Here is a 55,650-nt window from a genome sequence, read left to right on the forward strand (position 1 = left end):
GACCACCTCAACCTGACGGGCCGGTCCCCCCTGTCCGGCCCCGCCTTCGTCGACCTCGTGGACGCCTACTCGCCGCGTCTGCGCCACATCGCGGCGGAGGCGCTCCGGGCGGCCACCGGGGCCCGACCGGCCGAGGGCGTCTACGCCGCGATGCCCGGGCCCCAGTACGAGACCCCGGCCGAGATCAGGATGCTGCGCACCCTCGGCGCCGACCTCGTGGGGATGTCGACCGTCCCGGAGACCGTTGCTGCCAGGGGGCTCGGACTGCGGGTGGTAGGGGTGTCACTGGTGACCAATCTCGCCGCCGGGGTCACCGGGCAGCCCCTCGACCACGCCGAGGTCCTGGCCGCGGGGACCGCCGGATCCGGGCGGCTCTCGCGTGCCCTCCGCGCGCTCGTGCCCGCCGCCGCACGGAGCTGAGCAGGACATGCCCGGGAGCGCGCCGTGCCCCTGACCTTCGGCACCGCGGGAGTTCGCGCCCCGATGGGTCCGGGGCCGGAGCGGATGAACGCCGGCACGGTCGCCCTCGTCGCCACCGCCGTCGCCCGCCACGTGCGGACGCAGGAACCCGCCGGGTCGACCGTCATCGTGGGGGGTGACGCCCGGCACGGCTCCGCGGGGTTCGTGGACGTGGTGGCCGCCGTCCTGACCGCGCACGGTCTCGTCGTCGTCGTCCCGGGCTCGCCCGTCCCCACCCCCGTCATCGCGGCGGCCGTGCGGTCCAGGGGCGCGGTCGCCGGACTGATGGTGACGGCCTCACACAACCCCGCCACCGACAACGGGATCAAGGTCTACGGCCCGGACGGAGCGCAGATCGTCCCCCCCACGGACTCCCACATCGAACAGCACCTCAGGACGGCGGAGCGTGAGGGGGTCGGCGTCCCGGAGACCGGCGCGACCGGTGCGCGGGTGGACCCCACGCTCATCGACGACTACGTGGACTCCGTCGTGGCCGGTCTGCCCGCCCCCGCCCGGCCCCCGCGCGTGGCCCTGACCCCCGTGCACGGGGTGGGCGGCGAGATCTGCCGACGCGTCCTGGCCGGGATCGGGGTCGACGACGTGACCCTGGTGCCCGGACAGGAGCGCCCGGATCCGGACTTCCCCACCGTCGAGTCACCCAATCCGGAGCGGCCGGCCACCACCCTGCGCCTCCGGGGGGTCGCGGAGGAGATCGGGGCCGACGTCGCGCTGGCGCTCGATCCGGACGCGGACCGGTGCGCGGTGGGATACCGGGCCCCGGACGGGCGATGGCGGATGCTCGACGGCGACGACACCGGCGGGCTGCTCGCCGACCACCTGCTGACCACCCCGCTCCCCGGATCGGTCCGGGCGTCGGGCTCGAGGTCAGGCGTCCCGGTCGTGGCCTCCACCATCGTGTCGTCGAGACTGCCCTCGCTCCTCGTCCCGGCCCGCGGGGGCCGGCACGTGGAGACGCTCACCGGGTTCAAATGGCTGGTCCGCGCAGCCGATCCCCTGCTCTACGCCTACGAGGAGGCGATCGGCCACTGTGTGCTCCCCCGGGTGGTGGCGGACAAGGACGGCATCTCCGCGGCCGGCGCGTGGTGCGCGATGGTCGGGTCGGCCGGACGGTCGGTCGGGGCGGGGCTCGACGCGCTCGCCGAGGAGTTCGGTGCGCACCTGCGGCACAACGTCGCCCATCCACTCGTCCCCGGCGCCGACCCCGACGCCGCGCTCCGTCGCGCGGCCGAACGGCTGGGCTCGACCGGCACGGTGACCCCGTTGGACGGCACGGACGGTGTCCGCGTGGCGGTCCCGGGCGCCCGGGCGGTGATCCGCCCATCGGGCACCGAGCCCCTGCTCAAGTCCTACGTCGAGGCGTGGACGACACCACGACCGTCGAGGTCCGACCGGGAGGACGCCGGACGACGGCTGACCGCTCTGGCAGATCGCGTCGCCGCCGCCATCACCTCCTGAGGGGCGGGGGCACGGTCAGCGGTAGTCGCAGCTCAGCGGAAGTCCAGCTCAGCGGGGGCCGAACAGGCGGTCGCCCGCGTCGCCGAGCCCGGGGACGATGAAGGCGTCGTCGTCGAGCCGCTCGTCGATGGTCGCGGTGACGAGTCGCGCCGCCAGTCCCGACGACCGCACGGTCTCGATCCCCTCCGGAGCGCACAGGACGCACACCACGGTGACCCCGGTGGCGCCTCGTTCGGCCAGGGTCTCCAAGGTCGAGACCAGCGACCCCCCGGTGGCGAGCATCGGGTCCAGCACGACGACGTGCCGTCCGGCGAGGTCGTCCGGCAGGGAGCACAGATAGGACACCGGGGTGTGGGTCTCCTCGTCGCGCGCCAGGCCCACGAACCCGACCTGCGCGCCCGGGAGCAACCGGGTGGCCGGGTCCAGCAGACCCAGCCCCGCACGCAGGACAGGCACCACGAGCGGGACGCCGTCGACCGCGACCCCCGTCGTCTCGGCCACCGGTGTGGTCACGGGGACCTCGGTGGTCGGGATGGAGCGGAAGGCCTCGTAGCAGAGCATGGTGCCGAGTGCGTCCATCGCCGCCCGGAAGCCGGCGGTGTCGGTGGCGGAGTCGCGCAGCGTGCGGAGCCGGTCTCCGACCAGCGGGTGATCCACGACGATGATGTCCATGCCCGACAGGATTCCACAGCAGGGGAATCCCCGACCGGGCGGAACCGGTGCGGGCCCGCGAGGCGTCGAACCCTGTGACGGGACGAGAAGGCGATGAGGGGCGAGGTAATGGCGGACGGAGCGATCGACGTCCACGTGGACGGACTGCGGGAGCTGGGTACGGGGTTGACCACGTTGGCGGACGCCCTGGGGGGCGTGCTCGGGGCCGTGGACTCGCTGCCCGTGGACGAGGTGGCACCGGTCCTCGGGCCGGTCGGGGCCGACTTCATGTCCGCCCTGCTCGCCGCCACCGCGCGGCATCGCGAGGTGCTCGCCGGGGTGGCGCGGGTGAGCGATGCCGCCGGGCACCTGGTCCTCGAGACCGGCCGGGTGTACGCCGAGTCCGACGTGGCGGGCGCCGAGGCCATCGGGGCGGCCGGGGCCCAGGTGTCCGGGATCGAGGGTCCGGCCCGGTGATCGCCGACGCGCTGGCCTACGCGGGGCCCATCCGGCAGATCCTCGACCTGCTCTCGGCGGAGGAGTTCGTCCCCGAACCGGCTCGGGACGTCATGCGACCGGTGAGCGACGGGCTGGAGGTGGCCCAACGGCTCGGGCCACCGCTCGAACGACTGCTCTCCGAGACGTGGGACTCGCTGGCCTCCCTCGGCGCCGCCCACTCGGTGGCCGAGATCGGTCGCACGGTCGGGGCGCTCGGCGAGTCCGCCGCCGAGATCGCCAGGGTCACCGCCGTGGCGGCGGACATCGTCGTCCGCGGCACCGTCGAGGTGATCGGCATCGTGCAGCAGTTCCTCGCCCGGGCGGCCGCGCTGGGGCCCGCTCTGATGACCCCGCCCGGCCAGGTGGCGCTGCTCGGACTGGCCACCGAGCACCTGGCCCGCGGCATCCAGGTGGCGGAGCGGGTCCAACTCGAACTCAAGGGACCGACCCTCGAGATGCGCGCCATCGCCGCCGGCATCCCCGAGGCCCCGCGCACGCCCGGTGTGATCGCCGACTCGAGCACGGGTGGCGTGATCAACGCCTCGACCGCCGCCCACACGGGTTCCGGGCCGGGCTCACTCGCCGCCACGGGGACCGCGTCGATCGGCGGCGCCGTGTCGGCGGGAGGTGTCGTGTCGGCGGGAGGTGTCGTGTCGGCGGACGGCGCCGTGCCGGCGGGCGGGTCCGACGGTTCCACGGACGTCGCCGGGGGGTCCGCAGGAGCAGGCGTCGTTGGAGGCGGCGTCGACGTGCTCCTGCCCGACGGATCGGTGGCCACCGCCCCCAACGAGCAAGCTGCCGGAGCCGTCCGCAACGCCCTCAGCCAGCAAGGTGTGCCGTACGTGTGGGGCGGGACGACTCCGGGCCAGGGCCTGGACTGCAGCGGCCTGACCCAGTGGGCGTATCGGGACGCCGGGGTGGAGATCCCGCGTCTGGCGCAGGAGCAGGGGGTGGGTGCGCAGGTAGCCGCGTCCGACCTCATGCCGGGCGATCTGGCCGTGTGGGACGGCCACGTCGCGATGTACATCGGCAACGGCCAACTCGTCGAGGCCGGGGACCCCGTGTCGGTGTCGGGGCTGCGCACCGACAACATCGGTATGTCCTTCCACGGGTTCTACCGTCCGACCGGCTGATGGCGCCCGAGACCTGCCGCCACACCGACCCGATGACCGGCGTCGTCGCCGAGGTCGGTACCGACGGCGTGCCGGTGGGTCTGGCCCTGCCCGCCGGGCTGCTCGACCGCCCACCCGCGGATGTCGCGAGGGCGGTGCTGCGCGCCCTCACCGTCGCGGCGGGTGAGGCCCGTGATCTCCTCGACCGGTTGGCAGACGAGGAGTGGGACGGTCAGGAGTGGGACCGGGCGCAGTGGCTGGAGGCGGACGACGAGCCGGACGGGGGGTCGAGGTGAGCGCCGGAGGGCTGGACGTCGACGCCTTCCTCGGCCGCCTCCGCGGGATCGCGGCCGAGTGGGAGTCCGCGCACGACCAACTGGAGTCCCTCCGGGTGGTGGCCTCGAGTCGGGACCGGATCGCGACCGCCACCGCCGATTCCGGTGGCACGGTGATCGACCTGGTACTCGCGACCGGACTCCGCGGGCACGGATGCGATGCGGTGGCGTCCGCCATCCTCGAGGCCACGTCCAGCGCGGTCGTCCAGGCCAACGCCCGGCGGGCCGAACTGGTCTCGGGGTCGGTCGAGCTCGCGGTGACCGCCCGCAGACAGACCGACGGGACCCCGGCCGGCGACCAGTCCCCCATCCCGGCAGGCGACCCGTCGGCGGGCCGTGGCACCGGGTGACTGGCCGTGGATATGCTGACCCGCATGGCCAAGGACATCGTCCCGATCGAGCTCGGTCTCCCTGAAGGAGACGTCACGACCCTCTGGGCACCCAGTTGGCGAGAGGACAACGACGACTGGGAGGCGTTCCTCGGACTCGACGAGGACCTCTACGCCTTCGACTCGACCGCCGAACTCCTCGCCCTGGTCCGGAGCGGCGCGCCACACGACCTCCAGGACCACCCCTCCTGGGCCGAGTTCGCGGCGTCGGACGTCCTGGCGTTCCGTGCGGCCGAGGAGAACTGCTACGACCTCGTCGGAGTACTCGAACTCCTCGGTGAGAACCCCACGGAGTCGTCGGTCGACGAGATCGACCAGGCCTTCGCGATCGCCCGATCGATCGGGGAGGTGTGCGAGCTGGACACGGTCACCAAGTTCTTCAACGGCAACCCGATCCTGGCCGCCGTCACCCGCGGAATGGACGAGTTCTACGGGCGGGACGGGCTGAAACTGTGGAAATCGATCCGCAAGACCGTCGCCAAGGGCTGGGACGACGTACTCGACGCCATCCAAGACGTCATGACCACGCCCGAGGTGCGGCCGAACGAGGTCGACCGCGCACGCGCGGACCTGGACGCCGCCGAGGCCGCGCTCCCCGAACCCGCGCCCGAACCCGAGGCCGCCCCCACCGGCTACCCGGAGGGCTCCCTCTGGGAGACGGTCGGGATCGACCCCGTGAAGATCATCTTCGCCGACCAGGAGTACCTCAGTCTGCGGTGTTACCTCGGCGATCGGCCGGTGTTCCTCGGCGACGGTGACCAGGCGTACGTGTTCACCAGCCCCAGGGGCCTGGCCCGGTACCTGGCGGACAACGACGACGAGACCCTCAGCCACGTGGCGACCTACGAGCGTGTCAAGATCGCGGCGACCGACGGCAGTCTGGACATCCACGTGACCGAGGACAACACCTACGTTCTCGCCGGTCTCGACCGCGATATCGAGGTCGGCCCCGGGATGGTCGACGCCGATCAGCTGGGACTCGCGGTCGAGCTGATCACCGACCTCGCGACCTACGTGGGAGACTCCGGCCTCGAGGCCGCCGTGACCGGCCGGGGGACCGCGTTGCGCCGATTCCTCCACTACGTCCTCAACCCGGACGACACCAGGCTGCTCGAGCCCAGTGCCCCGTTCGACGACGAGGCCGGCGAGTGGCGCGACCTGGTCGACGACGTCGAACGCCTGATGACCACCCCCGACATCGCCTGACCCCTCCCGGGCCGGACCGGACTGGACCGGGCCGGCCCGGACTCGTCGAGAAGAGCGTTTCGCACACTTCCACTCGGCCGACGCGGTCGAAACACTCTTCTCGATGGGCTGGTCGACGGGCTGGTCGGCGGTCTGGTCGAGTCGGCGGGCCGGCGCCTCACCACCCGCGCAGCCGGCCCACCACCACGCCGGCCGGTCCACGAGCCGCGCCGGGTCCACCGATCTCCAGGGCCGACGCGAGCTCGGCGCACGCCGCGGGCAGCCGCCCCGGGTCCCCGGCGTGAACCGTGGCCACCACGTCCCCGAGCCGCACCGGATTCCCCTCGACCCGGTGCAGCACCACACCGGCCGCTGGGTCGACGGCCTCGCCCGGTCGGGTACGCCCGGCACCGGCCAACCACGAGGCCCGGCCCACCCCCAGCGCGTCCCACCGCACCACCCCCGAGCCGGGTGCCCGCACCTCCTGCGTCTCCGCGGCCACCGGGAGCGCCGCGTAGGGGTCGCCGCCCTGGGCGGTGATCATGGCGCGGAACGAATCCATCGCCCGCCCGTCCGCGAGCCGTTCACGGGGGTCACCGTCGATCCCCACCGTGGCCAGGGCCTCCCGCGCCAGCGCGCAGGTCAGGTCGACCATGTCCGGCGGGCCACCGCCGGCCAGGATCTCGACACACTCGGCCACCTCGAGGGCGTTGCCCACCGCGCGACCCAGCGGCGTGTGGTTGGCGGTCACCAGGGCGCTGGTCCGGACTCCGGCAGCCGTGCCGATCCCGACCATCACCCGGGCCAGTTCCTCCGCGTCCGCGCGCTCGGGCCGGAAGGCACCGGATCCGAACTTGACATCGAGCACCAGGGCGCAGGTGCCTTCGGCGATCTTCTTGCTCATGATCGAGGCCGCCACCATGGGGATCGACGGCACGGTCCCGGTGACGTCCCGCAGGGCGTAGAGGGCCCGGTCCGCGGGCGCGAGATCGGCCCCGGCAGCACAGATCACGGCCCCGGTCTCCTCGAGGATCCGGCGCCGGGAGTCGGCGTCCAGATCGGCGCGCCAACCGGGGATCGACTCGAGCTTGTCCAGTGTCCCGCCCGTGTGACCGAGCCCGCGTCCCGAGAGCTGGGGCACCGCCAGCTCCCAGGTCGCCAGCAACGGGGTCAGGACGAGCGTCACCGAGTCGCCGACCCCGCCGGTCGAGTGTTTGTCCACCGTGGGCACGCGTCGACCGGCCCGGGTCAGGCCGGACAGGTCCAAACGGGTGCCGGAGTCCACCATGGCGGAGGTCCACCGGGCGGTCTCACGGTCGGTCATGCCCCGGAAGTACACCGCCATCGCCAGCGCCGACATCTGCTCGGGCGGGACGCGTCCCCGGGTGTAGCCGTCAACGATCCAGTCGATCTCGTCGTCGTCGAGCTCCTTCCCGTCTCGCTTGGCCTCGATGATCCGCACGGCATCGATGCGACGGCTCACGTCAGGTCCTCCGGCCCGAAGGCATCCGGCAGGAGTTCGGCGAGGTGGACCGGCCCACGGGACGTGTGGACCACCAGCTCCGGACCACCGTGTTCGTGGAGGAGCTGGCGACACCTGCCACACGGCGCCAACGGGTCACCGCCGACCGTGACGACGACGATCTCGAGCAGCCGCCCGCCGCCCGTGCGGTGGAGATCGGAGACGAGCGAGCATTCAGCGCAGAGGGTGAGCCCATACGACGCGTTCTCGACGTTGCAGCCGGTCACGATCCTGCGCCCGTCGCCGCCGGGTCCGGACGCCAGCGCGGCGGCCCCCACCCCCAATCCCGAGTACGGCCGGTAGGCGTTCCGGGCGGCCGTCGTCGCGGCCTCGCGCAGACCGGTGTCGGCCACGTTCCCTTGTGCTGCGGTTTCGTCGAACGACACCCGTTTCTACCCTTCGGTAACTTCATTTAGGGTCCCCTAACAGGCATTACCTGTCCGGACCACGCTACCCACCCTGCTTCTCGTCCGCGGCCTGACAGGTCTAAAGTCCTAGTAGGCGCCCGCTGTGCTCTCGGGCAGGAACCGCGCGCCGATGGCACCACGCCCAGACGATTCGGAGGCACGACAAGCCCATGAGTACTGCGCAGGCGCCGGCGCGTCCGGCCCCCAACAAGAAGATCAGCATCTACAAGGGTGACCCGGGGATGTGGTCGTGGGTCGCGCACCGTGTCTCTGGCGTGGCGATCTTCTTCTTCCTCTTCGTGCACGTGCTGGACACCTCGCTCGTCACGGTGAGCCCGGAGACCTACAACGCAGTCATCGACTCGTACAAGACCCCGATCGTCGGGTTGCTCGAGGTCGGCCTGGTCGCACTGGTCCTCTTCCACGCGCTGAACGGTCTGCGGATCGTCGCCATCGACTTCTGGTCCAAGGGCGCGAAGTACCAGCGCCAGATGCTCTGGGCCGTCCTGGCGATCTGGGTCGTGGTCTTCGCCGCGGCGACCGCCCGCCTCCTCTTCCTTCTCTTCCAGCACATCTAAGGAGAACGATCATCATGGCAGACGCACCTGTTCTCCAGACGTCATACGATCGCCCCGCCTCGCTCGCCCAGCCCCGCTCGCCGCGCCTGCGCTCACCCGGCAACTTCGAGCGGACCGCATGGATCTTCATGCGCGCCTCGGGTGTCGCACTGGTCATCCTCACGCTCGGACACCTCACCGTCGGCCTCATGATCGACGAGGGAGTCCACCGGATCGACTGGGCGTACGTCGCGGATCGCTGGCAGAGCCCGTTCTGGGCCACGTGGGACCTCCTCATGCTCTGGCTCGCCCAGCTCCACGGTGCGAACGGTGTCCGGACGGTCATCGCGGACTATTCGCGCAAGGACTCGACGCGGTTCTGGCTCAACGCGATCCTCATCGCCGCGACCGTCCTCGTCCTGGCCCTGGGCACCTACGCCCTCTTCGGCCTCGCCTACGACGTCTGATCGACGCCTGCGGACCGTTCCACTTCGAAAGCGAGCACTGAGAATCCCATGACCGATCGTCAGGTCCATCAGCACCAGTACGACGTGGTAATCGTCGGCGCCGGCGGCGCAGGCATGCGCGCGGCCATCGAGGCGGGCCCGCGGACCCGCACCGCCGTCCTCACCAAGCTCTACCCCACCCGCTCCCACACCGGCGCCGCCCAGGGCGGCATGTGCGCCGCCCTCGCGAACGTGGAGGAGGACAACTGGGAGTGGCACACGTTCGACACGGTCAAGGGCGGCGACTACCTCGTCGACCAGGACGCCGCGGAGATCATGGCCAAGGAGGCCATCACCGCCGTCATCGACCTGGAGAACATGGGTCTTCCGTTCAACCGCACGCCCGAGGGCAAGATCGACCAGCGCCGCTTCGGTGGCCACACCCGTGACCACGGGAAGGCACCCGTGCGCCGGGCCTGTTACGCGGCCGACCGCACCGGGCACATGATCCTGCAGACGCTGTACCAGAACTGCGTCAAGCACGATGTGGAGTTCTTCAACGAGTTCTACGTCCTCGACCTGTGCCTCACGGAGACCCCCGACGGGCCGGTCGCCACCGGGTGCGTGGCCTACGAGCTGGCCTCCGGCGACCTGCACGTCTTCCACTCCAAGGCCACCGTCTTCGCGACCGGCGGGTCGGGGCGGATGTACAAGACCACCTCCAACGCCCACACCCTCACCGGTGACGGCATGGCCGTGGTGTTCCGCAAGGGCCTGCCCCTGGAGGACATGGAGTTCCACCAGTTCCACCCGACGGGCCTCGCCGGCCTGGGCATCCTCATCTCCGAGGCGGTCCGCGGCGAGGGCGGCATCCTGCGCAATGCGGACGGCGAGCGCTTCATGGAGCGCTACGCCCCCACCATCAAGGACCTCGCGCCGCGCGACATCGTCGCCCGCTCGATGGTCCTCGAGGTGCGCGAGGGCCGCGGTGCCGGGCCCGACAAGGACTACGTCTACATCGACGTGACCCACCTCGGGGCGGACGTGCTCGAGGAGAAGCTGCCCGACATCACCGAGTTCTCCCGGACCTACCTGGGCGTCGACCCGGTCACCGAGCTGGTCCCGGTGTTCCCGACGTGTCACTACGTCATGGGCGGCATCCCGACCAACATCAAGGGTGAGGTCCTGCGCACCAACGACGACGTGGTGCCCGGCCTCTACGCGGCGGGCGAGTGCGCCTGCGTGTCGGTGCACGGCTCCAACCGGCTGGGCACCAACTCGCTGCTGGACATCAACGTGTTCGGCCGCCGGGCGGGGATCGCCGCGGCGGAGTACGCCGCCGGACACGACTTCGTCGAGCTCCCCGAGGAGCCCGAGAAGATGGTCCGCGAGTGGATGGAGAGCATGCTCGCGGAGCACGGTACGGAGAACGCCAACGACATCCGCACCGAGATGCAGGCCATGATGGACGACAAGGCGTCGGTGTACCGCACCGAACAGTCGCTCACCGAGGCCCGGGACGAGATCCGCGCCCTCAAGAAGCGCTACGCCGACGTGACCGTCAGCGACAAGGGCAAGCGGTTCAACACCGAGCTCCTGGAAGCCGTCGAGCTGGGCTTCCTCCTGGAGATGGCGGAGGTGACGGTGGTGAGCGCGCTCAACCGCAAGGAGTCCCGCGGCGGGCACGCCCGGGAGGACTACCCCGACCGCAACGACGACGAGTTCATGAAGCACACGATGGCGTTCAAGGACGGCCTCGGCCTCCTCTCGGAGGTCCGGCTGGACTGGAAGCCGGTCGTGCAGACCCGCTACGAGCCGATGGAGCGCAAGTACTGATGACCACCGCAGTCGACACCACCAAGGCCACCGACGGCAAGGACCCGGGCTCGAACCGTCCGGTGCCGCCCGGCTCCACCATGGTCACGCTCAAGATCGCCCGGTTCAACCCGGAGGATCCGGACGCGGCGGGTTGGAAGGAGTACGAGGTCCCGGCGCTTCCGTCGGACCGTCTGCTCAACCTGTTGATGTACGTGAAGAACTACATCGACGGCAGCCTGGCGTTCCGACGCTCGTGCGCGCACGGCATCTGCGGCTCGGACGCCATGCTGATCAACGGGGTCAACCGCCTCGCGTGCAAGGTCCTCATGAAGGACATGCTCCCCAAGGACGGCAAGTCCATCACCATCACCATCGCCCCGATCCGTGGCTTGCCGGTGGAGAAGGACCTGTACGTCGACATGGAGCCGTTCTTCAAGTCGTTCCGTGACGTCATGCCCTACCTCATCACGTCCGGGAACCAGCCGACGGCCGAGCGGATCCAGTCCCAGACGGACCGGGCCCGCTTCGACGACACCACCAAGTGCATCCTCTGCGCCTGCTGCACGACCTCGTGCCCGGTGTTCTGGGCTGACGGTTCGTACTTCGGCCCGGCGTCGATCGTCAACGCCCACCGGTTCATCTTCGACTCCCGTGACGAGGGCGCCGCCGAGCGTCTGGAGATCCTCAACGACGCCGAGGGTGTGTGGCGGTGCCGCACGACCTTCAACTGCACCGATGCGTGCCCCCGCGGCATCCAGGTGACCAAGGCGATCCAGGAGGTCAAGCGCGCCCTGCTGTTCGCGCGCTGACCCCCGGTCTCCCCTGCGGGGCCGCACCCTCCCGAGCGGAGGGTGCGGCCCCGCTGCCGTTCGGTGGGTCCGGCCCGATTCCGACCCGTCCGGACGTAGACTCGCTCTCCGTGACCCGCCCACGACGACCCCGGCTGCTCCGACTCGCGGCCCTCGTCACGGCCGCCCTCGTGGGATCTGCGCCGTTCGCTCTCACCGCCCCGGCGACCGCGGCCGAGCCGGCACTCACGACCGCGGTCACCGAGCCCCCGCCGGCCGCGGTGTTGCCGTCGACCACCTCACCCGACTACTTCGACACCCCCCGCGACATCACCGGGTGCCCGTACCGCACCTCCCCGCCCGCCCCCGTGGACGAATCCGAGGTGCCGCTGCCCGGCCAGACCTCTCCCACCCCTCCCCCGGTCCCCGAGACCCCGGCGGGCGGCGATGCCCTGGCAGGCTGCGAGATCGTGGCGCCGGACGGGTTCGAGGTGCCACGCGATGTCACCGCCAGCGCGTGGATGATCTCGGACCTGGACACCGGAGAGGTGGTGGCCGCGCGCGATCCCCACGGTCGGTACCGCCCGGCCAGCCTCATCAAGACCCTGCTCGCCACGGTGGCGCTGGACGCCCTGGACGCCGACCGGGTCGTCACGGTGACCGACGAGGATCTCCAGGGCGCCGAGGGCAGCCTGGTGGGTATCGGTCCGGGCGGCCAGTACTCGGTGGACCGCCTGGTGCGGGGACTGCTCATGTCGTCGGGCAACGACGCCGCCCTCGTGCTCGCGCGGCGGATGGGCGGGGTCGAGGCGACGCTGGAGGCGATGAACGCACACGCAGCCGGATTGGGTGCCGTCAGTACCCACGCCGCCACCGTGAACGGCCTGGACGGGCCGGGCATGATGTCGACGGCGTACGACCTGTCGTTGATCTTCCGCGACGCCATGACCCGCCCCGCGTTCGCCCGCATCGTGGGCACGCAGATGTCCGGGTTCCCCGGGTACCCGGCGGGCGAGGGCGCGGGCGCACCCGATCCGGCCGCCGCGCCACCGGTGTCCGGCCCGAGCCTCCGCGGGGACGGCACCCCGGTCAACCCCGGGTTCGTGCTGGCGAACGACAATCAGCTGCTCTACAACTACCCGGGGGCGATCGGCGGCAAGACCGGCTTCACCGATGACGCCCGGCACACGTTCATCGGTGCGGCCGAGCGGGACGGTCGACGCCTGGCGGTGGTCCTCCTCGACGGCACCCGCGTGCCCGCGTCGCCGTGGGAACAGGCGGCGCTCCTGCTCGACGCCGGCTTCGACACCGACGCCTCCGTGGGGCACCTGGTGACGGGCCCCCCGATCGAGCCGGAAGCGGGGACCGAGCACCTGGCCTCCGGGCCGCTCGGGGCCGTGGGTCCGGGCGATCAGCGCAGCCCGACCGCCGCACCCGGGTCCGTGCTCTCACGGAACGGTCCGTGGCTCGCCGTGGTCGCGGCGGTCGTGGTCGTGGCGGCGGGCGCGGTGATGGCGATGCGGTCGCGCCGCTGATCAGACTCCGCGCGGCGGGGACACCGTGTGGTCAGGAGACCGTGTGGTCAGGAGACCGTGCCGGCCCCGGCGAGGATGATCCGCAGGCGGCCGGTGCACTCGCCGGCGGCCGCGCGGGGGTCGCGTCCCACCGCCACCTCCACGACGAGTCGCAGTAGAACGACGACGACGAGGTCGGCCGCGACATCGACCGCACTCCCATCCGCACCCGACAGCGTCTCGAGCCGACCCAGGGCGATCCCCAGCCGCCGGCGCGCGGCGTCGACGGCCGCCGAGAGAACCCGGTGGTCAGCGTGGGTGGTGTCGACGAGCCCGCGGGCGAGCACCGACCAGGTCTGCGGATCGCGGACCGCCAGGGCCGAGGCCCGCCCGGGCCAGTCCACCGCGGGATCCGATGCCGGCTCGGTCACCAGGTCGTCGACCAGGCCGCCGAGCGCCTCGGCGGCCCCGGCAGCGATCTCGGTGGCCAGGGCGTCGACCGATTCGAAATGGCGGTAGAACGCGGTGGGGACGATGCCTGCCTCTCGGGCGATCTCGCGGACGCCGAGGCCGGAGAACCCCCGCGTGGCCACGGCGTTGCGACCGGCGGCGACGATCAGTGCACGCGTGTGCCGCTTCTGTTCCGCGCGAGTCCCGGGTGTCGCCACGTCCGTGATCGTATCGGCTGAGGACCGAACAGGCACGTCGGGGACCCCCGGCGCACTGTGACCCAGAAGACACAAGGAGCCCTCTTCTCATTTCAGAGAACGTCTGTACACTCAAACTCGTCCGGTGGTCGAACCGGATGGATACGCCCCCGTGGTGCGACCACGGCTTCGAGGTCGGGGCCGCACCGGACGGCAGTAGGCCGCGTCCGATGGCGCACGACCACACCGACCGCTACTTCCCGGAGGTCCCCATGACCGCCCCGACCATCAGCAGACTCTTCTCCCGCGGGATCACCCGCACCCTGCTCACTCCGCACCCTGTCGAGCACTACGTCCGCTCCCTCGGAGTGAACTGGTCCGACGACCCGACCGGGGCGACGGTCGTCGCCGTGGACCGCCCCGTCGCCGACGTCACCGTCATCACACTGCGTCTCCCGGCGGGGGTCGACCGGCCCGCCCCCGGAGCCGCTCTCGAGATCGGCGTGGTGGTCGACGGCGTCGTCCAGCGCCGTCACTACTCCCCGGTCGATCCCGCCACCCGATCCGACGGCCTCGCGACGATCGCCGTCCGACGCCATCCGGGAGGCGTGGTCTCGGAGTATCTGTGGTCCGAGGCCGCACCCGGGATGCGTCTTCTCCTCGGCAATCCCGTCGGGGAGGTCACCCTGCCGGAGTCGCGCCCGACCGACGTGCTGCTCGTCAGCGGCGGCAGCGGTATCACCCCGATGCTCTCCATCGCCTCGACGCTCGTCGGGGAGGGCCACTGCGGCGACGGCGCCACCGGCCGGGTGGCCTGGCTGCACTATGCGCGCCGGGTCGAGGACGTCCCGTTCCGCGACCGGATTCGTGAACTCTCGCGCGCCGGGGTCGAGGTCCGGGTGGTCGCCACCTCGGACCCCGACCCGACAGCGCCCTCGGACCCGGTGTCGGGGGACCTGGTCGGCCACCTCACTGCGGACCACCTCGACGACGTGGCGCCGTGGCACTCCGACGCCACCGTCTTCCTCTGTGGCCCCGACGGCCTCGCCGACGGCCTGGCGGACACCCTGGGAGCCGATCGCTACGCGGAAGTCCTCCGCGAGCGGTTCACCGCCTCCACCGGCCCCGTTCCCGAGGGGGACGGGGGCACCGTCACCCACGTCAGAAGCGGGGTGTCCGCCCACAACCCCGGCACCACCCTGCTGGAGGGCGCGGAGGCCGCGGGCCTGTCCCCGAAGCACGGGTGCAGGATGGGCATCTGCCACACCTGCACCGCCGTCCGTGTCTCCGGCGCCACCCGCGACCTGAGGACCGGAGAGGTCGACACCGAACCCGGCTGTCTGGTCCAGATCTGCGTCTCCGCGCCCGTGGGCGACGTCGAGATCGAGCTCTGACCGCCCCGGACACCAGTCACGCTCCCACGACCGACGTACCGGTACGACCCACCGGAACACCCGGAAGGATTCTCATCATGACACTCCTACAGATCCCCAGCTTCCGCTCCAGCAAGTCGAAGTCCAGCACCTCGAAGTCCAGCACCCCGACGTCCGGCAAGGCCGAGTCCGGTGCCACCGCCGCCGGCCCCGAACCGATCGTCCTGTCCGCCGAGTCGGTGGAGATCATCGGACGTGAACTCGACGCCATCCGCGACCGGGTGGTGGCCGACCTCGGGACCGCCGACCGCGACTACATCCTTCGTGTCGTCCGCATGCAGCGTCGACTCGAGTTGACCGGGCGCGCCCTGATGTTCCTCGGATTCCTGCCGCCCGCGTGGCTCGCAGGGGTGGCCGCGCTGAGCGCCTCGAAGATTCTCGACAACATGGAGATCGGCCACAACGTCATGCACGGCCAGTACGACTGGATGCGTGACGACATGCTCCACTCGTCCAGCTTCGAGTGGGACAACGTATGCCCGTCCGACCAGTGGCGCCACTCGCACAACTACATGCATCACACCCACACCAACATCCTGGATCTGGACCGGGACATCGGATACGGGATCCTGCGCATGGAGTACGAGCAGAAGTGGACCCCCCTGCGCCTCGGTAACCCCGCCTACGCGTTCGCGCTCATGATGCTGTTCGAGTGGGGCGTCATGCTCCACGACCTCGAGTACGACAACGTCCTCAAGGGCAAGCGCAAGTGGTCGGACGTCAAGGGCCTGCTCGCCGGCTGGTGGGGCAAGGTCCGCGGCCAGGTCGCCAAGGACTACATCGTCCACCCCGCGCTCACCGGACCGCTGTTCCCGCTCACCTTCGCCGGCAACCTGACCGCCAACCTCGTCCGCAACGTCTGGGCGTTCTCGGTGATCTTCTGCGGCCACTTCCCCTCCGGCGCACAGGTGTTCACTCAGGAGGAGACCGCCGAGGAGACCCGTGGCGAGTGGTACGTGCGGCAGATGCTCGGCTCGGCCAACATCTCGGGCAGCCCGTTCATGCACCTCGCCACCGGGAACCTCTCGCACCAGATCGAGCACCACCTCTTCCCCGACCTGCCCGCCCACCGCTACCCCGAGATCGCCGAAGAGGTGCGGGCGATCTGCGAGGAGCACGGACTGCCGTACACGACCGGCCCGCTGTGGAAGCAGGTGACGAACGTGTGGGTCAAGATGTTCCGGTTGGCCCTGCCACTGCCGCCCACCCCGGCGGATACCCCGGCCGTGCTCATCGAGCGCAGGAAGGTGACACCGGCGGCCTGAGCCGGGGTACCTTCGTGGACACCACTGACGAAGGGAGCGGATCCGATGAGCGACTTCGAGCGCAACAAGGACCAGGTCCAGGCAGGTGTCCAGGCGGGGGCGTCACTCGTCGGCCGGATCGCCGTCATCATCACCGACGCGGTGGGGTCCATCGCCAAGGAGATCGGTGACTTCGTCACCGACGGGATCGAGATGCGGGAGGCCGCCCGCGCCGCCCGGCTCGATGAGCACAGGCGCTCGCCGATGATCGACCTGGACGGCATCGAGGACGGCGAACTGCAGGGATGAGCCCCCAGGTGACCCGATGACCGTGGCCGGTGGGCTCCCCCACCGGTCACGGTGGCAGGATCGCTCGACGTGACGATCATCGCCGCCGCGGACGGCTCCGCTCTCGGAAACCCCGGCCCTGCCGGATGGGCCTGGTACATCGACGAGTCGCGATGGCGATGCGGCGGGTGGGCCAGGGGCACGAACAACCAGGGTGAACTCACCGCCGTCCTGGACCTCCTCCGCCAGACCGCGCACTCCCCCGAGCCGCTCCACGTCCTGTGCGACTCGCAGTACGTCATCAACTCGGTGACCAAGTGGATGGCCGGGTGGAAGCGCAAGGGATGGAAGAAGGCCGACGGGAAGCCGGTTCTCAACGTCCAGGTCATGAAGGCGCTCGACGAGGCCATGGTGGGCCGCGCTGTCACCTTCGAATGGGTCAAGGGGCACGCCGGACACGAGCTCAACGAGAAAGCGGACCTCCTCGCCAACGGAGCCGCCAAGGCGCATGCGGCGCGTCGTGAGCCCGAGGCCGGCCCCGGTTTCCCCGGCGCGCGGTCGGTCGGCGCGGGTGACGACCCGGCCGTGCCCCCTGCGGTCGACGGGGACGCGCGGCGCGAGATGAGGGTGGCGACCCGACCCGCGTCAGCCACGACTGACGGCGAGAGTGGTCCCGCGGATGCCGAGCCGGGCCTGTTCAGCCTCGCGGATCCGGCGCCCGCCGCGTCCGGCGAGTCGGCCGTCGATCTCGTGGCGGCGCTCGAACGGTCGCTGCTCGACGATGCCGTCCGAGCCGACCGACGCCGACTCGAGGAACTCCTGGACCCCTCGTGGAGCCACGTGTGCGCCCGTGGAGAAGTGTGGTCACGCGCCGACAGGCTCGCCGCCTGCGGATCACCCGATCAGGCCTCCGGAGAACGGACGATGGAGATCATCGAGGCGCGGCAACTGACCTCGGACACGGTCCTGCTCGTGTGGCGGGAGCGTTCCCGTGGCGGGCAGATCCTGCGCAGCTCGGTGTGGGTACGCTCTCGGGACTCCTGGCGGCAGACCTTCCAGCAGGGGACCGCCGAGGCCTGAGCGGACCTGCATACGAAACGGCGCCCCTCTCCACGTCTGGAGAGGGGCGCCGTCAGTCGAGTGTGGGCTCGCGGCCTACAGGCCACCCAGCAGCAGGTGGAGCAGATCCCCCACGATTCCGATCAAACCGGCGACTAGACCCATGTTTCGACTCCCTACAGGTGATGTGTTACCCGACGGGATCCTCTCCCCGTCGAGCTGACAATGACTCTAGAGTTGTAAAGTAACCCCGGTGTTTCACCGTGCGATCACTACCGTAAACATGGGTTTCGTCGCCGTAAAGCTACATCTGTATAGAAAATTCTTCACCAAGTGGGCGCAGATGGCCGGCGGTTCACCCGCGGCGCGGTGCCGTGAAACCGACCGTCTGGTACACCTGCGAGAGGACCGGGCCCGCCACTGCCCTCGCCCGGTCCGCGCCGTCAGCGAGGATCTGCTCGAGTTGGCCCCTGTCCGACATGTACTCGTCGAAGCGGGCGCGCAACGGGGTGACGAATGACTCGAGCGCGTCGGCGGTGTCGGTCTTGAGGGCGCCGTACCCCGCCCCCGAGGTCTGGTAGTCCGCCACGAGATCCGCCACCGGCCGCCCCGTGAACGCCGACTGGATGGTCAAGAGGTTGGACACGCCCGGCTTCATCTCACGGTCGAATCGGATGTCACCGTCGGAGTCGGTCACCGCGCTGCGGATACGCTTGGCGGAGACCTTGGGGTCGTCGAGCAGGTTGACGATCCCCTTGGGGTTCTCCCCCGACTTGCTCATCTTGGCCGTGGGGTCCTGCAGATCGTAGATCTTGGCCGAGCCCTCGAGGATCTTGCCCTCGGGGACCACGAAGGTCTTCTTGAAGCGGGAGTTGAACCGCATCGCCAGGTCGCGGGTCAGCTCGAGATGCTGCCGCTGATCCTCCCCCACCGGGACGAGGTGCGGGCGGTAGAGCAGGATGTCGGCGGCCATGAGGACCGGGTAGGTGAACAACCCGACGGTCGTTCCGTCCGTGCCGTGTTTTGACGACTTGTCCTTGAACTGTGTCATCCGTGCGGCCTCGCCGTACCCGGTGATACACCCCAACACCCACGCCAGCTCCGCGTGTTCGGGCACATGCGACTGCACGAACAGCACCGAGCGGGCGGGATCCACCCCCAGGGCGAGCAACTGCGCGCACCCGCGGTAGACCCGCTCCCGCAGCTCCTTGGGATCCTGCTTGACCGTGATCGCGTGCAGGTCCGGGATGAAGTAGTACGCGTCGTACTCGTCCTGGAGCTCGACCCACTGCCGCACGGCGCCCAGGTAGTTGCCGAGGTGGTACGAATCGGCGGTCGGCTGGATGCCGGACAGGACGCGCTGGCGCTTCGCGGGGGCTGCCGCCTCGGACGGCCCCGTCGTAGGGGCGGGAGAGACGGTCGAGGACTGCTCAGACATGGCGTCCATCTTTCCACGGTGCCCCCGGAGCCCCACTCACGCCCTCATCTGCCCGTGGGCTGGTCCGGCTCGGGCGGGAACCCGCCCGTGGCGACCGGACCCCAGTCGTCGATCGTCACCCGGATGAGGCATTTGCCCTGTCGCATCATGGCCGCGCGGTACTCGTCCCAGTCGTCGTGCTCGCCGGCGACGCTGCGGAAGTACTCGACCAGCGGCTCGACGGCCTCGGGCAGGTCCACGATCTCCGCGGTGCCGTCGAGGTGGACGTACGGGCCGTCGAACTCGTCGGACAGGACGCATACGTTCACGGCCGGGTCGCGGCGGATGTTGATCACCTTCGCCCGCTGCGGGTAGGTGGCCACGACGAGTCTGCCCTCGGAGTCGACGCCGCAGGTCACGGGCGAGGTCTGCAGCCCGCCGGAGGACCTGCGGGTGATGAGGACGGCGCGGTGCCGGGGGCGGAGGAACTCGTCGAGCCCCGTCCGGTCAGGGCGGTCTGCGGTGGCGTACTTCGGCATGAGCCGAGGCTACGGGGCCGCCCGATCCGCAGCATCCGGGACCGCGGGCCGGCCGGCCATCGTCGCCGTTGTCGTCGTCACTCGTAGACGACGGTCACCGGCGCGTGGTCGGACCACCGCATGTCGTAGGCGCTCGCGCGATCCACCCGGTCGGACACGGCGCGCTCGACCAGCCCGTCGGTCACCACGTGGTAGTCGATGCGCCAGCCCGCGTCGTTGTCGAAGGCCTTGCCCCGCTGGCTCCACCAGGAGTACGGGCCGATCTCGTCGGGGCGGCGATGGCGGACGATGTCCGTCCAGCCGCTGGCGTCGGCGAACAGTTCGGACATCCACTCGCGCTCGTGGGGCAGGAAGCCGGAGCTCTTGTGGTTGCCCTTGTGGTTCTTCAGATCCGCCTCGCGGTGGGCGATGTTCCAGTCACCGCAGACGATCATCTCGTGGCCGTCCCGGCTGCCGACGATCTCCGCGCTCTCGGCCAGGTGCTCCCGGAAGCTCGCCATGAAGCGGTCCTTCTCGTCCTGCTTGGGGGTGTCGGCCGACCCCGAGGGCAGGTAGAGGCTGGCCACGGTGATGGTCTCCCCGTCGACGGCACCGGGGTACACGGCCTCGATGTAGCGGCCGGACTCGTCGAATTCCGGATCGCCGTGACCGATGCGCACCTCGGAGGGCTCGTGACGGGACAACAGTGCCACGCCGGCCCGGCCCTTGAGCGAGGAGGCCGAGCCGATCAGATGCCAGCCGGCGTCGAGGGCCGGGGCCAGGGCCTTGCGGGTCTGGTCCTCGTCCGCGCGGACCTCCTGGAGTGCGACCACGTCGGCGCCGCTACCCTCCAGCCAGGGCAGGAATCCGAGGTTGGTCTCCGATCGCTGCTTGACGGCGGCGCGGATCCCGTTGACGTTGACGGTGCTGATGGTGAGGCTCACGCCGATCAGGCTACCGACCCGTCATGACCTCGTCCCGCTCCGATCGGCGGGCGGCCGCGACCGCGCCCACGAGGATCGCCAGTCCGACCGCCGCCAGGGTTGCTCCCGCGAGGGCGGGGGACGTGTAGCCGAAGCCCAGCGCGATCACCACTCCGCCGAGCCACGCCCCCGACGCGTTGGCGGCGTTGAGCGCCGAGTGATTGAGCGCGGCCGCCAACGTCTGTCCCCGGCCGGCGTACTTCATCAGCCGGGCCTGCAGTCCGGGCACGAGTGCCGAGCCCGTCGCCCCCACGAGGAACAGGCCCACCAGCGCCGTGGCCGGATGATGGGCGGCCACCGCGAACAGGGCGAGGACCGCAGTCATGGCCGTGGCGATCGCCACCAACCCGCGGTCGAGATCCCGGTCCGCGACCACACCGCCCACGAGGTTGCCGGCCACCATGCCGAGACCGTAGACGGCCAGGACGGCGGGCATCCACGCTCGGTCGATCCCCGCGATGTCGACCATCGTCCACTGGATGTAAGTGTAGACCGCGAACATGCCGCCGAATCCGACCGCGCCCACGGCGAGCGTCGCCAGGATCTGGGGGCGGGCCAGCGCGGCCAGTTCCTCCCGCGCCCTGACCTCCACCGCGCCCTGCGGTTCGGGGACGACGACGAAGATCGCCGCCACGGTCAGTGCGCCTATCAACCCGACCGCGAGGAAGGCCGCCTGCCACCCCGCGGCCTCGCCCAGCCCGGTGGCCGCGGGGACTCCGATCACCGTCGCCACCGACAGGCCCAGCAGGACCAACGACACCGCCCGTGCCTGCTTACCCGGGCCCGCGAGCGAGGCCGCCACCAGCGATGCCACGCCGAAGTAGGCCCCGTGCGGGATTCCGGCCAGGAAGCGGGCGGCCACCAGGATCTCCGCGGAGGGGGCGAAGGCGGCGGCGGTGTTGCCTACCGTGAACAGCCCCATGAGCACCAGGAGCAGGGTGCGGCGGCGCCACCGGGCGGTCCACACGGTCAGCAACGGTGCGCCCACGACCACCCCGAGTGCGTACGCGGTGATCACGTGCCCGGCCTGGGGTTCGGTGAGCCCGAAGTCGTTGGCGATCGACCTGAGCAGACCCATTGCCGCGAACTCGGTGACGCCGATCCCGAACCCGCCGAGGGCGAGGGCGAGGATCGCGAACGACACTCGGCGTGCGGAGACGCCACCGCGCGGATCAGGCGGGGTGCTGGAGGGGGCGGGGTGTGCCTCGGTCACCCGTGCAGGCTACGCATGCCGCGCGAGCAGGCCCCCTCACCGACCAGCCCCGCCACCCCTCCGTCCCCTCACCAGTGCGACCCCAACAACGACCGCGAGCGCGACGACGAGCACTCCCCCGGCGATCCACGCCCAGCCCGTGCCACCCTCGGCCCCCTCGTCCGCCGCCTCGACGGACCCATCGTCGACCGCCGTCGGGTCCTGATCGGGTGCGGTCGGGGCCACACCGCCCAGACCCGGCTCGGGACCGTCCCCGAACACCGGCCGCCAGTCCGGTCCCGGGGCGGGCTCGCCGTCGATCGCGACGGCGAGTTCGAAGGGCTGTTCGATCCCCCGCGGCAGCGAGTTTGACCCGTCGTTGAGTGACACCATGATGTAGTGCTCCCCTGCCTGCGACTGGACGCTCATCTCCTGGTCGCCGTCACGATTGCGGTACTGAACCGGGACCGTGTCGAGAAGGAACACCTCCTCCGGTCCGTCCTCGAAGGTGGTTCGGACCGCGGTGGAGGGCTTCACCCGGAACGGGTTGGCCACCTCCAGCTGGATGTGGTCCAGCGCACCGCGGACGGACCCGGGGACGCGCAGGCCCAGCGCCAGCCGTTCGCCCCACTCCACCGGGACCCGGTAGAAGCGGGTCTCCCCGGGCACCAGGGCGTCGGAGTAGGTGCCCGGCCCGACCGCGTCCGCACCGTTGAAGCTGGTGCCACCGGCCACCGGGACGGCCGCACCGAAGTCCGGGGCCGGAGCGTCCGCCGGCACGGACTGCACCGCCGGATATCCGGTGATCTCGCCGTCGGAGGGCACGGGCTCGAACTGGAGCAGCACCTCGACCTCGAGCTCGGAGGCCGATACCCCGGTGCGCTGCGCGATCACGCGGTACCCGTCCGGACTGCACGCGGGCTCATTCTCCGTGGCGGGAATGACGAGATGTGTCGCTCCCGGCGACTTCCACCCACCACCGACCTCGTAACTCGTGTCCGAACCGGTCACCCGGCACTCCTCCGCGACGTGGTCGGCCTCGATCCGCAGGCCCGCGGCCGTCACACCGCTGGTGGGATCGGGGTCGACGGGCGGGATGAGGGTCGCCGACACGTGAGCGATGTGCCCGTCGGGAATCTCGAAGCCCAGGTGGCCGGCGGGTCCTCGACCACCACTCATCGCGGCACCGGTGAGCTCGGAGAGATACAGCCCCTCCCCCAGCATCGGCGCGTCACGCAGGGTCAGGCCCATCTCGAAGGGGGTCCCGCGCGTCTGGTAGCCCTCGATGCCCCGACGCGTCAGGAACTGCAGCTGTCCGGACAGCGAGGCCGCGTCGGAGGCCTCGGTGAAGCGACCGCCCGTGGCCCCCGCGATGCACTCGAGCTGGGCCCGCGCCGCATCGTCGACGAGGAACCCCACCGTGTGCACGGTCATGTCGACGCCCGCTCCGGCGAGGTCACCCGCGACCTCGCACGGGTCCGGCGGCGCGCAGGTGTCCAGCCCGTCCGAGACCAAGACGATGGATCGCTCACCCTCATCCCCAAGCTCTTCCGCCGCGGCGAGCAGGGCATTGCCGATCGGGGTGTATCCGCGCGCCGTCAGTCCGTCGATCCGATCGGTCAGGGCCGCCTTGTCGACGGGCTGGACGGGAGCGAGCGTGACGACGTCGCGGCAGGCGGCGTCCCGGTTGTCCGATGCGTCTGACTCCTCGGTCCCGTACGCCAGCATCCCCACGCGCGCACCCTCGGGCAGCGAGTCCACGAGCTCGCGGGCGGCGGACTGGGCGGCCGCCAACCGGGTGCCGCCCACATCGGCCTCGAGCATGGAACTCGAGGCGTCCATGACGATCGCGACACTTCCGTCACCAGAAGCAGGGCCATCACCGGGAGCACTGCCGTCACGGGAGGCGTCCGACGGCGTCTGCTGGCCGAGCACCCGGGGCGCGCCGGCAAGGCCCGCACCGGCGATCAGCGCACACAGGCACAGGACGGCGATCACCGCCGTCAGGCCCCGTCCGGTCGATGTGGTCGGAGGACGGGGCGGCACTGACACGAAGGCTCCTCAACTACGGTGGCGTCGCCTGGACCACCTTACTTCCGCGATCGGGGTGCCCGTCCCGGATCGACTGATCACCCCCGGCGGGACGGCGGCAACGCTCTATACGGCGGTGCGCATGAGACGCCGGCCGCCGTAGACCACGAGGAACGCGGTGAGGTACATGACGATGCTGTAGACGGCGGCCGCCAGCCCCACCTCGTCGTCGCCGATCACGGTGAAGGCGATGAGCAGGGTCAGGGTGGTGTTCTTGATGCCGAACTCGACCGCAATCGCGATCTGCTCGGCGCGGCGCAGGCGGCAGATCCACGCGAGCAGGCCACCGATCACGATCAGGGCCAGGTTGAGGACGATCACCGCAGGCCCCACGGCCACGATGAGGTCCACGATCCGGTCCCTCTCGCCGAGCACGATGCCCACGATGAGCAGCACCAACACGACGAGTCCGACGATGCCGACGAAGCGCTCGATCCGGGCCGCCAGGGCGGGCTTACGCGCGCGGAGGATCATCCCGAGAAGGACCGGGATGAGGATGACGCCCAGCAGCAGGCCGAAAGTCTGACCGAGCGGGACGGTGACCTCTTCGTCCGCGGCTCCGGGGATGAGCCGCGCGCCGATCCCGAACCACATGGGCAGCGTCAGGATCACGGCCACGGAGCTCAGGGCGGTGAGGATGACCGACAGTGCGACGTTGCCCCGGGCGAGATAGGTGATGAGGTTCGACGTCGCGCCTCCGGGCGTCGCCGCCACCAGGACCACGCCGAGGGCCAACATCGGGGAGAGCCCGAACGCCAGCGCCACGGCCACGCCGGTCAGCGGAACCAGGACCAGTTGGCCGAACAGCCCGACGATCGTCGCCCACGGCGACCTCGCCTGGACCGCGAAGTCCTCCTTGGTCAGGCTGAGCCCGATGCCGACCATGATGATCGCCAGTGCGATGGGCAGGCCTATATCGATCAGGGGACTCTGGTCCACGTGGGACTCCTCGGGGGCTCGCGCGTCGACGGGTGGTGGCCATCCGGTGAGATGGACCACTGTCCGGTAACCGTAACCGGTCGGACGCCGACCTTCCGGGGGTTCCGCCCGGACTCGGGGGGCGGGGCGGCCAGTTCCGACTCTCACCCCGCGTTGCCGCCGCCGAACGGCTTAGGCTAACCTCTCCCCAGGTCATGAGTTCCAGCGACAAGCCCCGGCTCGCTGGGCGGCAACCCTCCACCGCGGTGGGGTGCCCCGGGAGACGACCTGGCCACCACCCGACCGGGTGACAGGCAAGCGCGGGTCCGCTGTCGTGACGCGGCCGGACCCTTCTGACGAGAGGAGGGGCTCCGCCCCTATGACGTACGACAACAGCAATCCCGACTGGGCCTTCGAGACCCGCCAGGTCCACGCCGGGCAGCCGGTCGATTCGGACACCGGTGCCCGCAATCTGCCGATCTACCAGACCACCTCGTACGTATTCGCGGACGCCAAGCAGGCCGCGGACCGGTTCGCGCTCGCCGAGATGGGCCCGATCTACACCAGGATCACCAACCCCACGGTCGCCGCCGTGGAGGATCGCCTCGCGTCCCTCGAGGGCGGGGTCGCCGGTCTGCTCTTCGCGTCCGGCCAGGCCGCCGAGACCGCGGTGATCCAGGCCATCGCCCAGTCAGGTGGCCACGTGGTCGCCTCCCCCCGCCTCTACGGCGGTACCGACACGCTGCTGCGGCACACGCTCCCCAAGTACGGCATCGAGACCACGTTCGTCGAGAACCCCGACGACCCCGCCTCGTGGGAGGCCGCCGTGCGGCCCGACACCAAGTTGTTCTACGGGGAGTCGATCTCCAATCCGCTGAACGACATCCTCGACATCCCGGCAATCGCCGAGGTCGCGCACCGCAACCAGGTGCCGCTCGTGATCGACAACACCGTGGCCACCCCCTACCTGATCCGTCCGCTGGAGCTGGGGGCGGATGTGGTCGTCTCCTCGGTCACCAAGTACCTCGGCGGCCACGGCGCCTCGCTCGGCGGCATCCTCGTCGACGGTGGCACGTTCGACTGGCGAGTGCAGCGCGACGGACAGGACGTGTTCCCCTCCTTCACCACCCCGGATCCCGCGTACCACGGTCTGGTCTACGCGGACCTCGGTGCACCGGCCCTCGCGCTCAAGGCCCGCGTGACGCTCCTGCGCGACACCGGCGCAGCGGCCTCGCCGTTCAACGCGTGGACCCTCATCCAGGGCATCGACACCCTGAGCCTGCGGATCGAGCGCCACGTGGCCAACGCCCAGCGGGTGGCCGAGTGGCTCGAGGCGCGCGAGGACGTGGCGAAGGTGCAGTACGCCGGACTGGCCTCCTCGCCCTACAACGCCCTGCAGCAGAAGCTCTCCCCCAAGGGGGCGGGCGCCATCGTCACCTTCGACCTCGCGGTGCCGCAGGGCGCGTCCGAGGAGGACGTCAAGGCTCGGGCGTGGACGTTCATCGACGCCCTCAAGCTGCACTCGTGCCTGGTCAACATCGGTGACGTCCGATCACTGGTGTGCCACCCGGCCACCACCACCCATTCCCAGGGCACGCCCGAGGCCAACGCGATCGCCGGGGTCACCACGGCGACCATCCGCCTCTCGGTGGGCATCGAGGCCGTCGACGACATCATCGGCGACCTCGAGCTCGGTTTCGCCGCGCTGTCCTGATCCCTGACCGGATGATCCGCCCCACCGATCCGCTCACGCTGCTGCCCCCGGGCGACGGCACCCTCGGCCGTGTCGCCATCGGCGACCTCACGCTGTCCACGGGTGTCGTCCTCCCGGGGGTCTCGCTCGCGGTGCAGCGGTGGGGCCGGATCGCGGACGACCTGTCCAACATCGTCCTGGTGGAGCACGCGCTGACCGGGGACTCGCACGTGATCGGCTCCGTGGACTCGCTGCACCCGACGCCCGGGTGGTGGAACGGTCTGGTCGGCCCCGGGTTACCGCTGGACACCGATCACTACTGCATCCTGTCGGTCAACGTACTCGGAGGGTGTCGCGGTTCGACGGGTCCCAGTTCGCTCCACCCCGACGGCCACTACTGGGGTGCCCGCTTCCCCGCCGTGTCCGTCCGGGACATGGTCGAGTCCGAGCGGGCCATGGCAGACCTGCTGGGCATCAACCGTTGGGCCGCGGTGGTCGGCGGTTCCATGGGCGGGGCGAGGGCGCTCGAGTGGATGGTCGGCCACCCTGACCGCGTCGGGGCCGGCTGTGTCCTGGCGGTGGGCGCGCGCGCCTCGGCCGATCAGATCGGTGTGCAGACCGCGCAAATCATGGCCGTGACTTCTGATCCGCACTGGCAGCAGGGCGGGTATCACGGCACCGGCCGCACTCCTGTCACCGGTCTCGGCATCGCGAGACGTATCGCACACCTGTCCTACCGGGGTGAGGTGGAGCTGGACGAGCGGTTCGCCAACCGTCCGCAGCCCGGCGAGGACCCCCGTGGCGAGGACCTGTCGATGTCGGGGCGATTCGCCGTGCAGTCCTATCTCGATCACCAGGCCGGGAAGCTCGTCTCACGCTTCGACGCCTGCAGCTACGTGCTGCTCACCGATGCGCTCAACCGTCACGACGTGGGCCTGGACCGCGGGGGGGTCGAGCGGGCGCTGCGCTCCTGCCCCGTCCCGTGCGTCATCGGCGGGGTGACCACCGACCGTCTCTACCCCCTGCGGCAGCAGGAGGAACTGGCCGCGCTGTTGCCCGGTGCAGATCCTCTGGTCGTGATCGACAGCCCGGCCGGTCACGACGGGTTCCTCACCGAATCCGACGTGGTGGGCCCCATGCTCGCCAGGACGATGGAACTCGCCGCCCACGGCACACCCGACAGATCGCGAGGACCCGCATGACCGACCGTGACCGTCCGAACCGGACCGCCGCCCTCGGGCTGACCGGACTGGCCGTGGGTCTCGGCATCATCGGGGGGGCCATCGGCTTCGCCACCCTGTTGGGGATCACCGCGACCGCGAGAGGCGGCTACGACACGGCCGAGTACGGCGCGATGGCGCTGACCGCGGCGTCGTCACTGGTGTTGAGCGTGCTGCTCATCACCGGCGCGGTGTTGCTGTGGCGCGCCCACCGAGCGGCCCGGGCCGTCATCGGGGTGGCGGTGACACTGCTGGTCGTGAGCACGCTGGCACGGATGGTGCTGGACAGCGTAACGTTCATCTCGGTACTGGGGAGCGTGCTGTCCCTGTGCGCTCTGGTGGCGATGGGACTGCTGCTCGCGTCGAACGGGGTGCGCGACCACGTCCGCGAGGGCGTGCCCCTGCGACTGACCTAGGCCTGAACGACCTAAGCCCCGCTGACCTGGGCCCCGCTGACCTAGACCTGGCAGCGGAGACCGACCCTGCAGAGGAGATCCACTCAGCCCGTCCCGAGCGAGTCGATCGAGGTGGCGAGCCAGAGCACGACCACGCCGACCGCCAGGTAGAAGGCCACGTCGAAACCCTTGCCCCGCACACCGAGCAGCCGCGCGCGCTCGTCCGGCACCACCGCGCGCAGCACCGCGGCGGCCAGGGCCATGATCCCCAGAATGAACGCCCCACGGCGCCACCGCTCGAACATCACGAACCCCAGTGACACAGCGATCCCGACCAGGACCAGCGCGAGCGGCCACTGGGCCCGGATCTGCGACCAGCGCAGCCGCGCGGGACGGGTGCGGCGGGGCCGGGCGTCGGTCTGCCGGGGCCGGTCCGGGGCGGGATGGGTCATATGGATTTAGGCTCCCGTGGCGAGCTGCTCACAGCGCTCGACCACGTTGGACAGGAGGAACGCCCGGGTCAGTGGACCGACCCCTCCCGGGTTCGGGGAGACCGCACCGGCGACGTCCCACACGTCCGGGTGGACGTCGCCGGCCAGCTTCCCGTCGAGCCGGGACACCCCCACGTCGAGGATCGCCGCGCCCTGCTTGACCATGTCCGGCGTGAGCATGTGGGCCACCCCGGCCGCGGCCACGATCACGTCGGCCCGCCGCGTCTCGGCGGCCAGGTCCCGGGTTCCGGTGTGGCACAGGGTGACGGTCGAGTTCTCGCTGCGGCGGGTGAGCATCAGCCCGATCGGGCGCCCCACGGTCACCCCGCGGCCGATCACCACCACGTGTGCCCCGTCGAGTTCGACACCGAAACGCCGCAGGAGGTGGATGGCGCCGTTGGGGGTGCACGGCAGAGGGGCCGTCGCGTTGAGGACCAGCTTGCCGAGGTTGACGGGATGCAGTCCGTCCGCGTCCTTGGCCGGGTCGATGCGCTCGAGGATCGCGTTCTCGTCGAGGTGCTTCGGCAGCGGCAGCTGAACGATGTACCCGGTGCACGCGGGATCGGCGTTGAGCTCGTCGATCACGGCCTCGAGCTCGGCCTGACCGGTCTCGGCGGGCAGGTCACGCCGGATGGAGGCGATGCCGACCTGCTCACAGTCGCGGTGCTTCATCTTGACGTAGGAGTGGCTGCCCGGGTCGTCGCCCACCAGGACCGTTCCCAGCCCCGGGGTGATGCCCTTGTCGCGCAACGCGGCGACCCGGTCGGTGAGGTCGGCGACGATCTCGTCGCGGGTGAGCTTTCCGTCCAGCTTGATAGCGGTCACGGGCGCCAGTATCCCACTCCGGAGCGGCCACGTCGCCAGCGCACTGCGAGAATGGCCGCCATGACCGGAGCCGGCGTGCGTGTGTTGTTCGACCGACCCCGCATCCCCCCCAACACCGGCAACGCGATCCGGCTGGCGGCGGGGGCGGGGTGTGAACTCCATCTGGCCGGGCCACTGGGCTTCGACCTGTCCGAACCGCAGCTGCGGCGGGCGGGGCTCGACTACCACGACCTGGCGCACGTGGAGGTCCACGAGGATCTCGAGGCCGCGTACGCGCGACTACTCCCGGCGCGGGTGTGGGCGTTCACCGTGCGGGCCGACCGCTCGCTGCCGGAGATCCGGTTCTCCCCCGGTGACGTCCTGCTGTTCGGGCCCGAGCCCACCGGTCTGGCCCCGGACGTGCTGGCCGACGAGCGCGTGACCGCGACGGTGCGCATCCCCATGCTGGCGGGTCGCCGCTCCATGAACCTGTCCAACGCCGCCGCCGTGGTGGTCTACGAGGCCTGGAGGCAGCAGGGCTATCCAGGCGGTATGGATATTCCGCCACTTTGACTTAATATTTCGGTATGACGAAATCTCATCTGGCCGGGGGCCGCAATCCCCGGGCCGGTCGCCGGCGACCCTGGTCCCCCGCGGCCGCGGTCGTCGTCGCACTCGTGACCGCGATCGTGGCGGCCGCCTGCACCACCGGCACCTGGGGGGCGGTCGACGTGGACGACCGGCCCCGGTTCGCCGCCCGGGAGGCCGACGACAGGGTCGTGGTGGCCACGACCTTCACGATCCTCGCGGACATGGCCCGCCGCGTCGGTGGGGACCGGGTCCGGGTGGAGTCGGTGACGACCCCGGGCGCCGACGTCCACCAGTACGAGCCGTCCGTCGACGACCTCAAGCGGGTCGAGGGCGCGGACCTGGTGGTGAGCAACGGTCTCGGCATGGACGACTGGCTGCTGCGCTTCATCGACGGGACCGACGCGCGCCACGTGATCACCTCCGAGGGGGTCGACCCGCTGCCGGTGCGCTCCGGCAACTACACCGGGCGGCCCAACCCCCACGCGTGGATGTCGCCCGACGAGGGCGCGAGATACATCCGGACGATCGCCCGCGCTCTGACCGAGGTCGACCCGGAGGGAGCCGAGGGGTACCGCGCCCGCGCCGAGGGCTACGTGGCCGAACTCGACGAGCTGGCGTCCCGCGCCCGCGCGGCCGTGGCGGCGGTGCCGCAGGACCGCCGTGTCCTGGTCACGTGCGAGGGCGCGTTCTCCTACCTGGCCCGGGACCTCGGCCTGGAGGAGCTCTACCTGTGGCCGGTCAACAGCGAGTCCCAGGGGCTGCCGCGTCAGGTCACCGCCCTGATCGACGAGGTGCGTGACCGTGAGATCCCCGCCGTCTTCTGTGAGTCGACGGTCTCCGACGCGGCGATGGAGCAGGTCGCGGACGAGACGGGCAGCAGGGTCGCCGGGGTGCTGTACGTCGACTCCCTCTCCGCCCCCAGCGGCCCGGTGCCCACCTACCTCGACCTGCTCGACCACGACCTCGAGATCATCACCCGGGAGCTGACGTCATGACCGACCGACCACTGCCCTTCTCGGCGCACACGGGCCCGCCCGCCGTGGTCGTCACCGACCTCACCGTCGACCGCGGCCAGATCCGCGCACTCGACTCGGTGTCCCTGTCCGTGCCGACCGGGGAGATCACCGTGCTGCTCGGCCCCAACGGGTCCGGGAAGTCCACCCTGCTCCAGTCTCTGCTCGGTCTGGTCACCCCGACCGGTGGATCGGTGCGCCTCCTCGGTTCCCCGGTGCGGCGCGCGCTGCGCACCGGCCGGGTAGCGGCGGTGCCCCAGTCGGACGGGCTCGACGAGCGCTTCCCGGTCACCGCGGGTGAGGTGGTCATGCAGGGCCGCCGCCGCTTCACCGGTCCGTGGCGCCGCCCGTCCGCCGCCGATCGACTCGCGGTCGACGAGGCCCTGGACCGGGTCGGGTTGTCGCCGATCGCGGGGCGGCGCATCGGCGAGCTCTCGGGCGGTCAACGGCGACGGGTCCTGCTGGCCCGCTGCCTGGCCCAGGAGGCCGAGCTGCTGCTCCTCGACGAACCGTTCAGCGGCATGGACGCCGGCAGCGAGGAGGTCTACATCGACGTGCTGCGCGAGCTCACCGCCTCGGGGCGGACCGCACTGGTCTCCACCCACCACCTGGGCACGGTCGAGCGGCTCGCGGACTCGGTCGCCCTGCTCAACGGTCGGCTGGTGGCGCACGGCCCCGTGGCCGAGACCACCACCCCCCAGATCCTGTCCACGTTGCTCGGGGCGCGGCTGCCCGCCGTCGACGACCGGACGCCGACCGCCGAGGGAGCACTGTGATGATCGATCTGCTCGTCGAGCCGATGAGTTACGAGTTCATGCGGCGCGCCCTGCTCGTGGTGGCCGCCTCCGGTGTGGCCGGCGCGTTGCTGAGCTGCTGGCTGGTCCACATGGGCTGGTCTCTCATGGGTGACGCGGTCTCCCACGCCGTCCTGCCCGGTGTGGTGATCGCCGCCCTGATCGGCATCCCGTTCGCGGTCGGCGCACTCATCGCCGCGCTGGTCGCGGTGGCGCTCATCGGCGCGGTCCGAGAGGGGGGGACGGTGCGGGAGGACGCGGCCATGGGCATCGTCTTCACCGCCCTGTTCTCGTTCGGACTGGTCCTCATCGCCCGGTTCCCCAGCGGGCAGGACCTGCACTCGATCCTGTTCGGCAGCGTCCTCGGGGTGCGCGATTCCGACCTCGTCCAGGTGTTGGCGGTCTCGGCGTTCACGGTGATCGTGCTGCTGGCCTTCCGCCGCGATCTCATCATGCTGGCCTTCGACCGGCTGCACGCCCACACCCTGGGGCTCAGGACGCGGGCGCTGACCGGGCTCCTGCTCGCCACCCTCGCCACCGCCACCGTGGCGGGGGTCCAGTCGGTGGGCGTGATCCTGGTGGTGGCCACGCTCATCATCCCCGGCGCGACCGCCCAGTTGGTGGCCGACACCATGCGGGGGACGATGATCGTCGCCGTCGTCGTCGCCCTGGTCGGTGGCGTCACCGGCCTGTACGCCGGCTACTACGCCGACCTCCCCCCGGGCCCGGTGGTGGTCCTCGCGCAGGCCGTCATCTTCACCGCGGCGCAGCTGTTCGCCCCCCGGCGCGGCGTGATCCCGCGGGCCGCGGCGGGCGCCCGGGCCCGGCGATCGGGGATGATGACGGCATGACCGTCGACCCGCCCCGTGCAGATGTACCCAGAGGCCTGGCCGATCTCACGCCGACCATCCAGGCCTATCTCATGGCCGCCCACCACCTGGGGGCCGGCGGCGGGCCCGTCACCCCGGGTGCGCTGGCCGACCGTCTCGGCGCCTCCCCCTCCTCCGTCACCGAGGGCGTCCGCAAGCTCGCCGCCATGGGGTTGGCGCAGCACCGCCCCTACGCGCCCGTCGAGCTCACCGAGGCCGGGAGGTCGTTCGCGGTGGCCATGGTCCGCCGCCACCGGATCCTCGAGACGTTCCTCGCCCGGTGCCTGGACTACCCGTGGGACGAGGTGCACGCCGAGGCCGACGCCCTCGAGCACGTGGTCTCCGACCGGTTCGTCGACGCCCTGGACGGCTTCCTCGACCACCCGCGCCGCGACCCGCACGGCGACCCCATCCCCACCCGCGACGGGCGGCTTGACCAGCTCGCCGACGTCCCCCTGGACCGGGTGCCCGAGGGCGGCGCCGGGGTGGTCACGCGGGTGTCCGACCGGGACAACTCCGTCCTGCGGCACCTGGCCGAGATCGGCCTGCGCCCCGATTCGGCGGTCGAGGTGGTCTCCCGCCAGGTCGAGCTGGGGATCATCACCGTGGCCCTGGGCGGGCGGGTGGTGCCGGTGGGCACGCCGGTCGCGGCGGCGGTGCGGGTCCGGGTCCCGGCCGGCGACGACGGCGGCGGCGGCGACCACAACAACGTCGACGACGACGAGGTCGCACAGTAACCTCGCGAGCGGACCGCCGCCCCGGTGACGTCAGAACATCGTCCCCGGGTTGAGGATCCCCTGCGGGTCCAGCGCCGTCTTGATGCGGCGGTTCAACTCCATCACGTCCTCGCCCAGCTGGGCGGGCAGCCACGGCGCCTTGAGGCGTCCCACGCCGTGTTCGCCGGTGATCGTCCCGCCCATCCCGATCGCCAGGTCCATCACCTCGCCGAACGCCGCCTGGGCCCGGTGGGCGCGGTCCGGGTCGTCGTCGGCCAGCACGATGATCGGGTGCGTGTTGCCGTCACCGGCGTGGGCGACCAGGGCGATCGGCACATCACGCCGGGCCGAGATCGCCTCGATCCCGGCGACCAGCTCGGGCAGCGCGGGCAACGGCACGCCGACGTCCTCGAGGAGCAGCGTCCCGGTCTTGCCCAGGCTGGTGAACGCGGCCCGACGCGCGACCGTGAACTGCTCCCCCTCCTCGGGATCGTCGGTCGCGAACACCTCGCTCGCGCCGTGGGTGCGGAACGCCTCGGCCATGAACTCCGTCTCGGCCGCGCGGTCGGGTCCGGTGAGGTCGGACTGGGCCAGCAGCATCGCACCGGCGGAGGTGTCCAGGCCCATCCTCAGGTCCGCCTCGACGGCCCGGATCGAGACGTTGTCCATGAACTCGAGCATCGCCGGCCGGATCCGGCGGGTGACGGCCAGGACGGCGTCGCTGCACGCCACCACGTCCGGGAAGATCCCCACCACGGTGGAGCGGGGCGGCTGTTCGGGGATGAGCCGCACGATGACCTCGGTGACCACCCCCAACGTGCCCTCGCTGCCCACGAAGAGCTTGGTCAGGCTCAACCCGGCGGTGTCCTTGAGCCGCGCACCGCCCAGTCGCACCGCGGTGCCGTCGGCCAGCACCACCGTCAGGCCCAGGACGTAGTCGGTGGTCACGCCGTACTTCACACAGCACAGACCGCCGGCGTTGGTGGCGATGTTGCCGCCGATCGAGCAGATCTCGTACGACGAGGGGTCGGGCGGATACCAGAGGCCGTGTTCGGCGACGGCGCGTTTGACCTCGATGTTGAGCAGACCCGGTTGGACGGTCGCGGTGCGGGTGACCGGGTCGACGTCGATGTCCCGCATGAGCTCGGTCGAGAGCACGATCCCGCCGTCGACCGCCGTCGCTCCCCCGGACAGCCCTGACCCGGCGCCCCGAGGGACCACCGGCACGCCGTGGGCACTCGCCCAGCGCATGACCTCCTGGACGTCCTCGGTCGACCGCGCGCGCACCACGGCCACCGGCATCCCCGGGTCCGGGGCCTTGGCCCAGTCCTGGCGGTATCCCTCCAGAACGTCCGCGTCGGTGAGGACGGAGGCGGTGTGGAGGCGGGCGCGGAGATCGTCCAGGATCATGACCCGAACCTACGGCGAACCCTCGCGGGGGCGCATGTGTATGGACGGGGTCCCCGGCGATCAGCCCTCCCGAGGAACATCACGGCCACGAGAACCGCCGCCGCCCCCACCACGGGGGCGGTGCGGGACACCCCGTCGAACACGGCCCGTGTGGTGTCGCCGTGGCGGTCGTACTCCTCACGGACCCGGGACTACCACCCGCCCTCGCGCCGGGACACCGCCGACAGGCTGGTGCAGTGGGCGCGCGGGGAGGACTTCCGCTACGTCTGATCTCGGGCTCGGCCTGAACCCGGGCTCGGCCTGAACCCGGGCTCGGCCGGGGCGGGCTGGGTAGCGGTCATCACCTGAAGTCCCGGCTGCGGCCGATCGCCATCCCCAGGTGGAGGCGCTCTATCTTGTCCGCCACCAAGCTCACCGCGCCCGAGCGGTTCTCCACCGTGCCGCGGACGATGAGCGCCGGGGCGGAGGAAACGATCGGGCGGTAGCGCGCCCACAGTCCCACCGAGCACACGACGTTGGTCATGCCCGTCTCGTCCTCGAGGCTGAGGAAGGTCACCCCCTCGGCGGTGGCGGGCCGCTGCCGGTGGGTGACCGCGCCGGCGACCTCCACCCGGCTGCCGTCGGGGACGTGGGCTAGCCCGGCGGTGGTGCACACCCCCCGGGAGTCGAGCCACGGCCGGGCGTGAACCGTCGGGTACTCCTCGGGGCTGATCCCGGTGGCGGCCAGATCCGCGGAGGTGAGTTCCAGGACGCTCATCCCCGGCAGCGCCGGGGCGTCGACCTGGCTCAGCCCGGGCAACATCCCGGGCCGTTGCCGGGCCGCGGTGGCCGCCGACCACAGGGCCGCCCGCCGCCCCCCGACGCCGAGCGCGTCGAGGGCCCCCGCGGTGGCCAGCGCCTCCATCTGTCGGACGGTCAGCCCGGTGCGGCCGGCGAGGTCGGCGGCCGAGAGGAACGGGCCGTGGGTATCGCGCTCGTCGGCGATCGCCGTGGCGAGGTCGGTGCCGATCGCCCGCACGGACTCCAGGCCGAGGCGCACCTCGGTGCCCCTGTTCTCACACGTGGCACCGCCGAGCGAGCGGTTGACGCAGGGGCGGTGCACGGTGACGCCGTGCCTGCGGGCGTCGGCCACGAGGGACTGCGGCGAGTAGAACCCCATCGGCTGGCTACGCAGCAGCGCCGCACAGAAGACGGCCGGGTGGTGGCACTTGAACCACGCCGAGTAGTAGACGATCGCCGCGAAGGACTGGGAGTGGCTCTCGGGGAAGCCGTAGTTGGCGAACGCGCACATCTTCTCCCAGATCCGCTCCCCCACCTCGGGCCCGGTGACCGGTGTCCCGGGTGGGCTGGTGCCGATGCCGTGGAGGTCACGCATGCCCGCGAAGAACCTCTCCCGCAGCCGCGCCATCCGCTCGGGAGAGCGCTTGGCCCCCATCGCCCGGCGGAGCTGGTCCGCCTCCGCCCCGGTGAACCCGGCGATCTCGGTGGCGATCTGCATGAGCTGCTCCTGGAACAGCGGGATCCCCAGCGTCCGCCCCAGGGCCGCCTCGAGCGCGGGGTGGTCGAACACCACCTCCTCCCGCCCGTTGCGTCTACGGATGTAGGGGTGCACGGAGCCGCCCTGGATGGGGCCGGGGCGGATGAGCGCCACCTCCACCACGAGGTCGTAGAACGTCCGCGGCCGGAGTCTGGGCAGCGTGGCCATCTGCGCCCGCGACTCCACCTGGAACACCCCCACGGAATCGCCCCGGCACAGCATCTCGTAGACCTCGGGATCGGAGAGGTCCAGTCGGGCCAGGTCCACCTCGAGGTCCTTGTGCTCGGCCGCGAGGTCGATGGCGTGGTGTAGCGCCGTGAGCATCCCCAGCCCCAGCATGTCGAACTTGACCAGACCGACCGCCGCGCAGTCGTCCTTGTCCCACTGCAGGACCGTCCGCCCGGGCATGCGCGCCCATTCGACGGGCACCACGTCGGCCACCGGCCGGTCGCAGATCACCATGCCGCCGGAGTGGATGCCGAGGTGCCGGGGCAGTCCGACGAGTCTGCGGGCCAGCGCCAGGACGTCGGCCGGGACGGTGTGCTCGGTGGCCTCCCGCTCGTGGTTCTTCAGACCCGACCACCGGTCCACGCTCTTGGACCACGCGTCCTGCTGCCCGGTGGAGTACCCGAGTGCCCGGGCCACGTCCCGCACGGCCGACCGCCCCCGGTAGGTGATGACATTGGCCACCTGCGCGGCATGGTCCCGCCCGTAGCGGGAGTAGACGTACTGGATGGCCTCCTCCCGACGGCCGGACTCGATGTCCACGTCGATGTCCGGCGGACCGTCCCGCTCCGGGGACAGGAAGCGCTCGAAGAGCAGGTGCGCCCCCACCGGGTCCACGTTGGTGATGCCGAGGGAGTAGCAGACGGCCGAGTTGGCGGCCGATCCCCTGCCCTGACAGAGGATGCCCTCCCTGCGACAGAACTCGACGATGTCGTGGACCACGAGGAAGTAACCGGGGAACCCCAGCTCGGCGATCACCCCCAACTCGCGGTGGATCTGCGCGTAGGCCTCCGGGGCCGCGCCGGGTGCCCCGTAGCGCCGGGCGGCCCCCGCGTAGGTGAGTTCGGCGAGCCGACTGTCCTCCGTGTGGCCCTCGGGCACATCGAACGGCGGCAGTTCGGGGGCGATGAGCCGGAGGTCGAACGCACACTCGCGACCCAGGGCCGCCGCCCCGGAGACGGCGCCCGGCCAGCGGTCGAACAACTCGGCCATCTCCTCACCCGAGCGCAGGTACGCTCCTCCGGCCGGGGGCAGGTGCGCGGCATGGGTCTCCAGGGCGTCGCGGGCTCCGAGCGCCGCCATGACTGAGGCCAGACGGGCGTCCTCCGGGCCCGCACAGTGCGCGGCGGTGGTGGCCACGACGGGCAGGCCCGCCGCGGCCGCGAGCGTGGCCAGCGCGTCACATCGCTCGGTGTCCTCGGGAACGCCGTGACAGGTCAGCTCCACGACCACCCGGTCCCGCCCGAACAGCTCGACGAGCTCGCCCAGCGCCGCACCCGCAGCCGCGGTGTCGACGCCGGGCGCACCCGCGCCGCCCCGTTCGAGGGCTCGCCGCACCCGCCCTCTGCGACACCCGGTGAGCACGTACCAGTGACCACCGGCGGCCTCGGCGAGTTCCCCGATCTCGTACCGCGGTTCACCCTTCGCACCTCCCCTGAGGTGGGCGTGGGCGATCGCACGCGAGAGTCTGCGATAACCCTCCCCTCCGCGGGCCAACACGAGCAGGTGTTCACCCCCGGGCAGCGAGAGCTCGGCGCCGAAGACGGTCGCCAGACCCAGCTCGGACGCCGCCTCGGCGAATCGGACGACCCCGTACAAGCCGTCGTGATCGGTGATCGCCAGCGCGGTCAACCCCAGTTCCGCCGCCGCCTCCGCCATCGCCTCGGGTGAGGAGGCACCGTCCAGGAAGCTGAAGGCGGAATGGGCGTGGAGCTCGGCGTAGGGCACCCGTCCCTGCGTCCGGCGCCCGTTAGGAGGGGTGTACTCACCCCGTCGACGGGACCAGGCGGGGGCGTCGCTGCCGTCACCGGGGTGCGGATTCTGGGGCCCACGCGGGTTCGGCCGACCGGACAGAACCCGCTCCAGCTCGTTCCAGGTCCGGGGCCCGTGATACCAGTTCACCGGGCCTCACCCGCCGTGGCCCGGGGGGTGGACTCAGGACCGGAGGCAACCTCGGAACCGGGCGAGAACTCGGAATCGGGCGAGGATTCAAAGCCGCGCGAGAACTCAGAGCCGGGTGAACGACTCCACGACCCACGCCGAGGCCTCACCGGGCGGTTTGCGACAGCTCTGGGACCGCGGAGGCAGCGGGCGGGTGCCCGCCTCGACACGCCAGGCGCGTCCGTCGGTGTGACGGACCACGGCCACGCGCGAGGAATCGGGGTCGATCGTGACGACGAGGTCGCCCGGCCCAGCCTCCACACCGGAGTCCCGCACGGCCACCTCCGCCACCTGACCGGCCGGTGGCCACGTGCTTCGGCCCCGCAGGTTCTCGGTGACGACCCGGCCGTCCAGCGCCGCCTCGACGATTCCGGCCGCGTGGGCCACCTCCGCGGGCCCATAGGTGTAACCGGTGCCGGGCAGCAACAGGACCGGGGCGAAGCGGTGACCCCCGGTGTGGGAACACTCCCACACCGCGGCATCGGGGTCGAGTGCGGCCAGGCGCCCGCCCAACAGTGACTCCAGGCCGGCCGCGACGGGGCGGCCCCGCACAGCGCAACACTGGTCACGCTTGGCGTGGGTGCACACGAGTGGCACGGGCGCCGCGACCTCGCGGGTACCGGCCACGTGCCCGTCCGGAGACAGGTCCAATCCGAGCAATTCCTCAGGCCCGTCGACACGACCGGCGCGGATACTCTGCCGGTCGGGGCGGGTGTCGCAGAGGTAGAAGCGGTGCCGGTCGAGGCGCTGACCCTCGCGGCCGGGCCGGCGGATGAAGAGCATGCGCGACCCGCAGGCCGCGATGTGCTCCTTGAGACGTCGGGACAGGTCCTCGCCCAGGGCCTCACCGTCGAAGATGTCGCGCCCCCAGCGCCCGGGGACCTCCAGCAGCACCCACGACTCCTCGTGGGCGGCGGTGCCTGCCGGGGGCTCGTCGGCGGACTGCAGGGAACACCAACCCGGGTGTGTGGCGGAATCGGTATCTGACACGACCCCATGGTGCCCCATCCCGCGGGGAGGCGTAACTGTAGCCACCTTGTGGGACAAAAGTGACCAGAGGGATCTAGGGTGGACGTATGCGCATCCATCACCGCCGCTTCGCCGCAGCCGTTGCCCTCACCGCCGTCGCGTCCCTGGGGCTGGCGGGATGTGGAGCCGACACCTCGACCGAGACCCCCACCACCAGCCAGACCACCGCGGCGGGATCCTCCCCGGCCGCGGTGGCCCGGGCCCTGGCTCCGGACGAGACCGAGACCTCCGATCCCTCCGCCAGGCCCGCGGACTCCGGTCCGAAGAGCGAGGACCCCGGTGAGACCGCCGAGCGCGCCCAACTCGTCGTGACCGATATCCGCGTGGGCGACTACCAGGGCAAGGATCGCGTGGTCTACGAACTCGAGGGCCAGGGCGTCCCGGGATACTCCGTGGACTACGTGGACGCACCCGCCCAGCAGGGCAGCGGCTCCCCCGTGGAGGTGCCCGGGGACTCGTTCCTCCAGGTGATGATCCGCGACCAGGTTCTTCCCACCATGACGTCGATGACGGAGGTCCCCGTGGGCACCGTCTCGAGCGACGAGGCGACCGGAGTGGCCGGGGTGGCCTTCGCCGGCCAGTTCGAGGGCCAGGCACAATCCGTCATCGGTCTCGAGGGCACGGACCGTCCCTTCTCGGCCTTCCTCCTCCAGAACCCGACCCGACTGGTGGTCGACATCGAGCGCTGAGCACACCCGACGAGCGACGAGGGTCACGACCACGGAGAGTCGTGGACGGTTCATTCGTATACTCCCTCGACTGTCCAACTCCCCGGTTCGTCCCCGACCAGGCAGCACAGCAGCAACGCGGCCGCCCGCTCGGGGACGAGCTGTATCCGGGCCTTCGGCCGACGGGGCGCACCACCCGGGCCGGGCTCCCACCAGGCCTCGTCGATCAGCCACGGCCGTGACCAGCCGGCCACCGCGCATCGACGGCCCGTGATCTCGACCGCCTCGGGTCGACCGGTGAGCAGGCCGCGGGGCCCGACCCCGACCGCAGCCCCCGCAGCGGTGCGCAGGACGACCCCCCCGGCGAGGGGAACCCGTGCCACGACCCCTGACGCGGGGTCACCGCCCTCGCGGATCTCCAACCTGTAGCCCGGCCCCGGCCACACCACCGACGGCGACGGCGCCGGCAGAGCCCCCGGCCACGGCCCCTCCGCGACCGGGTCGGCCGGGGCGTCCCCGTACGGCAGGGACCGCACGCGATCATCCGGGCCCCGGCCGCCGACCTCCACGGGGACACGGACCGCCTCCGGCCCGAGCAGTCCCTGCACCCGCACGAGAGCGCGGTGCACACGCGCCTCCGCCAGCCCCGCCTCACCCCACAACCCCTCCTGGACGCGGCCGGCGGGGACCACCTCCACCGGTTCCAGAACGAGAGCGGTGACCGCCCCTCCGGCACCACCGGCGATCGCGGTACCGGTGAGCCAGCCCTCCAGTTGCCAGCGCAACCGGTCGGCGGTGCCCTCCGGGGTGAGCGGAGCGGAGCACCGCCACACCCGGTTGACCTCGACGCCTCCCTCGACCCGCGCGGTGATGCGCAGGCGCAGGCACGAGACCCCGGCCGCGGCGAGGACGGCATGCAGCTCCCCCGCCAGCCGACGCCCGAGGAACGCCGCCTCGTCCACCCGTTCCAGTGGTGGATCGCACCGGTGCTCGACCGCCGACCCCGTGGGCACCGCGGTGACCGACGGGGGCCTCCACGGCACGGCGCGGGCGATGCGATGCGCCACCGCTCCCGCCTCGCCGAAGCGGGTCGCCACGTCCCGCAACGGGAGCGCGGCGAAGTCCCCGAGCGTCCGTACGCCGAGCCGGTGCAGCAGCCCGACCAGCTCCGCCAGCTCGTCCGGATCGCCCAGCGCGGGCTCCACCACGAGCGCGTCCACGGGCAGGTCGGCCAGATAACCGGCGTCCCCGCCCGGCTCCAGCAGCACCGACCCGCGCGCGCCGAGCACGGCCGTGGGCAGCTCGTCCGCCAAACCCACCTGACACTCCGTCCCGGCCGCCGCCACCGCGTCCACCACCCGGGTCACGACCTGCTCCACTCCGCCGTGGAACCGCAGCGCCCCGGCCGCGGAGAACACGAACAGGCCGGGGCGCAGCACCTCGATGCCCGGCACCACGGCGTCCAACGCCTGCACCACGGGTTCGAACCACACGGCATCCCGTGACGGATCCGCCGGGGCCACGACGAGCTCCGGGCACCGGAACTGCGCCTCGCGCCGGCGCAGCCCGCGTCGCACCCCGACCGCGCGCGCGACGGCGTTGCACGCGAGCACCCCGCGCGGGCCGACCACCGCGAGCGGCAGGTGCAGACCGTGTCCCCCGCCCCGGGCCGCCGCGACCGCCGGCCAGTCCGGGCACCACACCGCCATGACCCGCGCACTCATCCCGCCGCCACCCACTCCGCCGTCCGCGGGGGCGCCGCCCGGCCGGTGCACCGCACCATGGTGGAGACCGAGGCCAGCCTCCCTGCGCCCGCACCCAACCCGCCGTAGCGGCAGTGCCGCCCGGTCAGTGCGAGTTCCGCCCCGGGCCAGTCCGCACCCACGAGCAGCACCGCCCCCGCGGCCCGCACCCGCCCGGCGAGAACACGGGCCCGCGACGGGGCGACCACCCGGACCCCGGGCCCCAGTAGCACCAGGTCCAGGCCGTCGAGCAGCACCGACACCACAGCGGCGGGATCCGGGCCGGGATCCGGGACCAGCGCCAGACAGTCCAGCCGGCCACCCTGTTCCGCCACCGCGGCCACCCCGAGTTCCGGCCAGCCCACCACCGCACATCTGGCCCCGGCGGCCGTGGCCGCGGCGAGCAACCCGACCCGGAGGGTGGCACTGCCGGATACCGCGGTGACCCGCCCGGCGGGCAGGACGCCGCCCGGCAGCAGGGGCGCAACGGAACACGGCACCACCACTCCGGGCACGCGCGCCCCGGAGGACACCGCACCCGACGCACCTCCGTCCCCGTCCTCAGGCATCGGGTCCGCAGGCATCGCCTCCGCGAGCATCGTGCCGCCGGTGGTCCCGACCGGCTCCACGACCGCGCCCCCATCCTGATGCGCGAACGCCGGCGCCCCCGAGCGTGCGGCGGCGGGCGGCCCCCCGCCCGGCATCGTGGCCAGCCGGCGACGCAGCTCAGCGACTCGGTCCGCCGTGCCGAGGCCGGACATGTCGACGGCAGGAGTGCCCATTACCATCACCAGAACCTCCCGCCCCGGACGACACGCCGCCAACCGCTTTGATCGAACTATTTTTCGATCACGGGGAACAGTGAACACCACCGGTCCGACACGGCGCAAGAACACCTGTTCGAACAGGGTTCTCCTCGTCGTCGCCCCCCAGTCACCGTCCCCGTCGCCGCACCTCGGCGTTCACCCGGAGCATCTACCCTCGGGAACCATGAAGGCCTCCATCGGGAACCGCATCGTGCTCATCGGCGCCGGGGACGTGGGCATCGCCTACGGGTACGCGCTCGTCAACCAGGGCCTGGCCGACCACCTGTCCATCATCGACATCGACCACGACAAACTGGTCGGCGAGGTCATGGACCTCAACCACGGCGTCGTGTGGGCCCCCTCCCCCACCCTCGTCACGGAGGGCACCTACGACGACTGCGCGGACGCCACGATGGTGGTGATCTGCGCCGGCGCCGCCCAGAGACCCGGCGAGACGCGGCTCGACCTGGTCGGCAGGAACATGGCGATCTTCGAGGGGATCGTCGGCGACGTCATGGCGACCGGCTTCGACGGCATCCTGCTCGTGGCCACCAACCCCGTCGACATCCTCACCCAGGCCTCCTGGCGATACTCCGGCCTACCCTCCGCACAGGTCATCGGCTCCGGGACGATCCTCGACTCGGCACGCTTCCGCTTCATGCTGGGCGAGTACTACGACGTCGCCCCGATGAGCGTGCACGCCTCGATCATCGGTGAACACGGTGACACCGAACTGCCGGTCTTCTCATCGGCCAACGTCTCCGGGGTACCACTGCGCCGGGATCTCGACGGGGACCCGGCCACGCGGGAACGACTGGCCCGGATCTTCACGGAGACCAGGGACGCCGCCTACCGGATCATCGACTCCAAGGGCTCCACGAGCTATGGCATCGGCATGGGGCTGGCCCGCATCACGCGCGCCGTGCTGCGCAACGAGCAGGTGTCGCTACCGGTCTCCACGTTGCTGCGGGGCGAGTACGGGCAGGACGGGATCTTCATCGGCGTCCCCGCGGTGATCGGCCGGACCGGGGTCCAGCGCGTGGTGGAACTGGAACTCGACGCCACCGAGATCGAACAGTTCGCCCGCAGCGCGTCTGCACTGCGGGCGGTGTCGGAGCAGTTCGAGATACTGCGCTGAGTCAGGAGCTCGGGGTCAGTCAGGGGCTCGGGGTCAGGGTGTGGCGGGGGGATCGCTGGCCGGGAACGACTCGTCGCCCCACTCGTCGGCGACCGCGTCGTCGTGGTCGTGCCGGGCCTTGTCCGCGGGTTGCTCGGAATGCTCACCGGTGCGGTCAGGGTTCTTCGGACTCGTCATGATCAATCCTCCTGCCGCCGTACGGGGGGTGCGGCGATACTCAGATTACCGGAGACCACCGGCACCGACCGCGACCGCGCCAGGGGGACCCCCGCCCTCGCGTTCACCACGGGAGCAGGGAGAGCGCCATGCACAGCACCGACTACACCGACACACTGATCCTGCCCGCATCCGACACCCGGGCCGAGACGGCCACGGCGCCGCCGTCCGGGAAACGCTCGATCGCCGAGTTGCAGTACGAGAGACTCTCGGGGGCGGACTACACCTGGACGAGCGACGACCTGCTCTTCGACGTCCACTGCGCCCGCAAGGGAATCGGAGAGGCCGACCGTGCGGCCGAACGCGAGGAGTTCTTCTCCAAGGGCCAACCGTGCCTGCGCACCTCCCCGCTGACCAAGACGTACGGCTGGGCGATGCACTTCGACTCCGGCGGGAGGATCGCGCTGCTGCCCATGGGTTCGGACCGTCTGGCCGAGCTACAAGCAGACCCGTCCGTGACGGTGAGGACCGCCATGAAGAGTTCTCGCTAACCCGGCTCGACGTCCGGCAGTGAGCGCAGCCACTCGAGTACCGGGCCCGAGATGATCCGGGCGAACTGCTCATACCCCGCGGGGCCGGGGTGCGCCCCGTCACCGGCGGTGACCTCGCGCATCCACGCCCCGCCGGGCCGCAAGGAGTCGAAGGTCGGGACGAACGGCACCCCGGCCTCGGCGCACACCGCGGCAATGGCGGCGGCGCGGGCGACTATCCGCTCATTGACCTCCTCCCACACGACCGGTGGCGGCCCCACCACCAGGAACCGACCCTGCGGCGCGCGAGCGATCATCCCGCGCAGAGCCGCGACCGTGCCCGCCTCCTCGACGCGCAGGGCCCCCTCGTGCTCCATCACGTCGTTGACCCCGAACTCCGCGATCACCGCCGTGGTCGGGAACGCGGCGCGGCGGCGGTCGACCTCGTCCCACCGGGCCAGGATCATCTCGGAGGTGTCCCCGCCGATCCCCGCGACGGTGGTGTGGAGGCTCAGACCCGCCCCGGCACCCTCCTCGACCAGGTGCGCGGTCCATCCACGGCCGGTCTCGTCGCCGTACCCGGCCACGAAGGAGTCGCCGATGATGCAGAGGGGGAGATCGCGCGGTTCGCTCACGACGCCACGGTAGCGGCTCGGCGTCAACGCCAAGAGCGTTCCGTACACCCCACTCCCGGCCGATGTGTGCGGAACACTCTTCGCGACGTCAAGGCACCCAGGACGTCAAGGCACCCAGGACGGTCAGGTGTGTCAGTCCAGGTGGCGGGACTGAGCCCAGCGGGTGAGCGCGTGCCGGTTGGACTGCTGGGTCTTTCGCAGCACGTTGGAGGCGTGTGTCTCCACGGTCTTGACCGAGATGAACAACTTCTCGGCGATCTCCTTGTAGGTGTACCCCCGTGCCAACAACCGGAGCACCTCCTTCTCCCGCGGGGTGAGGGAGTCGACCTCCGGGTCGTGGACGGGCTCACCCCACTCCTCGGGCCCGGGCGCGGCACGGGCGAACGCGTCCAGGACGAACCCGGCCAGGCGCGGGGAGAACACCGCGTCCCCGTCGGCCACGCGGCGCACGGCGTCGGCCAGTTCCCCGCCGGAGATGGTCTTGGTGACGTACCCGCGCGCCCCGCCGCGGATCACGGCGATCACGTCCTCCGCGGCGTCCGAGACACTCAACGCCAGGAAGGTGGACACGGGCGCGTCGGACGCACCGGGTGTGCCGGAGGTGTCGGGCCCGCCGCTGGGATCAGTCCCCAGCACCGAGCGGAGCACGGCCACCCCACCGCCATCGGGCATGTGCACGTCGAGCAGCACCACATCGGGCCGTACCCGTCCGATACCGGCGACGGCCTCCGCGACCGACCCGGCCTCGCCCACCACCTCGATCCCGGCCTGACCGGCCAGCTCGGCCCGGACACCGCTGCGGAACACCGCGTGGTCGTCGACGAGGAACACCCGGCACACCCTGACGCCACCCACCGGCTCGTCCGTCATTCGCCCTCCAGCGGCATCTCGATCCCGATCTCGGTTCCGCGACCGAGCGTACTGCGCACCGTCACGCTGCCGCCCCGGCTCTCGACACGGTGCCGGATCGACTGGGACAACCCGTGTCGATCATCGCCCACGTCGTCGGGGTCGAAGCCGCAGCCGCGGTCCCGGACGAAGGCGGTGAGCACCTGACCGTCGTTCTCCACGAACACGTCGGCGGTGTCGACGTCGGCGTGCTTGGCCACGTTGACCAGGGCCTCGCGGACGGCACCCAGCACCGCCTCCTCGGCGTCGCCGGCCGGTCCGTCGCCGCCCACCACCACCTGGTCCACGCGCAGACCGTAGGCGTCCTCGACGTCCCCGACGATCACCTCGACGGCCCCGGCGACGGTGGCCGCACCCGAGGACATGCGTGACCCCGCCCCGAAGAGCCACTGCCGCAGTTCGCGCTCCTGCCGACGGGCCAGCCGTGACACCTGGGCGGGGTCGTCGGAGCGCTTCTGGATCAACGCCAGCGTCTGCAGCACCGAATCGTGCAGGTGGGAGGCGATGTCGCTGCGCTCGGACTCACGGATGCGGGCCGCGCGCTCCTCTTCCAACGACCGCCACAGCCGCAGCCCCACAGGGACGCTGAGCAACGCCACTCCGACCAGGGTCGCCAGCACCGCCAGGAACGACGACCGCAGGGCGGCGAACTCGACCTGTCCCAGCACCACGACGGCCAGTCCGACGACGACGAGGGTCGCACCGGCGGTGACCCTCGCCCAGTCGAAGACGGACCGGGGAGCCACCCGTCCCCCACCGTCGTACTGCTGCCAGACCAGCCCGGCGCCCAGTGCCACGACCAGGACGGGAACGATCACGTGCAGTCCCGTCGCGGTGGTGACCATCAACGACAGCACCGACCCCACCAGCGCCACCACGGCCAGGGCCATGCCGCGCCGCCGCTCCCGCGCGTCCACGGAGGCGGCCCCCTCCGGGGCCCGCGCCGACGGGGTCAGAGCCCACAGGGCGGCGTAGAACAGCACACCCGCGCCGGAGAGGGTGGCGAGCACCACCATCGCCATGCGCACATGGGTGACCCGCACCCCCAGATGGGCCGCGAGTCCCGCGCACACGCCGGCGACGACGGATCCATCGGAGATCCTGGCCAGCGGCGGGTACCACCGGAACCCCACCGGCTGCACGGCCGCCATGGGTGGCCGTGGCGCGACCGGCGGCTGCGGCGCGGGGGCCGATACCTGATCGGTCGCGTTCTCACTCATACCCGCCATGGTCACAGATCGTGCCCCCGAGAGGTATCGGGGATCTCCCCCGGTTCGCCCGGGAAGACACCTGATGCGGCGGCCTCCTCTTCTGCCGACTGCCGCCGACTGCCGCGGACGGCCCGGTGACGGTGTGCGGGACACGCACTAACCTGGGTTCATGACGCAAGGGATCGTGGTCGCACGTGTCGGCGAGATCGACGACGGTACCGGGATCACGGTCCCGAAGGAGCGTGCCGGGACGATGGACGACGTGGCCGTGTTCCACGACGGCGACCGGTACTACGCCCTCGACGACACCTGCACCCACGAGGAATCCGGTCTCGCCGATGGTTGGGTCGAGGACGGCTGCGTCGAGTGCCCGCTGCACGGCGCGCGGTTCCGTCTTGCCGACGGCGCCGTGTTGACGCCGCCGGCGTCGAGCGGCGTCGCCGCCCACACGGTGCGTGTGGAGGGTACTGACATCGTGCTGGTGCCGAACCCCGCTCGCCTCGCGTGAGCGGAGAGGACCCGACGGATGTCCTGATCGTCGGCGGCGGCGTCGCGGGGTACACGACGGCCAGGACACTGCGGGACCTCGGGTATGACGGCCCGGTGACGATCATCGAGCAGGAGCCGTCGTGCGTGGATCATCCGCCCCTGTCGAAACGCGCCCTAGTCGAGGGCACCGCGAGGACCGAGCTGGAACTCGTTCCTGGCGGCGGCGTCCTGCCCGCGGCCGCGCATTGGGAGGCGGCACGGCTGGACGGGCAGGACGCTGCGGCCCGGCTGCTCGGACGAGCGCCGGCCCCGCGCGGTGCAGCCTGGTACTGGACGGACCGGTACGGCTCCCACATCGAGATCGTGGGCGATCTCGTCGGCGAGGGCGTGGAGATCGTGCGCCCCGGGGTCGCGGTCTTCCGAGTGGAGGGCGCCGACTGGTCGGCGCGGCGACCGTCGATGATCCGATGACCGTCCGCGCGGCGCGCCGCATCATCGACCGCGATGTGCGCGTAGACCGGGACGCGCTGGCTGATCCGTCGGTGTCGCTGCGCCGGATGCTCCGGTCCTGAGTCGCCGGGCGCCGGCGCGGAGCCGCCCCGCCCGGTTCAGCCCTTCGGAGCCCTCGCCCGGACCTTCTGATACGGGTGTTCAGTAGCGTGGGCGATTCCCGCGTCGACGAGGTCCTGCAGGGACGAATTCCTGCGGGCGACCGCGAGGAAACGAGCCGTGGTGCGCTGCGCCCGCGCCAGTCGCCGCTCGCTGCGGTTCTCAACGCCGTAGATCTGCCGCGCCCACAGGGGAAGCAGCGAGAGGATTCCGTCGAGCACCACGCCGGAGACCCAGTCCTTGGCGGGATTGTGGGTTCTGGCCGGGTGGCGCAGACCGAGCGCTGTCTGGGCGCCGAGATAATTCAGCGCCTTGTCCTTCTGCCCGGCGTCGATGAAGGCGTCCAGTTCGGCCTTCGTCTCGGGGTGGGGGCCAGGAACGTGCAATTTCTCGGCGACGAGCTGCTGTTCCTTGACGAAGGCATCCTGCTCGGCCGTACTGAGCTTCATGCCGAACCTCAGCGCACCTTCGAGCGAACCCCATATGAACGTGTACATGGTCCAGCGCTGCCACTCGGGCCACTTGGCCACCTCGACCTGTCCGGTCTCGGGATTGGTCCAGGTCGCGCGCTCATGGAGCATGTCCACGTGGGCGGTTGCGGCATCCACGTGAGCCTTGTCGCCGAAGGCGCAGGTCGTGATGAAATCGCCCGTGCGCTGGAACCGGGCCTGGCCGGCCTCGGGACTCTCCGACGTGATCGAGACATGATCGAAATGATTGAGCATGCCCGTATCGAGAATCTGGAGGAGCAACGACGCAACGGCGCCGAGTGACGCGCCCGAGTCGGAATAGACCTTCCACGTGGCACTGCCGGGGCCGAAGTACCCGTCATCTGCTCGGGCGGCATCCCTCGACGGGCGTGTGGTCATCGGACACTCCTCGATTCTGCGGCAGCACTGTGTGCCAGCTTTCCATAAGTCCACGCTAATCCTGGGGATCCGCCCCTCAGGGGTAGGTCGGCTATTGCGCCCATCCCTGCCGGGGGCTCTCAGGGTCGAATATCAGGGTCGGCCCCCGATGTGGAAAGGCGGCCCGCCCACCACGATGGAGTCATGTCCAGCTCCAGCACCCACGACGTCCCATCAGAGCTCCGCTCCCTGTGGCGGACCCGACCCGTCCGGACCCCGGACGACGCCAAGATCGCCGGCATCTGCGGTGGCTTCGGCCGACGCTACGGCGTGGACCCCGTCCTGTTCCGCATCGCCTTCGTGATCGCCGCACTCTGGGGCGGGGCCGGGGTGTTCCTGTACGCACTGTTGTGGCTGCTCCTACGCTCTGCCGGAGATGAGGCCTCCAAGGGGGAGGCGCTGATCGGGAGGGGCCGGGCATCCGGCTCCAAGATCACGGCGGTGATCCTCGTCGTCGTCGTCCTCCTCAGCGCACCGACGTTCGGCGGTTCCGGGGAGAGCCTCTTCGTGGGTGCCGGATTCCTCATCGCCATCGCCATGCTCGCGGGCTGGTACGGACTCCACCGCCGCACCCCCGTGCCGCCCGCCGGGTGGTCCGAGGTGTCGGCCGTACGGCCACAGACAGCCCGGGCCGACTCCGGCCGCACCGCCGGGGCGTCTCAGGAACCGGGCTCAGGACCCGGCGCGCCCTACGGCCCGCCTGTCCCGCCCTCCTGGGACCCGCTGGGCGCCGCGCCGTTCGCCTGGGACCTGCCCGACCCCGGGGCCACGCCTCCGCCCGCGCCCGCACCGCCGCGCCCCCGGTCCCGGCTGACCAAGGTCACCCTCGGTCTGGCGCTCATCGCCGTGGCCGTGGCCGGTGGACTGGCCACGCTCGGCGGCGTGCTCTGGCTCGACGCGACGAGGATCGCCGCGATCGGACTCGCCGTGGTGGCCGGCGGGCTGCTCGTCGGCGCGGTCACCCGCAGAGGGCACGGACTGCTGGTCGTCGCCGGCCCGCTCGCCGGCTTCGTCCTGCTCGCCTCCCTGGTCCAGGTGCCCGAGGGCGGCTGGGAGGGCACCGGCGAGCAGCTGATCCAGATCACCGACCCCGCCCAGTTGGACGCCCCGATCAACCATCAGGTCGGCAGCCTCACCGTGGACATGCGCGAGCTGGAGTTGGACCGCGATCGCAGCTACAGCATCGCCAACAACGTCGGAGAAGTGCAGGTGCTGCTGCCCGACGGGGTCGCCGTGGAGACGAACTGCACCACCGACGTCGGGAGCGTGGACTGCCCGACCGGCCTGTCCGGTGATGCCTCCGGCCCCGTCCTGACCCTCAGCGTGCACTCCGGCGTCGGCAGCATCATGGTGACGCGATGAGCGACCGGCACACCGACGACCCGACAGATCACACAGACCACACCGACGACACGGACCACGACGAACCGCAACCCACCGGGAGCCCCGACATGACCAGCCTGCACTCCGACACCACGCCCCGCCCCGACCAGCCGCTCCACGACCCGCTTCCCTACGGCTCCGGCGTCACCGACCCGCAGCAGTTCGGGTACGGGACCTCCCCCGCGTACGGGGCCGCAGCCGGGTACGGGGCCGCCCCCGTGCACGGGATCCCGACCGGGTACGGGGTCGCCTACGAGACCGACGTAGCGACGGATGCGGTCGCGCGGCGCGAGCGGTCCGGGTCGCCCGTGCTCGCGGTCGCCGGACTGCTCTCCCTCGGGGTCGCCGTGTGGGCGATCCTGGGCGCGCCGGTGATCACGACGACCGTGGTGATCGCCGCGTCACTCGTGCTGCTGGTCCTGGTCGGCCTGGCGATGGTCATCCGGCGCTGACCCGCGCGCCGAGATGTCGCCGCCGGCCGTCACTCCCACTCGATGGTGCCCGGCGGCTTGCTGGTCACGTCCAGGACGACCCTGTTGACGTCCGGGACCTCGTTGGTGATGCGGCCCGAGATCAGCGCGAGGGTCTCGTACGGCACGCGCGTCCAGTCCGCGGTCATGGCGTCCTCGGAGCTCACCGGGCGCAGCACGATCGGGTGGCCGTAGGTGCGCCCGTCGCCCTGGACGCCCACAGAACGGACGTCGGCGAGCAACACGACCGGGCACTGCCACACCGAGGCGTCGAGCCCGGCCGCGGTCATCTCCTCGCGCACGATCGCATCCGCCGCGCGCAGGGTCTCGAGCCGGTCCCGATCGACGGCCCCGACGATTCGGATGGCCAGACCCGGGCCAGGGAAGGGGTGCCGACCGACGATCGCCTCCGGCAATCCGAGCTCCCGGCCCACGGCCCGGACCTCGTCCTTGAACAGCAGACGCAGCGGCTCCACCAGTGAGAACTCGATGTCGTCCGGCAGGCCGCCCACGTTGTGGTGGCTCTTGATGTTGGCCGTTCCCGCGCCCCCACCGGACTCGACGACGTCCGGGTAGAGGGTGCCCTGGACGAGGAAGTCGACGGAGGCGGCGTCGTCACCCTGGAGTTCGAGGGCCTGGGTTACGGCACGCTCGAAGGACCGGATGAACTCGCGGCCGATGATCTTGCGCTTGGACTCGGGGTCGGTCACGCCGGCGAGGTGACCGAGGTAGGTCTCCGAATCGTCGAGTGTGATGAGGCGAGCACCGGTGGCGGCCACGAAATCGTTCTCCACCTGCTCCCGCTCGCCCGCGCGCAGCAGACCGTGGTCGACGAACACGCACGTGAGTCGGTCCCCGATGGCCTTCTGCACCAACGCGGCCGCGACCGCGGAGTCGACGCCACCGGACAGCCCGCAGATCGCCCGGCCGTCACCGATCTGCTCACGGACGGCCTCCACCAGCTGGTCCGCGATGTTGGACGCCGTCCACGTGGGTTCGAGGCCCGCGATCTCGGTGAGGAAGCGGGTGAGCACCTGCTGCCCGTGAGGCGAGTGCATGACCTCGGGGTGGTACTGGACGCCTGCCATCCGGCGTTCGGCGCACTCGAACGCCGCGACCGGGGCACCGGGGGACGTGGCCGTCACCGTGAACCCCTCGGGCGCCGTTGTGACCGCGTCACCGTGGCTCATCCACACCGGGTGGTGCTCGGGCAGTCCGGCGTGCAACAGGCCACCCGACACCGTCACGTCGGTGCGCCCGTACTCGCGGCTTCCCGTGTGCGCGACCTCGCCGCCCAGGGCGCCCGCCATGGACTGGAAGCCGTAGCAGATACCGAAGACCGGCACCCCCAGATCGAGCACCGCCGGGTCGAGAGCCGGGGCATCGTCGGCGTAGACGCTGGCCGGTCCACCGGACAGGATCAGGGCGACCGGGTCCTTGCCCCGGATCTCCTCCACCGTCGCCGTGTGCGGGATCACCTCGGAGTAGATCCTCGCCTCACGCACCCGCCGCGCGATGAGCTGCGCGTACTGGGCACCGAAATCGACGACGAGGACGGGGCGGGGAACCGCTGCCTCGGCGGTGAACTGGGAGTCGGTTTGTGCGTTCTCGGCCACGGGGTCGAGTCTAGGCGCAGCCCGCCCGCAGCCGAACTCGGCCACGTCCGCCGGCCACCCGGACTCACACGCGGGCGGGGGCACCCCCACTGGAGACCCCGACGATCGGCAGACGCAGCGCGCCGGGCGCCGCCTCCGGGACGACCGGCGACGCGGGCGGTACCGGCTGCACCCGCACGTACGCCTCACCCTGCCGGGGCCGGGGATCGGCCTCACCCTTGTTGGGCCACAGCGACATGGCGCGCTCGGCCTGGGCGGTGATGCTCAGCGCCGGGTTGACGCCGAGGTTCGCGGAGATCGCGGAACCGTCGACGATATGCATGGTCGGGTAGTTCCAGACCCGGTGGTACGGGTCCACCACGCCCGATTCCGGGGAGTCGGAGATCGCGCAGCCACCCAGGAAGTGCGCGGTCATCGGCATGTTGATGATGTCACCCCAGGTTCCACCGGCCACGCCGCCGATCTTCTCGGCGATCCGGCGGGTGGCCTCGTTGCCCTTGGGGATCCACGTCGGGTTGGGCTGGCCGTGGCCCTGTCTGCTGGAGACGTAGCGGAAAGGACCGAAGCGCTTCACGAAGGTCTGGAGCGAGTTGTCCAGGTTCTGCATGACGAGCACGATCACAGTCCGCTGGCTCCACCGGCGCTTGTTGACCAGCTTGAACAGTAGCGACGGCCGGCGACGCAGCTCGTTGGCGAGCGTGCGCCAGCGGGGGCCGTCGCCGTCACCGTCGGTCAGCAGGGTCTGGAGCACGGCTATGGCGTTGGAGCCCTTGCCGTACCGGACGGGTTCGACGTGGGTGTCGGAACCGGGATGGAACGACGACGTGATGGCCACGCCCTCGGAGAAGTCCCGTTCCGGCGTGTACCTGTCCCCCATCGCCCCGAGGATCGACTCCGAGTTGGTGCGGGTCAGCCTGCCCAACGCGTTCGACAGCCGTGGCAGTGCGCCCTCGTCCTTGGCGTAGTGCAACAGATGCTGGGTGCCCCACGTCCCGGCTGCCACCACCACGTGCGAGGCGGTCACCGTTGTGATGCGCTTACCCCGCCGGGTCCAGGCGCCGGAGCGCTCGAGCGTCACCTCCCAGGTGCCGTCTCCGCGCTCGCGCAGTCCGCTGACCGTGGTCCGGTCCAGAACGCGGGCCCCGGCGCGCTCGGCCAGCCCGAGGTAGTTCTTGACCAGAGTGTTCTTGGCGCCGTGCCGGCAGCCCGTCATGCACTCGCCGCACTCGATGCAGGCCGTGCGGTCCGGGCCCACCCCGCCGAAGAAGGGGTCCGGGACCGTCTCACCCGGCTTGCCACGACCACCGGTCTTCTCGCCGAAGTAGACGCCGACCGGGGTGTAGACGAAGGTGTCCTCCGCCCCCATCTCCCTTGCGACCTCCTTGATGATCGTGTCGGAATGGGAATGCGTCGGGTTCGTGACCACCCCGAGCATCCGGCGACCCTGGTCATAGAACGGGGAGAGTTCAGCGTCCCAGTCCGTGATGTGCGCCCACTGCGGGTCGTTGAAGAACGGGGCGTGCGGCTTGTAGAGGGTGTTGGCGTAGTTCAGGGAGCCGCCGCCCACGCCGGCACCCGCCATCACCATCACATCGCGCAGCAGGTGGACGCGCTGCACTCCGAACAGCCCCAGTTTCGGCGCCCAGACGAACTTGTTGAGCCGCCAGGAGGTCTTGGCGAAGTCCGCGTCCTCGAAGCGACGACCCGCCTCGACCACCGTGACGCGGTAGCCCTTCTCGGTCAGACGCAGGGCCGTGACACTCCCGCCGAATCCGGACCCGATGACGAGGACGTCCGTGTCGGTACTCCCGGTGGGGGCGGAGGTGGTCGAGGGCGACGGCGCCGATGTCGTCATGGTGGATCTCCCTGGTGATCGAGGTGTGGGTCACAGTACCCGAGCACCACGCACCTACCCGACAGTAGGGCCCGATTTGTCCACCGGCCTCAGGGGCGAACGGACAGGTCCACCTTCTGGAAGCCCTTCACGTCCGAGTATCCGCACTTGGCCATCGCGCGGCGCAGACCACCCATCAGGTTCCGGGTCCCGTCCGGGGCACTCGTGGGCCCCTCCAGCACCTCGGCCAGGGGGGACAGGGCCGTCTCGTCGTCGATCTCCGCGACATGCCCCCGGGGGACCTTGGGGTGGGCGGAGACGGCGTCCCAGTACACACCCCGCCCCGGGGACTCCAACGAGCCCGCCAGGAGCGGCCCCAGGACCACGGCGTCGGCACCACAGGCCACCGCACGGGCGATGTCGCCCGAGGTGTAGATATCACCGTCGGCCAGCACATGGACGTACCGGCCACCCGTCTCGTCCAGGTAGTCGCGTCGCGCGGCCGCCGCGTCGGCGATCGCGGTGGCCATGTGCACCTCCATCCCGAGCACGGAGCCCGTCGTGGTGACCCCGTCGACGCCGCCGTAACCCACGATCACACCCGCCGCGCCCGTGCGCATGAGGTGCAGGGCGGTCTTGTAGTCCACCACGCCGCCGGCGATCACGGGCACGTCGAGCCCGTGGATAAAGTCCTTCAGGTTCAGCGGTTCGTCCTCGCCGCTCACATGCTCGGCGGAGATGATCGTGCCCTGGACCACGAGCAGGTCGATCCCGGCGGCGATCAGGCCGGGCGTGAGCTCGCGGGCGTGCTGCGGAGACACCCGGACCGCGACGGTCGCACCCTCGTCGCGGATCCGTCGCACCGCCGCCG

General features: G+C 71.2%; 59 protein-coding genes and 1 riboswitch (2 of these 60 running past the window's edge). Of the genes, 33 read left to right on the forward strand and 26 right to left on the reverse strand.

What is annotated here, in order from left to right; genetic code table 11:
• A protein-coding gene (locus CEY15_RS07005; RefSeq protein ID WP_428844187.1) for a purine-nucleoside phosphorylase crosses the window boundary here: on the forward strand, positions 1–420 show its 3' portion. The gene continues 489 nt to the left of window position 1, outside the view; 420 of the gene's 909 nt are visible here — the last part of the coding sequence; its start codon lies off the left edge, out of view; its stop codon occupies positions 418–420.
• Between the two features lie 24 nt (positions 421–444).
• The gene (locus CEY15_RS07010; protein ID WP_095717837.1) at positions 445–1,935 is read left to right on the forward strand and encodes a phospho-sugar mutase; all 1,491 of its coding nucleotides are present in this window, start codon (positions 445–447) and stop codon (positions 1,933–1,935) included.
• A 48-nt stretch (positions 1,936–1,983) separates the two neighbouring features.
• Here the strand turns inward: CEY15_RS07010 and upp are convergent, their stop codons facing one another.
• Positions 1,984–2,607: a uracil phosphoribosyltransferase gene (gene upp / locus CEY15_RS07015; protein WP_017836665.1), complete on the reverse strand. Its 624-nt coding sequence runs from the start codon at positions 2,605–2,607 to the stop codon at positions 1,984–1,986.
• A 93-nt stretch (positions 2,608–2,700) separates the two neighbouring features.
• Here upp and CEY15_RS07020 point away from each other — a divergent pair, with 93 nt between their 5' ends.
• The 5 genes from CEY15_RS07020 to CEY15_RS07040 are packed head-to-tail and all read left to right on the forward strand — an operon-like array spanning position 2,701 to position 6,126.
• Complete coding sequence (locus tag CEY15_RS07020) at positions 2,701–3,063, forward strand: type VII secretion target (protein ID WP_238556279.1); 363 nt, start codon at positions 2,701–2,703, stop codon at positions 3,061–3,063.
• Complete coding sequence (locus CEY15_RS07025; protein ID WP_095717838.1) at positions 3,060–4,217, forward strand: C40 family peptidase; 1,158 nt, start codon at positions 3,060–3,062, stop codon at positions 4,215–4,217. The genes CEY15_RS07020 and CEY15_RS07025 overlap by 4 nt, the downstream gene beginning before the upstream one ends.
• Complete coding sequence (locus CEY15_RS07030) at positions 4,217–4,492, forward strand: hypothetical protein (RefSeq protein WP_095717839.1); 276 nt, start codon at positions 4,217–4,219, stop codon at positions 4,490–4,492. The genes CEY15_RS07025 and CEY15_RS07030 overlap by 1 nt, the downstream gene beginning before the upstream one ends.
• Entirely contained in the window at positions 4,489–4,881 is a 393-nt protein-coding gene (locus tag CEY15_RS07035) for a hypothetical protein (protein WP_017836669.1), read from the forward strand. The genes CEY15_RS07030 and CEY15_RS07035 overlap by 4 nt, the downstream gene beginning before the upstream one ends.
• A 24-nt stretch (positions 4,882–4,905) precedes the next feature.
• Positions 4,906–6,126 (forward strand): hypothetical protein, encoded by a 1,221-nt coding sequence (locus tag CEY15_RS07040; RefSeq protein WP_031264832.1) that lies wholly within the window; start codon positions 4,906–4,908, stop codon positions 6,124–6,126.
• 157 nt (positions 6,127–6,283) lie between these two features.
• Here the strand turns inward: CEY15_RS07040 and CEY15_RS07045 are convergent, their stop codons facing one another.
• Both CEY15_RS07045 and CEY15_RS07050 read right to left on the reverse strand, forming a co-directional pair.
• Positions 6,284–7,588, reverse strand: coding sequence for a thymidine phosphorylase (locus CEY15_RS07045; RefSeq protein ID WP_095717840.1), 1,305 nt, complete (start codon positions 7,586–7,588; stop codon positions 6,284–6,286).
• A complete protein-coding gene (locus tag CEY15_RS07050; RefSeq protein ID WP_428844188.1) occupies positions 7,585–8,013 on the reverse strand; it encodes a cytidine deaminase in 429 nt (142 codons plus the stop codon). The genes CEY15_RS07045 and CEY15_RS07050 overlap by 4 nt, the downstream gene beginning before the upstream one ends.
• Before the next feature lie 191 nt (positions 8,014–8,204).
• Between CEY15_RS07050 and sdhC the strand changes: the two genes are divergently transcribed.
• The 5 genes from sdhC (at position 8,205) to CEY15_RS07075 (ending at position 13,178) form a co-directional block, all read left to right on the forward strand.
• Entirely contained in the window at positions 8,205–8,612 is a 408-nt protein-coding gene (sdhC, locus tag CEY15_RS07055) for a succinate dehydrogenase, cytochrome b556 subunit (RefSeq protein WP_095717842.1), read from the forward strand.
• A 14-nt stretch (positions 8,613–8,626) separates the two neighbouring features.
• The gene (locus tag CEY15_RS07060; RefSeq protein WP_095717843.1) at positions 8,627–9,058 is read left to right on the forward strand and encodes a succinate dehydrogenase hydrophobic membrane anchor subunit; all 432 of its coding nucleotides are present in this window, start codon (positions 8,627–8,629) and stop codon (positions 9,056–9,058) included.
• A gap of 48 nt (positions 9,059–9,106) precedes the next feature.
• The gene (gene sdhA, locus CEY15_RS07065; RefSeq protein WP_017836675.1) at positions 9,107–10,873 is read left to right on the forward strand and encodes a succinate dehydrogenase flavoprotein subunit; all 1,767 of its coding nucleotides are present in this window, start codon (positions 9,107–9,109) and stop codon (positions 10,871–10,873) included.
• Entirely contained in the window at positions 10,873–11,664 is a 792-nt protein-coding gene (locus tag CEY15_RS07070) for a succinate dehydrogenase iron-sulfur subunit (protein ID WP_017836676.1), read from the forward strand. The genes sdhA and CEY15_RS07070 overlap by 1 nt, the downstream gene beginning before the upstream one ends.
• Before the next feature lie 110 nt (positions 11,665–11,774).
• The gene (locus CEY15_RS07075; protein WP_095717844.1) at positions 11,775–13,178 is read left to right on the forward strand and encodes a D-alanyl-D-alanine carboxypeptidase family protein; all 1,404 of its coding nucleotides are present in this window, start codon (positions 11,775–11,777) and stop codon (positions 13,176–13,178) included.
• A gap of 47 nt (positions 13,179–13,225) precedes the next feature.
• On the opposite strand, the gene CEY15_RS07080 is transcribed toward CEY15_RS07075, so the two are convergent.
• Positions 13,226–13,825 carry a TetR family transcriptional regulator gene (locus CEY15_RS07080; protein WP_095717845.1) on the reverse strand — a complete coding sequence of 200 codons (600 nt, stop codon included), beginning with the start codon at positions 13,823–13,825 and terminating at the stop codon, positions 13,226–13,228.
• A 137-nt stretch (positions 13,826–13,962) separates the two neighbouring features.
• Here CEY15_RS07080 and CEY15_RS07085 point away from each other — a divergent pair, with 137 nt between their 5' ends.
• From CEY15_RS07085 to CEY15_RS07100, 4 genes are all read left to right on the forward strand, one after another.
• Positions 13,963–15,198, forward strand: coding sequence for a flavin reductase family protein (locus tag CEY15_RS07085; RefSeq protein WP_245847359.1), 1,236 nt, complete (start codon positions 13,963–13,965; stop codon positions 15,196–15,198).
• Positions 15,199–15,275: 77 nt separating this feature from the next.
• Complete coding sequence (locus CEY15_RS07090) at positions 15,276–16,502, forward strand: fatty acid desaturase family protein (RefSeq protein WP_095717847.1); 1,227 nt, start codon at positions 15,276–15,278, stop codon at positions 16,500–16,502.
• A gap of 45 nt (positions 16,503–16,547) precedes the next feature.
• Complete coding sequence (locus tag CEY15_RS07095; protein WP_095717848.1) at positions 16,548–16,790, forward strand: hypothetical protein; 243 nt, start codon at positions 16,548–16,550, stop codon at positions 16,788–16,790.
• Between the two features lie 69 nt (positions 16,791–16,859).
• Entirely contained in the window at positions 16,860–17,849 is a 990-nt protein-coding gene (locus tag CEY15_RS07100) for a ribonuclease HI family protein (protein ID WP_095717849.1), read from the forward strand.
• Positions 17,850–18,183: 334 nt separating this feature from the next.
• Here CEY15_RS07100 and trpS read toward each other — a convergent pair whose 3' ends face one another.
• From trpS to CEY15_RS07130, 6 genes are all read right to left on the reverse strand, one after another.
• Positions 18,184–19,266 (reverse strand): tryptophan--tRNA ligase, encoded by a 1,083-nt coding sequence (gene trpS, locus CEY15_RS07105; protein ID WP_245847371.1) that lies wholly within the window; start codon positions 19,264–19,266, stop codon positions 18,184–18,186.
• A 44-nt stretch (positions 19,267–19,310) separates the two neighbouring features.
• Positions 19,311–19,784: a PPOX class F420-dependent oxidoreductase gene (locus CEY15_RS07110; RefSeq protein ID WP_095717850.1), complete on the reverse strand. Its 474-nt coding sequence runs from the start codon at positions 19,782–19,784 to the stop codon at positions 19,311–19,313.
• A 77-nt stretch (positions 19,785–19,861) separates the two neighbouring features.
• Positions 19,862–20,707 carry an exodeoxyribonuclease III gene (locus CEY15_RS07115; RefSeq protein ID WP_095717851.1) on the reverse strand — a complete coding sequence of 282 codons (846 nt, stop codon included), beginning with the start codon at positions 20,705–20,707 and terminating at the stop codon, positions 19,862–19,864.
• Between the two features lie 10 nt (positions 20,708–20,717).
• Positions 20,718–21,959, reverse strand: coding sequence for an MFS transporter (locus tag CEY15_RS07120; RefSeq protein ID WP_245847361.1), 1,242 nt, complete (start codon positions 21,957–21,959; stop codon positions 20,718–20,720).
• Between the two features lie 36 nt (positions 21,960–21,995).
• Entirely contained in the window at positions 21,996–23,990 is a 1,995-nt protein-coding gene (locus CEY15_RS07125; protein ID WP_141244221.1) for a vWA domain-containing protein, read from the reverse strand.
• A gap of 105 nt (positions 23,991–24,095) precedes the next feature.
• On the reverse strand, positions 24,096–24,968 hold the full coding sequence (locus CEY15_RS07130; protein WP_017837181.1) for a bile acid:sodium symporter family protein: 873 nt from the start codon (positions 24,966–24,968) through the stop codon (positions 24,096–24,098).
• 190 nt (positions 24,969–25,158) lie between these two features.
• Positions 25,159–25,274, forward strand: a riboswitch (SAM riboswitch).
• A 52-nt stretch (positions 25,275–25,326) separates the two neighbouring features.
• Here CEY15_RS07130 and CEY15_RS07135 point away from each other — a divergent pair.
• Genes CEY15_RS07135 through CEY15_RS07145 form a run of 3 tightly spaced genes read left to right on the forward strand, consistent with a single transcriptional unit; the run spans position 25,327 to position 28,276 of the window.
• A complete protein-coding gene (locus tag CEY15_RS07135; protein ID WP_095717854.1) occupies positions 25,327–26,661 on the forward strand; it encodes an O-acetylhomoserine aminocarboxypropyltransferase/cysteine synthase family protein in 1,335 nt (444 codons plus the stop codon).
• 11 nt (positions 26,662–26,672) lie between these two features.
• Positions 26,673–27,842, forward strand: coding sequence for a homoserine O-acetyltransferase MetX (metX, locus tag CEY15_RS07140; RefSeq protein WP_095717855.1), 1,170 nt, complete (start codon positions 26,673–26,675; stop codon positions 27,840–27,842).
• Positions 27,839–28,276 (forward strand): hypothetical protein, encoded by a 438-nt coding sequence (locus tag CEY15_RS07145; protein WP_095717856.1) that lies wholly within the window; start codon positions 27,839–27,841, stop codon positions 28,274–28,276. The genes metX and CEY15_RS07145 overlap by 4 nt, the downstream gene beginning before the upstream one ends.
• A gap of 83 nt (positions 28,277–28,359) precedes the next feature.
• On the opposite strand, the gene CEY15_RS07150 is transcribed toward CEY15_RS07145, so the two are convergent.
• The gene (locus tag CEY15_RS07150) at positions 28,360–28,707 is read right to left on the reverse strand and encodes a DUF3017 domain-containing protein (RefSeq protein WP_017837185.1); all 348 of its coding nucleotides are present in this window, start codon (positions 28,705–28,707) and stop codon (positions 28,360–28,362) included.
• Between the two features lie 6 nt (positions 28,708–28,713).
• On the reverse strand, positions 28,714–29,571 hold the full coding sequence (locus CEY15_RS07155) for a bifunctional methylenetetrahydrofolate dehydrogenase/methenyltetrahydrofolate cyclohydrolase (RefSeq protein ID WP_095717857.1): 858 nt from the start codon (positions 29,569–29,571) through the stop codon (positions 28,714–28,716).
• 60 nt (positions 29,572–29,631) lie between these two features.
• Between CEY15_RS07155 and CEY15_RS07160 the strand changes: the two genes are divergently transcribed.
• From CEY15_RS07160 to CEY15_RS07180, 5 genes are read left to right on the forward strand one after another with little or no spacing between them, the layout of a single operon-like run.
• The gene (locus CEY15_RS07160) at positions 29,632–30,123 is read left to right on the forward strand and encodes a tRNA (cytidine(34)-2'-O)-methyltransferase (RefSeq protein ID WP_095717925.1); all 492 of its coding nucleotides are present in this window, start codon (positions 29,632–29,634) and stop codon (positions 30,121–30,123) included.
• A gap of 14 nt (positions 30,124–30,137) precedes the next feature.
• On the forward strand, positions 30,138–31,136 hold the full coding sequence (locus tag CEY15_RS07165; protein WP_095717858.1) for a metal ABC transporter substrate-binding protein: 999 nt from the start codon (positions 30,138–30,140) through the stop codon (positions 31,134–31,136).
• Entirely contained in the window at positions 31,133–31,930 is a 798-nt protein-coding gene (locus CEY15_RS07170) for a metal ABC transporter ATP-binding protein (RefSeq protein WP_095717859.1), read from the forward strand. Before CEY15_RS07165 ends, CEY15_RS07170 begins: the two co-directional genes overlap by 4 nt.
• Positions 31,930–32,799, forward strand: coding sequence for a metal ABC transporter permease (locus tag CEY15_RS07175; protein ID WP_095717860.1), 870 nt, complete (start codon positions 31,930–31,932; stop codon positions 32,797–32,799). The genes CEY15_RS07170 and CEY15_RS07175 overlap by 1 nt, the downstream gene beginning before the upstream one ends.
• Positions 32,796–33,554 (forward strand): metal-dependent transcriptional regulator, encoded by a 759-nt coding sequence (locus CEY15_RS07180; protein WP_095717861.1) that lies wholly within the window; start codon positions 32,796–32,798, stop codon positions 33,552–33,554. Before CEY15_RS07175 ends, CEY15_RS07180 begins: the two co-directional genes overlap by 4 nt.
• Positions 33,555–33,584: 30 nt before the next feature.
• On the opposite strand, the gene CEY15_RS07185 is transcribed toward CEY15_RS07180, so the two are convergent.
• Positions 33,585–34,943 (reverse strand): FAD-binding oxidoreductase, encoded by a 1,359-nt coding sequence (locus CEY15_RS07185; RefSeq protein WP_095717862.1) that lies wholly within the window; start codon positions 34,941–34,943, stop codon positions 33,585–33,587.
• Entirely contained in the window at positions 34,940–35,086 is a 147-nt protein-coding gene (locus CEY15_RS19110) for a hypothetical protein (RefSeq protein WP_428844189.1), read from the reverse strand. Before CEY15_RS19110 ends, CEY15_RS07185 begins: the two co-directional genes overlap by 4 nt.
• Here CEY15_RS19110 and CEY15_RS18440 point away from each other — a divergent pair.
• A complete protein-coding gene (locus CEY15_RS18440) occupies positions 35,064–35,213 on the forward strand; it encodes a hypothetical protein (RefSeq protein WP_017837193.1) in 150 nt (49 codons plus the stop codon). The two genes, CEY15_RS19110 and CEY15_RS18440, sit on opposite strands and share 23 nt — an antisense overlap.
• 70 nt (positions 35,214–35,283) lie before the next feature.
• On the opposite strand, the gene CEY15_RS07195 is transcribed toward CEY15_RS18440, so the two are convergent.
• On the reverse strand, positions 35,284–38,607 hold the full coding sequence (locus CEY15_RS07195; RefSeq protein WP_217987086.1) for an error-prone DNA polymerase: 3,324 nt from the start codon (positions 38,605–38,607) through the stop codon (positions 35,284–35,286).
• 105 nt (positions 38,608–38,712) lie between these two features.
• A complete protein-coding gene (locus tag CEY15_RS07200; RefSeq protein WP_245847363.1) occupies positions 38,713–39,636 on the reverse strand; it encodes a sucrase ferredoxin in 924 nt (307 codons plus the stop codon).
• A gap of 86 nt (positions 39,637–39,722) precedes the next feature.
• On the opposite strand from CEY15_RS07200, the gene CEY15_RS07205 reads away from it, so the two are divergent.
• Positions 39,723–40,364, forward strand: coding sequence for an AMIN-like domain-containing (lipo)protein (locus CEY15_RS07205; protein WP_095717865.1), 642 nt, complete (start codon positions 39,723–39,725; stop codon positions 40,362–40,364).
• A 50-nt stretch (positions 40,365–40,414) separates the two neighbouring features.
• On the opposite strand, the gene CEY15_RS07210 is transcribed toward CEY15_RS07205, so the two are convergent.
• Together CEY15_RS07210 and CEY15_RS07215 are read right to left on the reverse strand one after the other, a co-directional pair.
• A complete protein-coding gene (locus CEY15_RS07210) occupies positions 40,415–42,067 on the reverse strand; it encodes a DNA polymerase Y family protein (RefSeq protein ID WP_095717926.1) in 1,653 nt (550 codons plus the stop codon).
• Positions 42,064–42,867, reverse strand: a complete 804-nt coding sequence (locus CEY15_RS07215; protein WP_095717866.1) for a hypothetical protein — start codon at positions 42,865–42,867, stop codon at positions 42,064–42,066. Before CEY15_RS07215 ends, CEY15_RS07210 begins: the two co-directional genes overlap by 4 nt.
• Before the next feature lie 208 nt (positions 42,868–43,075).
• On the opposite strand from CEY15_RS07215, the gene CEY15_RS07220 reads away from it, so the two are divergent.
• Positions 43,076–44,029: an L-lactate dehydrogenase gene (locus CEY15_RS07220; protein WP_095717867.1), complete on the forward strand. Its 954-nt coding sequence runs from the start codon at positions 43,076–43,078 to the stop codon at positions 44,027–44,029.
• Positions 44,030–44,062: 33 nt separating this feature from the next.
• On the opposite strand, the gene CEY15_RS18445 is transcribed toward CEY15_RS07220, so the two are convergent.
• Entirely contained in the window at positions 44,063–44,206 is a 144-nt protein-coding gene (locus CEY15_RS18445; RefSeq protein ID WP_017837200.1) for a hypothetical protein, read from the reverse strand.
• 128 nt (positions 44,207–44,334) lie between these two features.
• Between CEY15_RS18445 and CEY15_RS07225 the strand changes: the two genes are divergently transcribed.
• Positions 44,335–44,736: a DUF6157 family protein gene (locus CEY15_RS07225; RefSeq protein ID WP_095717868.1), complete on the forward strand. Its 402-nt coding sequence runs from the start codon at positions 44,335–44,337 to the stop codon at positions 44,734–44,736.
• Here the strand turns inward: CEY15_RS07225 and CEY15_RS07230 are convergent.
• The 3 genes from CEY15_RS07230 to CEY15_RS07240 all read right to left on the reverse strand — a co-directional run bounded on the left by CEY15_RS07230 (position 44,733) and on the right by CEY15_RS07240 (position 47,479).
• The gene (locus CEY15_RS07230) at positions 44,733–45,350 is read right to left on the reverse strand and encodes an SGNH/GDSL hydrolase family protein (protein ID WP_095717927.1); all 618 of its coding nucleotides are present in this window, start codon (positions 45,348–45,350) and stop codon (positions 44,733–44,735) included. The genes CEY15_RS07225 and CEY15_RS07230 overlap by 4 nt on opposite strands.
• A 132-nt stretch (positions 45,351–45,482) precedes the next feature.
• Positions 45,483–46,220: a LuxR C-terminal-related transcriptional regulator gene (locus CEY15_RS07235; RefSeq protein ID WP_095717869.1), complete on the reverse strand. Its 738-nt coding sequence runs from the start codon at positions 46,218–46,220 to the stop codon at positions 45,483–45,485.
• Complete coding sequence (locus CEY15_RS07240) at positions 46,217–47,479, reverse strand: ATP-binding protein (RefSeq protein ID WP_245847367.1); 1,263 nt, start codon at positions 47,477–47,479, stop codon at positions 46,217–46,219. Before CEY15_RS07240 ends, CEY15_RS07235 begins: the two co-directional genes overlap by 4 nt.
• A gap of 160 nt (positions 47,480–47,639) precedes the next feature.
• Here CEY15_RS07240 and CEY15_RS07245 point away from each other — a divergent pair, with 160 nt between their 5' ends.
• Genes CEY15_RS07245 through CEY15_RS07255 form a run of 3 tightly spaced genes read left to right on the forward strand, consistent with a single transcriptional unit; the run spans position 47,640 to position 48,531 of the window.
• The gene (locus CEY15_RS07245) at positions 47,640–47,978 is read left to right on the forward strand and encodes a Rieske 2Fe-2S domain-containing protein (RefSeq protein WP_017837205.1); all 339 of its coding nucleotides are present in this window, start codon (positions 47,640–47,642) and stop codon (positions 47,976–47,978) included.
• The gene (locus CEY15_RS07250; RefSeq protein ID WP_095717871.1) at positions 47,975–48,430 is read left to right on the forward strand and encodes an FAD-dependent oxidoreductase; all 456 of its coding nucleotides are present in this window, start codon (positions 47,975–47,977) and stop codon (positions 48,428–48,430) included. The genes CEY15_RS07245 and CEY15_RS07250 overlap by 4 nt, the downstream gene beginning before the upstream one ends.
• On the forward strand, positions 48,427–48,531 hold the full coding sequence (locus CEY15_RS07255) for an oxidoreductase C-terminal domain-containing protein (protein ID WP_095717872.1): 105 nt from the start codon (positions 48,427–48,429) through the stop codon (positions 48,529–48,531). The genes CEY15_RS07250 and CEY15_RS07255 overlap by 4 nt, the downstream gene beginning before the upstream one ends.
• Positions 48,532–48,567: 36 nt before the next feature.
• Here the strand turns inward: CEY15_RS07255 and CEY15_RS07260 are convergent, their stop codons facing one another.
• Positions 48,568–49,437 (reverse strand): oxygenase MpaB family protein, encoded by an 870-nt coding sequence (locus CEY15_RS07260; protein ID WP_095717873.1) that lies wholly within the window; start codon positions 49,435–49,437, stop codon positions 48,568–48,570.
• Positions 49,438–49,620: 183 nt separating this feature from the next.
• On the opposite strand from CEY15_RS07260, the gene CEY15_RS07265 reads away from it, so the two are divergent.
• Both CEY15_RS07265 and CEY15_RS07270 read left to right on the forward strand, forming a co-directional pair.
• Positions 49,621–50,838: a PspC domain-containing protein gene (locus tag CEY15_RS07265; RefSeq protein ID WP_095717874.1), complete on the forward strand. Its 1,218-nt coding sequence runs from the start codon at positions 49,621–49,623 to the stop codon at positions 50,836–50,838.
• Positions 50,835–51,311 carry a hypothetical protein gene (locus CEY15_RS07270; RefSeq protein ID WP_095717875.1) on the forward strand — a complete coding sequence of 159 codons (477 nt, stop codon included), beginning with the start codon at positions 50,835–50,837 and terminating at the stop codon, positions 51,309–51,311. The genes CEY15_RS07265 and CEY15_RS07270 overlap by 4 nt, the downstream gene beginning before the upstream one ends.
• Positions 51,312–51,340: 29 nt before the next feature.
• On the opposite strand, the gene guaA is transcribed toward CEY15_RS07270, so the two are convergent.
• From guaA to CEY15_RS07285, 3 genes are all read right to left on the reverse strand, one after another.
• Positions 51,341–52,945 (reverse strand): glutamine-hydrolyzing GMP synthase, encoded by a 1,605-nt coding sequence (gene guaA / locus CEY15_RS07275; protein WP_095717928.1) that lies wholly within the window; start codon positions 52,943–52,945, stop codon positions 51,341–51,343.
• 64 nt (positions 52,946–53,009) lie between these two features.
• Positions 53,010–54,800, reverse strand: a complete 1,791-nt coding sequence (locus CEY15_RS07280; RefSeq protein WP_017837212.1) for a GMC family oxidoreductase — start codon at positions 54,798–54,800, stop codon at positions 53,010–53,012.
• An 89-nt stretch (positions 54,801–54,889) separates the two neighbouring features.
• Positions 54,890–55,650, reverse strand: the 3' portion of a protein-coding gene (locus CEY15_RS07285; RefSeq protein ID WP_017837213.1) for a GuaB3 family IMP dehydrogenase-related protein. The gene runs 379 nt beyond the window's last position; the window shows 761 of its 1,140 coding nt (coding positions 380–1,140); its start codon lies beyond the right edge, outside the window; its stop codon occupies positions 54,890–54,892.

The sequence above is a fragment of the Dietzia natronolimnaea genome (genome assembly GCF_002289575.1).
Classification (GTDB): Bacteria; Actinomycetota; Actinomycetes; order Mycobacteriales; family Mycobacteriaceae; genus Dietzia; species Dietzia natronolimnaea_A.

Coding starts and splice junctions, on each gene's coding strand:
- CEY15_RS07180 (WP_095717861.1), top strand. CDS start 32,796: ATGACCGTCGACCCGCCCCGTGCAGATGTACCCAGAGGCCTGGCCGAT.
- CEY15_RS07110 (WP_095717850.1), bottom strand. CDS start 19,784: ATGCCGAAGTACGCCACCGCAGACCGCCCTGACCGGACGGGGCTCGAC.
- CEY15_RS07265 (WP_095717874.1), top strand. CDS start 49,621: ATGTCCAGCTCCAGCACCCACGACGTCCCATCAGAGCTCCGCTCCCTG.
- CEY15_RS07040 (WP_031264832.1), top strand. CDS start 4,906: ATGGCCAAGGACATCGTCCCGATCGAGCTCGGTCTCCCTGAAGGAGAC.
- CEY15_RS07225 (WP_095717868.1), top strand. CDS start 44,335: ATGCACAGCACCGACTACACCGACACACTGATCCTGCCCGCATCCGAC.
- CEY15_RS07220 (WP_095717867.1), top strand. CDS start 43,076: ATGAAGGCCTCCATCGGGAACCGCATCGTGCTCATCGGCGCCGGGGAC.
- CEY15_RS07245 (WP_017837205.1), top strand. CDS start 47,640: ATGACGCAAGGGATCGTGGTCGCACGTGTCGGCGAGATCGACGACGGT.
- CEY15_RS07260 (WP_095717873.1), bottom strand. CDS start 49,437: ATGACCACACGCCCGTCGAGGGATGCCGCCCGAGCAGATGACGGGTAC.
- CEY15_RS07255 (WP_095717872.1), top strand. CDS start 48,427: ATGACCGTCCGCGCGGCGCGCCGCATCATCGACCGCGATGTGCGCGTA.
- CEY15_RS07095 (WP_095717848.1), top strand. CDS start 16,548: ATGAGCGACTTCGAGCGCAACAAGGACCAGGTCCAGGCAGGTGTCCAG.
- CEY15_RS07205 (WP_095717865.1), top strand. CDS start 39,723: ATGCGCATCCATCACCGCCGCTTCGCCGCAGCCGTTGCCCTCACCGCC.
- CEY15_RS07070 (WP_017836676.1), top strand. CDS start 10,873: ATGACCACCGCAGTCGACACCACCAAGGCCACCGACGGCAAGGACCCG.
- CEY15_RS07165 (WP_095717858.1), top strand. CDS start 30,138: ATGACGAAATCTCATCTGGCCGGGGGCCGCAATCCCCGGGCCGGTCGC.
- CEY15_RS07150 (WP_017837185.1), bottom strand. CDS start 28,707: ATGACCCATCCCGCCCCGGACCGGCCCCGGCAGACCGACGCCCGGCCC.
- trpS (WP_245847371.1), bottom strand. CDS start 19,266: ATGTCTGAGCAGTCCTCGACCGTCTCTCCCGCCCCTACGACGGGGCCG.
- CEY15_RS07210 (WP_095717926.1), bottom strand. CDS start 42,067: ATGAGTGCGCGGGTCATGGCGGTGTGGTGCCCGGACTGGCCGGCGGTC.
- CEY15_RS07030 (WP_095717839.1), top strand. CDS start 4,217: ATGGCGCCCGAGACCTGCCGCCACACCGACCCGATGACCGGCGTCGTC.
- metX (WP_095717855.1), top strand. CDS start 26,673: ATGATCCGCCCCACCGATCCGCTCACGCTGCTGCCCCCGGGCGACGGC.
- CEY15_RS07235 (WP_095717869.1), bottom strand. CDS start 46,220: ATGACGGACGAGCCGGTGGGTGGCGTCAGGGTGTGCCGGGTGTTCCTC.
- CEY15_RS07160 (WP_095717925.1), top strand. CDS start 29,632: ATGACCGGAGCCGGCGTGCGTGTGTTGTTCGACCGACCCCGCATCCCC.
- CEY15_RS18445 (WP_017837200.1), bottom strand. CDS start 44,206: ATGACGAGTCCGAAGAACCCTGACCGCACCGGTGAGCATTCCGAGCAA.
- CEY15_RS07215 (WP_095717866.1), bottom strand. CDS start 42,867: ATGGGCACTCCTGCCGTCGACATGTCCGGCCTCGGCACGGCGGACCGA.
- CEY15_RS07090 (WP_095717847.1), top strand. CDS start 15,276: ATGACACTCCTACAGATCCCCAGCTTCCGCTCCAGCAAGTCGAAGTCC.
- CEY15_RS07145 (WP_095717856.1), top strand. CDS start 27,839: ATGACCGACCGTGACCGTCCGAACCGGACCGCCGCCCTCGGGCTGACC.
- CEY15_RS07085 (WP_245847359.1), top strand. CDS start 13,963: ATGGATACGCCCCCGTGGTGCGACCACGGCTTCGAGGTCGGGGCCGCA.
- upp (WP_017836665.1), bottom strand. CDS start 2,607: ATGGACATCATCGTCGTGGATCACCCGCTGGTCGGAGACCGGCTCCGC.
- CEY15_RS07270 (WP_095717875.1), top strand. CDS start 50,835: ATGAGCGACCGGCACACCGACGACCCGACAGATCACACAGACCACACC.
- CEY15_RS07170 (WP_095717859.1), top strand. CDS start 31,133: ATGACCGACCGACCACTGCCCTTCTCGGCGCACACGGGCCCGCCCGCC.
- CEY15_RS07240 (WP_245847367.1), bottom strand. CDS start 47,479: ATGAGTGAGAACGCGACCGATCAGGTATCGGCCCCCGCGCCGCAGCCG.
- sdhA (WP_017836675.1), top strand. CDS start 9,107: ATGACCGATCGTCAGGTCCATCAGCACCAGTACGACGTGGTAATCGTC.
- CEY15_RS07060 (WP_095717843.1), top strand. CDS start 8,627: ATGGCAGACGCACCTGTTCTCCAGACGTCATACGATCGCCCCGCCTCG.
- CEY15_RS07185 (WP_095717862.1), bottom strand. CDS start 34,943: ATGATCCTGGACGATCTCCGCGCCCGCCTCCACACCGCCTCCGTCCTC.
- CEY15_RS07135 (WP_095717854.1), top strand. CDS start 25,327: ATGACGTACGACAACAGCAATCCCGACTGGGCCTTCGAGACCCGCCAG.
- CEY15_RS07175 (WP_095717860.1), top strand. CDS start 31,930: ATGATCGATCTGCTCGTCGAGCCGATGAGTTACGAGTTCATGCGGCGC.
- CEY15_RS07020 (WP_238556279.1), top strand. CDS start 2,701: ATGAGGGGCGAGGTAATGGCGGACGGAGCGATCGACGTCCACGTGGAC.
- sdhC (WP_095717842.1), top strand. CDS start 8,205: ATGAGTACTGCGCAGGCGCCGGCGCGTCCGGCCCCCAACAAGAAGATC.
- CEY15_RS07280 (WP_017837212.1), bottom strand. CDS start 54,800: ATGACGACATCGGCGCCGTCGCCCTCGACCACCTCCGCCCCCACCGGG.